Source organism: Microbacterium sp. FG3, from assembly GCF_057809335.1.
In genome coordinates, this window is sequence record NZ_JBMDJT010000005.1 from 1 (window position 1) to 55,323 (window position 55,323).

General features: G+C 70.9%; 56 protein-coding genes and 2 tRNA genes (1 of these 58 only partly in view). 26 read left to right on the top strand and 32 right to left on the bottom strand.

Translation table 11 applies throughout. The features are described from left to right. Window positions 1-156 precede the first annotated feature (156 nt). Complete coding sequence (locus ACODR5_RS02790; protein WP_488982663.1) at window positions 157-930, bottom strand: hypothetical protein; 774 nt, start codon at window positions 928-930, stop codon at window positions 157-159. Next, window positions 927-1,838 carry a hypothetical protein gene (locus tag ACODR5_RS02795; protein WP_488982664.1) on the bottom strand — a complete coding sequence of 304 codons (912 nt, stop codon included), beginning with the start codon at window positions 1,836-1,838 and terminating at the stop codon, window positions 927-929. Before ACODR5_RS02795 ends, ACODR5_RS02790 begins: the two co-directional genes overlap by 4 nt. 352 nt (window positions 1,839-2,190) lie before the next feature. On the opposite strand from ACODR5_RS02795, the gene ACODR5_RS02800 reads away from it, so the two are divergent. The 5 genes from ACODR5_RS02800 to aroQ all read left to right on the top strand — a co-directional run bounded on the left by ACODR5_RS02800 (window position 2,191) and on the right by aroQ (window position 5,487). Next, a tRNA-Ala gene (locus ACODR5_RS02800) sits at window positions 2,191-2,266 on the top strand. Window positions 2,267-2,684: 418 nt separating this feature from the next. After that, a complete protein-coding gene (locus tag ACODR5_RS02805) occupies window positions 2,685-3,461 on the top strand; it encodes a TSUP family transporter (RefSeq protein WP_488982665.1) in 777 nt (258 codons plus the stop codon). 45 nt (window positions 3,462-3,506) lie between these two features. Further along, a complete protein-coding gene (cds1, locus tag ACODR5_RS02810; protein ID WP_488982666.1) occupies window positions 3,507-4,568 on the top strand; it encodes an L-cysteine desulfhydrase Cds1 in 1,062 nt (353 codons plus the stop codon). Between the two features lie 23 nt (window positions 4,569-4,591). Further along, a complete protein-coding gene (locus ACODR5_RS02815) occupies window positions 4,592-5,014 on the top strand; it encodes an NUDIX hydrolase (protein WP_449852974.1) in 423 nt (140 codons plus the stop codon). A 32-nt stretch (window positions 5,015-5,046) separates the two neighbouring features. After that, window positions 5,047-5,487: a type II 3-dehydroquinate dehydratase gene (aroQ, locus tag ACODR5_RS02820; protein WP_460816055.1), complete on the top strand. Its 441-nt coding sequence runs from the start codon at window positions 5,047-5,049 to the stop codon at window positions 5,485-5,487. Between the two features lie 91 nt (window positions 5,488-5,578). Here aroQ and ACODR5_RS02825 read toward each other — a convergent pair whose 3' ends face one another. Together ACODR5_RS02825 and ACODR5_RS02830 are read right to left on the bottom strand one after the other, a co-directional pair. Then, the gene (locus tag ACODR5_RS02825) at window positions 5,579-6,070 is read right to left on the bottom strand and encodes an aminoacyl-tRNA deacylase (protein ID WP_488982667.1); all 492 of its coding nucleotides are present in this window, start codon (window positions 6,068-6,070) and stop codon (window positions 5,579-5,581) included. Next, window positions 6,067-6,582 (bottom strand): DNA helicase, encoded by a 516-nt coding sequence (locus tag ACODR5_RS02830; protein ID WP_460816052.1) that lies wholly within the window; start codon window positions 6,580-6,582, stop codon window positions 6,067-6,069. The genes ACODR5_RS02825 and ACODR5_RS02830 overlap by 4 nt, the downstream gene beginning before the upstream one ends. A 97-nt stretch (window positions 6,583-6,679) precedes the next feature. Between ACODR5_RS02830 and ACODR5_RS02835 the strand changes: the two genes are divergently transcribed. Next, window positions 6,680-7,234, top strand: a complete 555-nt coding sequence (locus ACODR5_RS02835) for a peptidylprolyl isomerase (protein WP_488982668.1) — start codon at window positions 6,680-6,682, stop codon at window positions 7,232-7,234. Window positions 7,235-7,264: 30 nt separating this feature from the next. Continuing rightward, the gene (locus ACODR5_RS02840; RefSeq protein WP_488982669.1) at window positions 7,265-8,161 is read left to right on the top strand and encodes a rhomboid family intramembrane serine protease; all 897 of its coding nucleotides are present in this window, start codon (window positions 7,265-7,267) and stop codon (window positions 8,159-8,161) included. A gap of 269 nt (window positions 8,162-8,430) precedes the next feature. On the opposite strand, the gene ACODR5_RS02845 is transcribed toward ACODR5_RS02840, so the two are convergent. Further along, a complete protein-coding gene (locus ACODR5_RS02845; protein WP_449852980.1) occupies window positions 8,431-8,664 on the bottom strand; it encodes a cell division protein CrgA in 234 nt (77 codons plus the stop codon). Between the two features lie 44 nt (window positions 8,665-8,708). On the opposite strand from ACODR5_RS02845, the gene ACODR5_RS02850 reads away from it, so the two are divergent. Both ACODR5_RS02850 and ACODR5_RS02855 read left to right on the top strand, forming a co-directional pair. After that, window positions 8,709-9,473: a class E sortase gene (locus ACODR5_RS02850; RefSeq protein ID WP_460816045.1), complete on the top strand. Its 765-nt coding sequence runs from the start codon at window positions 8,709-8,711 to the stop codon at window positions 9,471-9,473. Next, a complete protein-coding gene (locus ACODR5_RS02855; RefSeq protein WP_449852982.1) occupies window positions 9,473-9,646 on the top strand; it encodes a hypothetical protein in 174 nt (57 codons plus the stop codon). Before ACODR5_RS02850 ends, ACODR5_RS02855 begins: the two co-directional genes overlap by 1 nt. A 12-nt stretch (window positions 9,647-9,658) precedes the next feature. On the opposite strand, the gene pknB is transcribed toward ACODR5_RS02855, so the two are convergent. The 7 genes from pknB to ACODR5_RS02890 form a co-directional block, all read right to left on the bottom strand. Further along, a complete protein-coding gene (pknB, locus tag ACODR5_RS02860) occupies window positions 9,659-11,353 on the bottom strand; it encodes a Stk1 family PASTA domain-containing Ser/Thr kinase (protein WP_488982670.1) in 1,695 nt (564 codons plus the stop codon). A gap of 88 nt (window positions 11,354-11,441) precedes the next feature. Continuing rightward, a complete protein-coding gene (locus ACODR5_RS02865; protein ID WP_488982671.1) occupies window positions 11,442-13,214 on the bottom strand; it encodes a serine/threonine protein kinase in 1,773 nt (590 codons plus the stop codon). Next, window positions 13,214-14,671, bottom strand: coding sequence for a peptidoglycan D,D-transpeptidase FtsI family protein (locus tag ACODR5_RS02870; RefSeq protein WP_449852985.1), 1,458 nt, complete (start codon window positions 14,669-14,671; stop codon window positions 13,214-13,216). The genes ACODR5_RS02865 and ACODR5_RS02870 overlap by 1 nt, the downstream gene beginning before the upstream one ends. 76 nt (window positions 14,672-14,747) lie before the next feature. Continuing rightward, complete coding sequence (locus ACODR5_RS02875; protein ID WP_449852986.1) at window positions 14,748-16,124, bottom strand: FtsW/RodA/SpoVE family cell cycle protein; 1,377 nt, start codon at window positions 16,122-16,124, stop codon at window positions 14,748-14,750. Beyond that, the gene (locus tag ACODR5_RS02880) at window positions 16,121-17,473 is read right to left on the bottom strand and encodes a PP2C family protein-serine/threonine phosphatase (RefSeq protein ID WP_460816041.1); all 1,353 of its coding nucleotides are present in this window, start codon (window positions 17,471-17,473) and stop codon (window positions 16,121-16,123) included. The genes ACODR5_RS02875 and ACODR5_RS02880 overlap by 4 nt, the downstream gene beginning before the upstream one ends. A gap of 9 nt (window positions 17,474-17,482) precedes the next feature. Continuing rightward, entirely contained in the window at window positions 17,483-18,004 is a 522-nt protein-coding gene (locus ACODR5_RS02885; protein WP_460816039.1) for an FHA domain-containing protein FhaB/FipA, read from the bottom strand. Window positions 18,005-18,008: 4 nt separating this feature from the next. Then, entirely contained in the window at window positions 18,009-18,731 is a 723-nt protein-coding gene (locus ACODR5_RS02890) for an FHA domain-containing protein (protein ID WP_460816038.1), read from the bottom strand. 176 nt (window positions 18,732-18,907) lie between these two features. On the opposite strand from ACODR5_RS02890, the gene ACODR5_RS02895 reads away from it, so the two are divergent. Together ACODR5_RS02895 and ACODR5_RS02900 are read left to right on the top strand one after the other, a co-directional pair. Beyond that, window positions 18,908-18,994, top strand: a tRNA-Leu gene (locus tag ACODR5_RS02895). 395 nt (window positions 18,995-19,389) lie between these two features. Further along, window positions 19,390-19,596: a cold-shock protein gene (locus ACODR5_RS02900; RefSeq protein ID WP_067028170.1), complete on the top strand. Its 207-nt coding sequence runs from the start codon at window positions 19,390-19,392 to the stop codon at window positions 19,594-19,596. Between the two features lie 73 nt (window positions 19,597-19,669). Here ACODR5_RS02900 and ACODR5_RS02905 read toward each other — a convergent pair whose 3' ends face one another. From ACODR5_RS02905 to nucS, 3 genes are all read right to left on the bottom strand, one after another. Further along, complete coding sequence (locus ACODR5_RS02905) at window positions 19,670-20,578, bottom strand: MalY/PatB family protein (protein ID WP_488982672.1); 909 nt, start codon at window positions 20,576-20,578, stop codon at window positions 19,670-19,672. Between the two features lie 259 nt (window positions 20,579-20,837). Beyond that, on the bottom strand, window positions 20,838-21,506 hold the full coding sequence (locus tag ACODR5_RS02910; RefSeq protein ID WP_460816035.1) for an HAD hydrolase-like protein: 669 nt from the start codon (window positions 21,504-21,506) through the stop codon (window positions 20,838-20,840). A 92-nt stretch (window positions 21,507-21,598) separates the two neighbouring features. Beyond that, window positions 21,599-22,294 (bottom strand): endonuclease NucS, encoded by a 696-nt coding sequence (gene nucS, locus ACODR5_RS02915; protein WP_449853001.1) that lies wholly within the window; start codon window positions 22,292-22,294, stop codon window positions 21,599-21,601. 77 nt (window positions 22,295-22,371) lie between these two features. Between nucS and ACODR5_RS02920 the strand changes: the two genes are divergently transcribed. The 7 genes from ACODR5_RS02920 to mnhG all read left to right on the top strand — a co-directional run bounded on the left by ACODR5_RS02920 (window position 22,372) and on the right by mnhG (window position 29,587). Continuing rightward, window positions 22,372-23,136 (top strand): LLM class oxidoreductase, encoded by a 765-nt coding sequence (locus ACODR5_RS02920; RefSeq protein ID WP_488982673.1) that lies wholly within the window; start codon window positions 22,372-22,374, stop codon window positions 23,134-23,136. Window positions 23,137-23,241: 105 nt separating this feature from the next. Continuing rightward, window positions 23,242-26,217, top strand: coding sequence for a Na+/H+ antiporter subunit A (locus ACODR5_RS02925; protein WP_488982674.1), 2,976 nt, complete (start codon window positions 23,242-23,244; stop codon window positions 26,215-26,217). Further along, a complete protein-coding gene (locus ACODR5_RS02930) occupies window positions 26,214-26,828 on the top strand; it encodes a Na(+)/H(+) antiporter subunit C (protein ID WP_460816031.1) in 615 nt (204 codons plus the stop codon). Before ACODR5_RS02925 ends, ACODR5_RS02930 begins: the two co-directional genes overlap by 4 nt. Next, window positions 26,825-28,387, top strand: coding sequence for a Na+/H+ antiporter subunit D (locus ACODR5_RS02935; protein WP_488982675.1), 1,563 nt, complete (start codon window positions 26,825-26,827; stop codon window positions 28,385-28,387). Before ACODR5_RS02930 ends, ACODR5_RS02935 begins: the two co-directional genes overlap by 4 nt. After that, on the top strand, window positions 28,384-28,983 hold the full coding sequence (locus ACODR5_RS02940; RefSeq protein ID WP_488982676.1) for a Na+/H+ antiporter subunit E: 600 nt from the start codon (window positions 28,384-28,386) through the stop codon (window positions 28,981-28,983). Before ACODR5_RS02935 ends, ACODR5_RS02940 begins: the two co-directional genes overlap by 4 nt. Beyond that, window positions 28,980-29,243: an MrpF/PhaF family protein gene (locus tag ACODR5_RS02945; RefSeq protein ID WP_488982677.1), complete on the top strand. Its 264-nt coding sequence runs from the start codon at window positions 28,980-28,982 to the stop codon at window positions 29,241-29,243. The genes ACODR5_RS02940 and ACODR5_RS02945 overlap by 4 nt, the downstream gene beginning before the upstream one ends. Continuing rightward, the gene (mnhG, locus tag ACODR5_RS02950) at window positions 29,240-29,587 is read left to right on the top strand and encodes a monovalent cation/H(+) antiporter subunit G (protein WP_488982678.1); all 348 of its coding nucleotides are present in this window, start codon (window positions 29,240-29,242) and stop codon (window positions 29,585-29,587) included. Before ACODR5_RS02945 ends, mnhG begins: the two co-directional genes overlap by 4 nt. Before the next feature lie 6 nt (window positions 29,588-29,593). Here mnhG and ald read toward each other — a convergent pair whose 3' ends face one another. Continuing rightward, the gene (gene ald / locus ACODR5_RS02955) at window positions 29,594-30,691 is read right to left on the bottom strand and encodes an alanine dehydrogenase (RefSeq protein WP_488982679.1); all 1,098 of its coding nucleotides are present in this window, start codon (window positions 30,689-30,691) and stop codon (window positions 29,594-29,596) included. Window positions 30,692-30,813: 122 nt separating this feature from the next. Here ald and ACODR5_RS02960 point away from each other — a divergent pair, with 122 nt between their 5' ends. After that, window positions 30,814-31,323, top strand: coding sequence for an Lrp/AsnC family transcriptional regulator (locus ACODR5_RS02960; protein WP_488982680.1), 510 nt, complete (start codon window positions 30,814-30,816; stop codon window positions 31,321-31,323). Between the two features lie 19 nt (window positions 31,324-31,342). On the opposite strand, the gene ehuA is transcribed toward ACODR5_RS02960, so the two are convergent. Genes ehuA through ehuB form a run of 4 tightly spaced genes read right to left on the bottom strand, consistent with a single transcriptional unit; the run spans window position 31,343 to window position 34,423 of the window. Next, a complete protein-coding gene (gene ehuA / locus ACODR5_RS02965; RefSeq protein ID WP_449853011.1) occupies window positions 31,343-32,158 on the bottom strand; it encodes an ectoine/hydroxyectoine ABC transporter ATP-binding protein EhuA in 816 nt (271 codons plus the stop codon). Beyond that, the gene (ehuD, locus tag ACODR5_RS02970; RefSeq protein ID WP_449853012.1) at window positions 32,142-32,801 is read right to left on the bottom strand and encodes an ectoine/hydroxyectoine ABC transporter permease subunit EhuD; all 660 of its coding nucleotides are present in this window, start codon (window positions 32,799-32,801) and stop codon (window positions 32,142-32,144) included. Before ehuD ends, ehuA begins: the two co-directional genes overlap by 17 nt. Then, window positions 32,798-33,523, bottom strand: a complete 726-nt coding sequence (ehuC, locus tag ACODR5_RS02975) for an ectoine/hydroxyectoine ABC transporter permease subunit EhuC (RefSeq protein WP_449853013.1) — start codon at window positions 33,521-33,523, stop codon at window positions 32,798-32,800. The genes ehuD and ehuC overlap by 4 nt, the downstream gene beginning before the upstream one ends. 18 nt (window positions 33,524-33,541) lie before the next feature. Further along, entirely contained in the window at window positions 33,542-34,423 is an 882-nt protein-coding gene (gene ehuB / locus ACODR5_RS02980; protein ID WP_449853014.1) for an ectoine/hydroxyectoine ABC transporter substrate-binding protein EhuB, read from the bottom strand. A 209-nt stretch (window positions 34,424-34,632) separates the two neighbouring features. On the opposite strand from ehuB, the gene ACODR5_RS02985 reads away from it, so the two are divergent. After that, window positions 34,633-35,394, top strand: a complete 762-nt coding sequence (locus ACODR5_RS02985) for a GntR family transcriptional regulator (RefSeq protein ID WP_449853015.1) — start codon at window positions 34,633-34,635, stop codon at window positions 35,392-35,394. Between the two features lie 7 nt (window positions 35,395-35,401). Here the strand turns inward: ACODR5_RS02985 and ACODR5_RS02990 are convergent, their stop codons facing one another. The 3 genes from ACODR5_RS02990 to ACODR5_RS03000 form a co-directional block, all read right to left on the bottom strand. Then, window positions 35,402-36,400, bottom strand: coding sequence for a PHP domain-containing protein (locus ACODR5_RS02990; RefSeq protein WP_488982681.1), 999 nt, complete (start codon window positions 36,398-36,400; stop codon window positions 35,402-35,404). A gap of 140 nt (window positions 36,401-36,540) precedes the next feature. After that, window positions 36,541-38,052 (bottom strand): HNH endonuclease signature motif containing protein, encoded by a 1,512-nt coding sequence (locus ACODR5_RS02995; protein ID WP_488982682.1) that lies wholly within the window; start codon window positions 38,050-38,052, stop codon window positions 36,541-36,543. Window positions 38,053-38,295: 243 nt separating this feature from the next. After that, window positions 38,296-38,715, bottom strand: coding sequence for a VOC family protein (locus tag ACODR5_RS03000; protein ID WP_488982683.1), 420 nt, complete (start codon window positions 38,713-38,715; stop codon window positions 38,296-38,298). Window positions 38,716-38,837: 122 nt separating this feature from the next. Between ACODR5_RS03000 and ACODR5_RS03005 the strand changes: the two genes are divergently transcribed. The 5 genes from ACODR5_RS03005 (at window position 38,838) to ACODR5_RS03025 (ending at window position 46,153) form a co-directional block, all read left to right on the top strand. Then, entirely contained in the window at window positions 38,838-39,389 is a 552-nt protein-coding gene (locus tag ACODR5_RS03005) for an LURP-one-related/scramblase family protein (protein ID WP_488982684.1), read from the top strand. Window positions 39,390-39,500: 111 nt separating this feature from the next. Continuing rightward, the gene (locus tag ACODR5_RS03010; RefSeq protein ID WP_488982685.1) at window positions 39,501-40,952 is read left to right on the top strand and encodes a DUF3375 domain-containing protein; all 1,452 of its coding nucleotides are present in this window, start codon (window positions 39,501-39,503) and stop codon (window positions 40,950-40,952) included. Window positions 40,953-40,954: 2 nt separating this feature from the next. Further along, entirely contained in the window at window positions 40,955-41,620 is a 666-nt protein-coding gene (locus ACODR5_RS03015; protein WP_488982718.1) for a DUF4194 domain-containing protein, read from the top strand. Further along, on the top strand, window positions 41,610-44,951 hold the full coding sequence (locus ACODR5_RS03020; RefSeq protein ID WP_488982686.1) for an ATP-binding protein: 3,342 nt from the start codon (window positions 41,610-41,612) through the stop codon (window positions 44,949-44,951). Before ACODR5_RS03015 ends, ACODR5_RS03020 begins: the two co-directional genes overlap by 11 nt. Then, entirely contained in the window at window positions 44,951-46,153 is a 1,203-nt protein-coding gene (locus tag ACODR5_RS03025) for a Wadjet anti-phage system protein JetD domain-containing protein (RefSeq protein ID WP_488982687.1), read from the top strand. The genes ACODR5_RS03020 and ACODR5_RS03025 overlap by 1 nt, the downstream gene beginning before the upstream one ends. A gap of 57 nt (window positions 46,154-46,210) precedes the next feature. Here ACODR5_RS03025 and argG read toward each other — a convergent pair whose 3' ends face one another. The 9 genes from argG to ACODR5_RS03070 form a co-directional block, all read right to left on the bottom strand. Then, window positions 46,211-47,653 carry an argininosuccinate synthase gene (gene argG, locus ACODR5_RS03030; protein ID WP_488982688.1) on the bottom strand — a complete coding sequence of 481 codons (1,443 nt, stop codon included), beginning with the start codon at window positions 47,651-47,653 and terminating at the stop codon, window positions 46,211-46,213. A 95-nt stretch (window positions 47,654-47,748) separates the two neighbouring features. Next, window positions 47,749-48,876: a hypothetical protein gene (locus tag ACODR5_RS03035; protein WP_488982689.1), complete on the bottom strand. Its 1,128-nt coding sequence runs from the start codon at window positions 48,874-48,876 to the stop codon at window positions 47,749-47,751. Further along, window positions 48,870-49,580, bottom strand: coding sequence for a hypothetical protein (locus ACODR5_RS03040; RefSeq protein WP_488982690.1), 711 nt, complete (start codon window positions 49,578-49,580; stop codon window positions 48,870-48,872). Before ACODR5_RS03040 ends, ACODR5_RS03035 begins: the two co-directional genes overlap by 7 nt. Beyond that, a complete protein-coding gene (locus tag ACODR5_RS03045; protein ID WP_488982691.1) occupies window positions 49,577-50,581 on the bottom strand; it encodes a VWA domain-containing protein in 1,005 nt (334 codons plus the stop codon). The genes ACODR5_RS03040 and ACODR5_RS03045 overlap by 4 nt, the downstream gene beginning before the upstream one ends. Further along, a complete protein-coding gene (locus tag ACODR5_RS03050) occupies window positions 50,578-51,561 on the bottom strand; it encodes a VWA domain-containing protein (protein WP_488982692.1) in 984 nt (327 codons plus the stop codon). The genes ACODR5_RS03045 and ACODR5_RS03050 overlap by 4 nt, the downstream gene beginning before the upstream one ends. Continuing rightward, window positions 51,552-52,067 (bottom strand): hypothetical protein, encoded by a 516-nt coding sequence (locus ACODR5_RS03055; protein ID WP_488982693.1) that lies wholly within the window; start codon window positions 52,065-52,067, stop codon window positions 51,552-51,554. Before ACODR5_RS03055 ends, ACODR5_RS03050 begins: the two co-directional genes overlap by 10 nt. Then, complete coding sequence (locus ACODR5_RS03060) at window positions 52,051-52,944, bottom strand: DUF58 domain-containing protein (RefSeq protein WP_488982694.1); 894 nt, start codon at window positions 52,942-52,944, stop codon at window positions 52,051-52,053. Before ACODR5_RS03060 ends, ACODR5_RS03055 begins: the two co-directional genes overlap by 17 nt. 4 nt (window positions 52,945-52,948) lie before the next feature. Beyond that, window positions 52,949-53,950 carry an AAA family ATPase gene (locus ACODR5_RS03065; protein ID WP_460817526.1) on the bottom strand — a complete coding sequence of 334 codons (1,002 nt, stop codon included), beginning with the start codon at window positions 53,948-53,950 and terminating at the stop codon, window positions 52,949-52,951. A gap of 152 nt (window positions 53,951-54,102) precedes the next feature. Next, window positions 54,103-54,816, bottom strand: coding sequence for a Pr6Pr family membrane protein (locus ACODR5_RS03070; protein WP_460817528.1), 714 nt, complete (start codon window positions 54,814-54,816; stop codon window positions 54,103-54,105). A 72-nt stretch (window positions 54,817-54,888) separates the two neighbouring features. On the opposite strand from ACODR5_RS03070, the gene ACODR5_RS03075 reads away from it, so the two are divergent. After that, on the top strand, window positions 54,889-55,323 hold the start of the coding sequence (locus ACODR5_RS03075; protein WP_488982695.1) for a type I restriction-modification system subunit M. The gene runs 1,038 nt beyond the window's last position; the window shows 435 of its 1,473 coding nt (coding positions 1-435); its start codon is at window positions 54,889-54,891; the stop codon falls past the right edge of the window.

Genomic DNA, 55,323 nt, shown 5'->3' on the forward strand with positions numbered 1-55,323 from the left:
GAACTCGTCCGTGTAGTTCTTCCTAGCCATCCCTTGGATTCTCGCTACCCCAGCATCGTGCTGGAATCAGCGTGTCCAAGATCAGGGGTCAAGCGCCGGGCTTCGTCAGCGGGGGAGGAGTTGCCGACGCAACTAGCGCTATTCGGCGACATCTGGTCAGACTTGCAACGGTGAGGATGCGAGGTAGGCAGCCGTGATGCGGCCAGCTACCTCATGCGGAACTTGCTCATCGTCAAGTAGGGATTCGGTCGTCGTGACGATGAGCTGCTGGACGAGCGAATGCGCTTCAAGATTGAGGTCCGTCGGGTCCGGCTCACCAGAACTGAGGTGTGCGTCATCGAACGTCGGCGCATACGCTCCTGCGAGCGTCGCCGAAGGATGGGCGTGCTTGGTCTCCTCACGCCACATCGCGTAGATGGACCATGCCTCCACATCCGTGGACTTCACTGCCGCGTCGAGCTTCCGCGCTTGCTCTTGGATCGCGCCTGTCTCGGCAGGATCGAGGATGAACTCATTCATCTCGGTGGGGTCGAACTCGGCCTGCTGGCCTACCTTCGCAAGATAGGCGAGCGTGCGGTTGGTGTCTTTGCGGTCTTTCGCGAGCATGGTGTCCACTGCCCGGCGTCGATCATCGCATGACAGGTCGCGCAACCAGTGCAGGCGCAATGCCGCCTCCAAGAAGAGGCGACGGTTCGGTGCTGCGGAGGCAGACATGCCGTTTGCGGTTAACACAGCCACGGTCCGGCTTTGAGCGAACGCGGCGCGGCAGAGGCCGACGACAACCTGCGGCACGCGATTTCCTAGCCGGAAGCTACTGAGATCGACTGACAGCACGGCTTCCGCTGTCCGTCGAACCGTCTCCGCGTTCTTCAAATAGGTCGGCCGCGCGCGTTCGGCCGACCGCACCTTCTTCGCACGACGACCGCTCATGAGTCTGCGCCGGGGCGGGGCCCCGTTTCCGAGTTGAGCATGTGGCCGCGCCGGTTGAGAAGCTTGGCGAGCACGCTGAGCGTGTAGCCAGTGAACCGAACCAGCTCGGCGAACGATTCCGAGTCCGCCTCTACGTAGGTCCAACCGCCGTACGGCCCAGTGCCTGAGGTGCGCGCTCCAGCGCGCATCACCGTAAAGAGTTGTGCGTGAGCATGAGCCGAGCACAGTGCCCATAGTCTGTAAAACTTGCTCCCCGCGCCTGGAACGAAGCGGCTTGCCTTGTCCGGGAGGGATGAGGGGTCCACCGCTCTCCTGATTTGCGCAGGGTTGAAGCCCATGCGCTCGCAAACCTCGCCGATGATGCGGTCGAGCCCCGAGTTCACCTGCTCGGCGAAGGGGTCAGGATGGCCGACGCGGTTGATGCGCTGAATGTACCGATTCGCCTGCTCGTGCTCCGTCGCAAGGAGCTTCGTGGCGTTCTTGATGCGTTCACGGCTGTCGTCCGGGCCGAGTATCCAGATGGCAGCAGCGAGGGACTCCAGGATGGGACGAAACAGCGTGTAATCGCTATACAGACTCAGCCAGAGCTGGGGGTCACCGTCGTGACCACCGGTCTTGTCCACCCACGCCTGGAGGTGGTCCACGATAGCCGCCACGAAGCCGTCCACAATGCTGACCGGGACGATGTCACTTCCTGAGCGCTCGGCGTCGCCCGCCGCGTCGGAGCCGGGAGCGACGAACCGGTGTGACGAGTAGACCTGAGCGGCGAACCTGCGCATGCCTTCACGGGCGCTGATGATGAGACGATCAGCCTCTGAGGCTTGCATCGTCACCGGCTCACCGAGAGGTGTTACCGGTTCTGTAACCGTGCCGACGCGTTCGACGATGGCATCTCGCAGTGCGCTCATGGCTTCGTCCTCAGATGACCCGAACCGGCGGACCATCTGAACGTCTCCACCATCGAGTGGACGCACGCGGGCGTAAGCTACGAAGCTGCCTCGCGATGCGAGTGCTTCGCTCGTCGGATTCACTGACAGGCGTCCGTGGGTCCCGGGCTGGAGGGGCGTAGCGTGCTGCACGCTTAGACTCTATGGGGAGTCCCGACGTGCTCGATTGAACGCTCGGCCTAGGGGGTTGGTCAGGTCGGAATGTGTCATGAGTTCCTGCTTGCGCGGCTCGTAGACGTGACTTCGACTTATCCGAGAACGCGTGTTACGCGTATCGTGCGCCCTGGGTGCGCCCTGGTGTTTCAAGATCCGCGGAAGTACTTGGCAAAATGAGCATAATCATCTGCTTTGCAAGCAGGATGTCAGGAGTTCGAATCTCCTAGGCTCCACAACCAGCAGAGCGCCGTCCCGAAGGGGCGGTGCTCTGCTGCATATCGGGCCGGTTCACTTGCCGTTGCGCTCGGCCTCCGCCAGCTCGGGGTCCAGCATGTGAAGCCTTCCCAGCGGCATGGCCTTCCCCTGCTCCGCGAGTTCTGCGCTCATGAACCCCCGGTCCACCAGGATGTCCAGGATGCGAGCGCGGATCGCGAGCAGACGGGCGGACCTTGGCGCCTGCGGACTCGGTCATCGCTCGGCTCCCGCCGACGCAGCGCCGGCATTCGACGGTCTGGCGCCGATGCGGGGAGGGGCGGCGGTGGCGACTCGGGGCATGGACCCAGTATCTCGAACCCGGGTTCACCCGGACGACGATCGCGGGCGGCAGCCGACCCGTGCGGCGGGGGTGCGGCGCGGACGTAGGATCGTCTGGTGCCCGATCTGGATCTGCTGACGCTGATCCTGCTGATCCTCGCCGGGTTCGCCGCCGGCTGGGTGGACGCCGTCGTCGGGGGCGGTGGCCTCATCCAGCTGCCCGCGCTCCTGCTCGTGCCGGGCATCTCGCCGCTGCAGGCGCTGGCGACGAACAAGGTCGCGAGCATCATGGGCACGTCGGTGGCGGCGGTCACGTACGCGCGTCGCCTCAAGCCGGATCCGCGAACGGCCGCGCCGCTCGCGATCACGGCGCTGGCGGGCGCGATCCTCGGCGCGATGCTGGCCACCTTCATCCCGGACGACGCCTTCACGCCGATCATCCTCGTCGTGCTCATCGGCGTGGGCGCGTTCACCGTCCTGAAGCCCAAGATGGGCGTGCACACCGTGCAGCGCTGGCACGGGTGGCGCCACATCGTCGCGGCCATGGCGATCGGCCTCGGGATCGGGCTCTACGACGGCGCCCTCGGGCCGGGCACGGGATCGTTCTTCGTCATTCTGCTCGTGAGCGTGCTCGGCTACGCCTTCATGCCGGCCTCGGCGCTCGGCAAGATCGCCAACTTCTGCACCAACCTGGGCGCGCTCGTGTTCTTCATCCCCGCCGGTCACGTGCTCTGGCCGCTGGGGCTCGCGGTGGGCGCCGCGAACCTCGCGGGCGGCTACCTCGGCGCGCGCATGGCCATGTCGAAGGGGTCGCGCTTCGTGCGTGTGGTCTTCATCGTCGTCGTCGGGGCGCTCATCGTGAAGCTGTCGTGGGACCTGATCTCCGGCGCCTGATCCGGCCGGGACGCCCCGGCACCCAGGGATGAGAGGATCGGACGCATGCGCGACGCATGGGTGGACGAGGCGATCCGGCTGCTCGAGGCCGACGCGAACCGCAGCGCCGACACGCACCTGCACGTGTTCCCGCTGCCGGCCGAGTGGGGCATCGACCTCTACCTGAAGGACGAATCGGTCCACCCCACCGGCTCGCTCAAGCACCGCCTGGCGCGCTCGCTCATCCTGTACGGCCTCGTCAACGGGCGGATCGGCCCGCGCACCACGCTCGTCGAGGCGTCGAGCGGATCGACGGCGGTGTCGGAGGCGTACTTCGCCCGCATGCTCGGTCTGGAGTTCGTCGCCGTGATGCCGCGCACGACGAGCCCCGAGAAGATCGAGCTGATCGAGCACTACGGCGGCCGCTGCCACTTCGTCGACGTGCCGAGCGCGATGTACACCGAGGCCGAGCGCCTCGCGGCCGAGTGCGGCGGGCACTACCTCGACCAGTTCACCTACGCCGAGCGGGCCACCGACTGGCGCGGCAACAACAACATCGCCGAGAGCGTCTTCCAGCAGCTCTCGGCCGAGCGCTACCCGGTGCCGACGTGGATCGTCGTGGGCGCCGGCACGGGCGGGACGAGCGCGACCTTCGGGCGCTACGTGCGCTACCGCCGCCACCCGACGAGGGTCGCCGTCGTCGACCCCGAGAACTCCGCGTTCTACGGCGGATGGCAGACCGGGGCGAGCGACCACGCCACGGGCCTGCCGAGCCGCATCGAGGGGATCGGGCGGCCGCGCGTGGAGCCCTCGTTCGTCCCCAGCGTGATCGACGAGATGATCCGGGTGCCCGACGCGGCCTCGCTCGCCGCGATCCGCCTGCTCCGCGAGCGCACGCGGCGGTGGGCGGGCGGATCGACCGGCACCAACCTGTGGGGCGCGTTCGAGCTCATCGCCCGCATGCGCCGCGCGGGGGAGCGCGGCAGCGTCGTCACGCTCATCTGCGACGCCGGTGACCGCTACGCCCACACGTACTACGACGACGACTGGGTCGCGGCGCAGGGCTTCGACCTCGCCCCGCACCGGGCCCGGATGGACCGCTTCCTCGAGACGGGCGACTGGTCCTGACGCCGGATCGGTAATGTGGGCGGATGGACCTGCGTGTCGCCGCCTACGCCGTCGTCACCGATGACGCCGGCCGCGTGCTGCTCTCCCGATGGATCGACGGATCCAAGCCTGCCTGGACGATGCCGGGCGGCGGCATGGAGCCCGGCGAGCACCCCGAGGAGACCGTGCGACGCGAGGTCCGCGAGGAGACGGGCTACGAGGTCGAGGTCGGCAACCTGCTGGGGGTCGATTCGCACGTGATCCCCGCGCGGCGGCGGATCCACGGCGACGCGCCGCTGCAGGCGCTGCGGATCGTGTACCGCGCCCGCATCGTGGGCGGCCATCTCGCCCACGAGATCGACGGGTCCACCGACATGGCCGAGTGGTTCCCCCTCGACGCGGTGCGCGGGCTGGAGCGGACCTCGCTCGTCGGGTACGGCCTGCGCGTAGCCGGGCTCGGGCACTGAGGGCCCCGCCGGCCAGCCGATACGCTGAAGCGATGAACAGCCGCCTGCTCCTCGTCAACGGCCCCAGCCTCAACCTGCTCGGCACGCGCGAGCCGGAGGTCTACGGCACCGCGACGCTCGACGACGTCGTGGCGCTGACGACGCGCACGGCCGGCGAGCTGGGGTTCGAGGTGCGCGCCGTGCAGAGCAACCACGAGGGCGTGCTGATCGACGCGATCCACGCCGCGCGCGCCGACTGCGACGCGATCGTCATCAACCCCGGGGCCTTCACCCACACGTCCGTCGCGCTGCGCGACGCCCTCACGGGGGTGGCGCTGCCGTTCGCCGAGGTGCACCTGTCGAACGTGCACGCGCGCGAGCCGTTCCGCCACCACTCCTACCTGTCGGACGTGGCCTCGTGCGTGATCGTGGGCGCCGGCATCCAGGGCTACGAGTTCGCGGTGCGCCGCCTGGCCGCGGTCGTCACCGCCTGATCCACGCGCGAGACAGCAACTGTGCGCCGAGACAGTGGCGTCTGCACGCGGTCTCGGCGCGCGGATGCTGTCTCGCTGAGGGACGGCGAGGTCAGGCGCGGAGCTCGTCGATCGGGTCGGTGATGTCGGCGACCGTTGCGCCGTAGGCATCGAGCAGGGCGTCGGCGTCGACGTACATGGTCCAGCCGTGGGCGCCGGCGCCCATCGACACGCGCTTGCCGCGCATCCGCTCGTCGGCGTAGACGGGCCAGGCGGTCGTCGAGCCGAGCGGGACGATCGTGCCGCGCTCGTACCCCGTGGCCCGCAGTGCGAGGTCCGCCTCGGGCAGGCGCAACCGGTTCACCCCGATGAGGGCCCGCAGCTTGGGCCAGGAGATCGCGCGATCGCCGGGCACGAGCGCGAAGTAGTACTCGTCGCCCTTGCCCTTGACGACGAGGGTCTTGACGATGTCGCCGGGGGTGATGCCGCGCAGCGCGGCCGCCTCCTCGAGCGATGCGGCGCGCGGGCTCTCGACCACCTCGATCTCGAGCCCGCGCTCGGCCGCCGCGGCGCGCACGCGCGCCGTCGGATCGTCGTGGGTCACGCGTCGGGCGCGGACAGCGGGTCGTCGGCGACCCAGAGCTCGTCGTCGGCGCGCAGGGTCTGCCAGGCGGCGACGAGGATGCCGATCGCGGCGGCGGCGCCGAGCACGAGCGCGATGACCGGGCCCGCGCTCTTCTTCTTCGGCACGACCACGGGCTTGCCGGTCAGCTTGAGGCGCGTCTCGTTCGCCGCGTCCCAGGCGCCCATCGCCTTGCCCACGACGGAGCCGACGACCGGCACGACCTTCGAGTCCACCACGCGCTTGGTCGTGGTCATGCCCTGCTCGACATACGGGCGGGCCTTCTGGACGTACGGGTCGACGACCTCGTGGTACTTCGCCTGCGCGGCGGGCACGACCTTCTGGCGGCCGAACACGCTGGCCTGGCGCCCCGCTTCGCGCGCGACGTGCGCGGCCCGCTGCGCCAGCACCTGCTGGTCCTCCCACAGCTCCGCTGCCGTCTTCTGGAGCCTGCGAAGCTCCTTCTTCTGCTTCCTGCTGGGGCTGATGCTCACGGTCGCCCTCCATCTGCGTGGCGGTCTGGTTTCCCTCATCTTGCCATGCGGGCGCCGCGTCGGCAGAGGCTTCACGGAACTCTGAGAGAATGGCATCATGCCCCAGCACACCGCCGTCGCGACCATCCACACCAACCACGGCGACATCGTCGTCAACCTCTTCGGCGATCACGCGCCCAAGACGGTCCAGAACTTCATCGGCCTGTCCGACGGATCCGGTGAGTGGACCGATCCGCGCACGGGCGCCAAGGGCGAGGGCCCGCTGTACAAGGACGTCATCTTCCACCGCATCATCCCCGGCTTCATGATCCAGGGCGGCGACCCGCTCGGGCTGGGCTCAGGCGGCCCCGGCTACGCGTTCGACGACGAGATCCACCCGGAGCTGGCCTTCACCGAGCCCTACCTGCTCGCGATGGCGAACGCGGGCAAGCGCCCGAACGCGTTCGGCAAGCTGTCGGGCACGAACGGCTCGCAGTTCTTCATCACGACCGACCCGACGCCGTGGCTGACCGGCAAGCACACGATCTTCGGCGCCGTCGCCGACGAGGACTCCAAGCGGGTCGTCGACGCGATCGCCGCCGTGCCGACCGGCGCGCATGACCGCCCGACCTCGGACGTCGTCATCTCGTCGATCGACATCGCCGCGGTCTGACCGGGCAGCGGCGGGCGTGAGGACCCTCGGATGACGACGCCGGACTTCGCGCGCAACCGCGACAACTTCTGCTACCGGCACCCGGCCAGGCAGAGCTTCGTGCTGTGCCAGCGGTGCGCGCGCACCATCTGCGGTGAGTGCCAGACGCCCGCCGCCGTCGGCGTCATCTGCCCCGTGTGCCTCGCCGAGCAGCGCCGAGCCCACACGCCCGCGCAGAAGCGCGCCCGCCGCCGCTGGGGCCGCGGCGGCTCGGCGGTCGCGGCGTCGACCGGCGGCGACACCCGCGGCATGATGTGGATCTTCATCCTCACCGCCGTCGCGTTCCTCGTCGACTGGGCGGGGCGCACGGTGGGGTTCGCGCTGAGCCAATGGCTCGACTTCGCGGCGCCGTTGGTGTACCCGCAGTCCGGCTACTTCCAGCCGTGGCGCGTCGTGACCGTCGCGCTCACGCACGCGAGCTTCATGCACGTCTTCCTCAACATGCTGTCGCTGTGGATGATCGGGCGGGTGCTCGAGCCGATGCTCGGGACGGCGCGCTTCGTGACGACGTACGTGCTGTGCGCCGCGGGCGGCTCGGCGGCGGTGGCGCTGCTGTCGTTCGACACGCCCGTGGTCGGGGCGTCCGGCGCGGTGTTCGGCCTGTTCGGCGCGCTCATCGTGATCGCCCGCCACATCGGCGCGAACATGACGGGCATGCTCATCGTGCTGGGCATCAACCTCGTGCTCGGCTTCATCCCGGGGGCGGGCATCTCGTGGCAGTCGCACGTGGGCGGCCTGCTCGTCGGCGCGCTCATCGGGCTCGTCTTCACCCGCACGCGGCGGGCCGACCAGCAGGTGCGCCAGCGCGTGCTGCTCGGCGTCATCGCGGCGGGCATCGTCGCGGTCTTCTTCGTGCCCCCGCTGCTCGGATTCCCCGTCCTCACCTGACGCCGCTCGGAGCCGATCGACCCGTTGTCCACCGGCTCCTCCACGGGCTGTCCACGGATCGGCGGAGTTCTCCCCGGAGTTATCCACAGATTCCTCCACACTGGGGAGAACTACACCCGTGTCATTCGTCCTGGCGGGCGGTTGCCGCGGCGCGCGCTCTCCACAGGTCTTCCCACAGCTGTGGGAAGAATCACAACGGTGTGATTCGCCGGTCGTCTGCCGAGGAACGAGAGAACCCCGCCTCGGGGGCGGGGTTCTGTCGGCCGGCGTCAGCGCCAGCGTGTGGTCATGAGGAAGCCGATGAAGGCGATCCCGAAGCCGATGAGCAGGTTCAGGGCGCCGATGTCGGGGATCGGGTAGGCCTGGCTCGAGAGGTAGAACACGAGGATCCACACCAGCCCGAGCAGCATGAACCCGATCATCACCGGCTTGAACCAGACCGGATTCGGGCCGGGCTCGCCGACGGGGCGCTCGGGGGTCTCGTCGTCGCTCTTGCGTGCCATGCGGAAAGTCTACTGGGCCGGGGCGCCATCCCTAGACTGGGCACGTGAGCACCGTGGCAGAGCCACTCCGCGCGCCGCGCCCTCCGCGCCGCGTCTCGGTGACGGGCGTGCTCGGCGAGCTCCTGCTGACGGCCGGCGTCGTGCTGCTGCTGTACGTGGTGTGGCAGCTGTGGATCGGCGATGTCATCTACGGCGCCGAGCGCAACGCGCAGGGCGCCGAGCTCGCGCAGGAATGGGAGGCGGGCGACCCGCCGGCGCCGCCGCCGGTCGTCGCCGATCCCGACACGGGCGCGCCGGTGTTCGCGCCCCCGGCGCTGCCCGAGCCGGCCGATGGCGAGCGGTTCGGAGTGATGCACGTGCCGCGCTGGGGGGACGACTACCTCATGCCGATGGCGGGCGGCGTGACGCGGCCCGTCACGCTCGACCCGATCGGCATCGGGCACTACCCGGGAACGGAGATGCCGGGGCAGATCGGCAACTTCGCGCTGGCGGGCCACCGCACCACGTTCGGCAAGCCCTTCGCCGACATCGCATCGCTGCGTGTGGGCGATGCGATCGTCGTGGAGACGGAGGAGGGGTGGTTCACCTACCGGTTCCGCACGCTCGAGTACGTGCGCCCCGACGAGGTGGACGTGCTGCTGGACGTGCCGCAGGCCCCGGAGGCACCGGCGGACGAGGCGTACATCACGCTGACGGCGTGCTCGCCGCGGTACTCGCTCGCGGAGCGGATCATCGCCTACGGGGTGTTCGAGTCGTTCCAGCCGCGCGCCGAGGGCGAGCCGGCCTCGCTCACCGAGGCGGTCGCCTGATGTACGGCGCACTGTGGCGCGTGCTGCCCGGGCCGTGGTGGGTGCGGGTGCTCATCCTGCTCGTGCTCGCGGCGCTCGCGCTGTACGGGCTGTTCTTCCACATCTTCCCGTGGGTCGCCGCGACGTTCGTGCCGGACGACGGCGTCATCGACGCCCTCTCGTTCGCGACGTGATCCGAGGCCGGCTCACTCGCCCGTGCAGTAGAACAGCTGCACGGCCGAGTGGATGTCGACCTCGCCGGGGGCCGGCTGCTGGCGGCTGACCTGCGGATCGTCCGCCGATCCCGGGCATCCCGGATCCCCCACCGGCTCCGGCGACAGCCCCAGCTGCTCGAGATCGCGGCTGGCCGCATCGAGGGTGAACCCGCTGTAGTCCACGATCGCCACGCGACCGGTCGCCACCACGAGCGAGACGCGCGTGCCGACGGCGAGCTCGTCGCCCTCGTCCGCATCCGCCTCGAGCACGGTGCCGGCGGCGGCCTGCGGGTCGTTGCGCGGCGTGATCGTGCCGACCGACAGTCCGGCCTCCTCCAGCGCGGCGCGCGCCTCCGCTTCGCTCGTGCCGACCAGCGCGGGCACGGCGGCGAGCTCCTGGCCGTCCGACACGACCACGTCGATCCGCTGCCCGGGCGCCACAGACTCGCCCGCTTCGGGATCGGTGCGGATGACCACGCCCTCCGGGACGGTCTCGCTCGGCTCCTCGGTGCGGATGGGCTCGAGATCGAGCGCCTCGAGATCCTCGATCGCCCGATCGGCGGCGAGGCCCGCGACCTCGGGCACGACCCGCGCGCCCGCCGGCACCGCCGGGATGGGCCGGATGGCGAGCACCCAGATGAGCACGGAGATCAGCAGCACGGCCAGGAGCGCGACGCCGGCCCAGATCCACGCCACCGGCGGCCCGGACTGCGTGCGCGTCATCGTGGTGTCGGTGCTGAGCTGGCGCAGCGAGCGGGCCGTCTCCTGCGCCTGGCGGGGGTTGGGGCCGTACAGCGTGTTCGTGAGCGACGTGATGGCGCGCTTGGACGGCTCGCGGCCGCTGGATGCCTCCGCGAGCGCGGCGCGGAAGGAGGCGGCGTCGGGGTAGCGCTGATACGGATCCTTCGCGAGGGCGCGCAGCACGATGGCATCGAGCGCGCGCGGGGCGTCGGGATTGTGCTCCGACGGCTTGACCGGCGTCTCGCTGACGTGCTGATACGCGACGGCGACGGGGGACTCCCCCCGGAACGGCGGCCTCCCGGCGACGAGCTCGTAGAGCACCACGCCGGCGGAGTAGAGGTCGGCGCGCGCGTCGACGGGCTCGCCCTTGGCCTGCTCGGGCGAGAAGTAGGCGGCCGTGCCCAGGATCTGCGTGGTCTCGGCGACCGTCGAGGAGCTGTCGGAGACGGCCCTGGCGATGCCGAAGTCCATCACCTTGACCTGACCGGCCGGCGTCACCATGACGTTCGCGGGCTTGATGTCGCGGTGGATCACGCCGGCCCGATGCGAGTACTCGAGCGCCTCGAGGATGCCGTCGACGTAGCGGGCCGCGTCGGCGGGCGGCACGGGGCCGCGGGCGATGATGTCGCGCAGCAGCGTGCCCTGCACCAGCTCCATGACGATGTACGGCGTGTGGAAGGTGCGCGAGCCCTCGGTCTCGACCTCCTCGCCCGCGTCGAACACGCGCACGATCGAGGGGTGCGCCATGCGCGACGCGGCCTGCGCCTCGAGCCGGAACCGCGTGCGGAAGGTGCTGTCGGAGGCGAGATCCCGCTTCAGGATCTTGATGGCGACCGCCCTGTCGAGCGTCTCGTCGTACCCGCGGTGCACCCGGGCCATCCCGCCCTCGCCGATCAGCTCCTCGACGCGATAGCGCCCGGCGAGGACGCGGGTCTCAGACGGCACAGATGACTCCCGGGGTCGGTGATCAGTTCAGAATATCCGAGGCCCCTCCCGCCGAGCCGAGAGGCCCGTGGGAGAGGCGCGGGGGCGATCAGCCCTGACCCTGCTCGCCTCCCGCCTCGGGGCTCGTGGTCGGGGTCGGCGCGGGCTCGGGCTGCTCGGCGCCGCTGACCACCTGGCTTCCCGACGGCGACGCGGCCGACTCGCGGTCGCCGCAGAGGGCCGTGTAGCTCGCCGAGACCGACGACGCGGCGGGGCCCGTCACGTTGATCTGCGCCTGCGTCACGTCGGCGCCGAACATGCGCGACGTCGACCCGTCGTCGACGAACGTGGCGCCCTGGTGCAGCGTCACGGCGTAGCCCGTGAGCGACCCGGCGCCGCTCGGGCACTGGTAGTAGTCCCAGTACACGGTGCTCTGAGTGCCCGTGGTGACGGTCTCCGGGAAGCGGGGACCGCTGCCCGGCGCCGGGATCGCGACCATGTCGCCGTAGACGGTGAGCGTGATGGTGCTGCCCTCCGGCACGACGCCGCGCGGGTCGACGCTGTAGATGCGGCCGACCTCGTCCTGGGTGGCCGCGGCGTTGCCCGTGGGGCAGTTCACCTGGAAGTCGCCCTCGGCGCCCAGCAGCGAGGTCGCCTCGTCGCACGTGCGGCCGTTCAGCTGCAGCGCGTCGATGTCGACCCCCGTGGGAGTCGGGGTCGAGGTGGTGCGTGTGGGGGTGGGGCGCGGGGCGCTGCTGCTGGGGGTCGACGGATCGGCCGAGGGCTCGTCGTCCTGGTTGGCGAACAGCGCGATGAGCGTTCCGACCACCGCGATCAGCAGCAGCGCGATGAGCGCGACGAGCGGCCACGTCCAGGGGCTGCGCTTCTTCTTCTGCGGCGTCTCCTCGACGACCTCCTCGTCGGTGGCGACGGGCAGCGGCGAGGTCGCGGGGATCAGCTGCGTGGTGCCGTCGCCGGCGGTGCCCAGCAGCTGCGTGAAGCCCTCGTCGGCCAGGGCGCCGGCGGTCGCGATGGCCGGCACGGCGGCCGCGGCGGCCGCCACGTCGCCGCGGCGCAGGGCGGTGCAGGCGCGCGAGACGGCGGCGGCCGAGGCCGGACGGTCCTCCGGCTTCTTCGCGATCATCGTCATCACGAGGTTCTGCACCGGCTGCGGGATGTCGGCGGGCAGCGGCGGCGGCGCGTCGTTGATCTGCGCCATCGCGATGGCCACCTGCGACTCGCCCGTGAAGGGGCGCTTCCCGGCCAGCGACTCGTACGCCACGATGCCGAGCGAGTAGATGTCGGTGGCGGGGCTCGCCTGGTGGCCCGAGGCCTGCTCGGGCGAGAGGTACTGCACGGTGCCCATCACCTGGCCGGTCGCCGTCAGCGGCACCTGGTCGGCGATGCGGGCGATGCCGAAGTCGGTGATCTTCACGCGCCCGTCGGGGGTGATGAGCAGGTTGCCCGGTTTGATGTCGCGGTGCACGAGGCCCGCGGCGTGCGCGGCCTGCAGCGCGGCGGCGGTCTGGCCGACGATGTCGAGCGTGCGCTCGGGCGGCAGCGACGTCTCGCGCTCGAGGATGGTCGAGAGCGCCTCGCCCGGCACGAGCTCCATGACGAGGAACGCCGATCCGGCCTCCTCGCCGTAGTCGAAGACGCTCGCGATGCCCTCGTGGTTCACGAGCGCCGCGTGGCGGGCCTCGGCGCGGAAGCGCTCGAGGAAGCCGGGGTCGCCCATGTACTCGTCCTTGAGGATCTTGATGGCGACGGTCCGTCCGATGACGTGATCCGTGGCCTCCCAGACCTCGCCCATGCCGCCGATCGCGATCCGCGAGCTGAGCTCGTAGCGTCCGCCGAACGTCACTCCCTGCGTTGGCCTCATCAGTCCAGCACCGCCTCCATGACCTTCTTCGCGATGGGTGCCGCGATCGTGTTACCCATGCCCGACTGACCCTGGCCACCGCCGGCCTCCACGACGACGGCGACCGCGACCTGCGGATCGTCCGCCGGCGCGAATCCGGTGAACCAGAGGGAGTAGGGATCGTCCCCGTCGTTCTCGGCCGTGCCCGTCTTCCCGGCCACCTCGACGCCGTCTATTCTTGCATTCGACGCGGCCCCGTCCGAGACATTCCGGACCATCATGTCCACCAGGGCATCCGCGATCTCCGGGTCCATCGCCTCGCCGAACACCGTCGGGTCCCAGCTCTGCTGCACCGACAGGTCGTCGCCGACCACCTGATCGACCATCCAGGGGTTCATCACGACGCCCCCGTTGGCGATGCCCGCCGAGACGAGCGCCATCTGCAGCGGCGTGGCGATGAGCGGACCCTGGCCGAAGCCGGTGAGCCCCGTCTGGTCGTCGCTGAGCGCGCTCGTCGGGTAGACCGACGGCGTCGCCGGCAGCGGCAGCAGGAACTCGTGGTTGAAGCCGAACCGCTCCGCCTGCTGGCGGATCGCCTCGTCGCCGAGCTCGATCGCGAGCTCGGCCATCGGGATGTTGCAGCTGAGCCGCAGCGCGTCGGCGAGCGTGACCGTCTCGCCGGGCCCGCACGCCCCGCCGCCGGCGTTGCGGATGGACGTGGAGGTGCCGGGCAGCGTGAAGGAGGTGGGGTTCGGGAACGTGGAGTCGGCCGTGTACTCGCCCGACTCGAGCGCCGCCGCCGCGACCACGAGCTTGAACGTGGAGCCGGGGGGATTGAGGTTGCCGCCGATGGCGCGGTTCTGGAGCGGGTCGCCCGGGTCGTCGACGAGGGCCTGGAAGGTGGCGTTCACGGCCTGCGAGTCGTGGCCCGCCAGCTGGTTGGCGTCGTAGCTCGGGGTGCTCACCATGGCCAGCACGCGCCCGGTGGCGGGCTCGATCGCGAGGATGCCGCCCTGCAGGTCGCCGAGCGCCTCGTACGCCGCGCGCTGCACGTCGGGGTCGAGGCTCAGCTCCACGGACGAGCCGCGGGGGTCCTGGCCCGACAGGATCTGCTCGAGGCGCGAGAAGAAGGCCGAATCGGCGTTGCCCGCCAGCTCCTGGCTCATCGCCTCCTCGATGCCTCGCGCGGACTGGAGCACCGGGTTGATGTAGCCCGTGACCGGCGCCCACATGGGCGAGTCGACGTACTGGCGCTGCCACGCGTACAGGTCGCCGCTCGGCACCGAGGTGGCGATGCGCTGGCCGCCCGCCACGATCGCCCCGCGCTGCACCTCGTAGCTGTCGTACAGGGTGCGGCGGTTGTTCGGGTGGTCGTTGAGGGCGCCCACGTACACGAACTGCACCGCGCTCGTCGAGGCGAACAGCGCGATGAACATGAGGATCACGATGGTGGTGAGCCTGCGCAGCTCCTTGGTCATCGGATCCTCCGTTCGTCGAGCGGGCGCAGCGAGCCGAGACGGGCCGAGCGAGCGCAGCGAGTCGAGGTCACGATCGTCATCCGATCACCGCCCTCGGCTGCTGGCGCACCGCATCGCTGATGCGCAGCACGAGCGCCACGATGATCCAGTTCGCCACGAGCGACGATCCGCCCGCCGCGAGGAACGGCGTGGTCAGGCCCGTCAGCGGCAGCAGGCGCGTGACGCCGCCGACCATGACGAACACCTGCAGCGCGAGGGTGAACGACAGCGCCGTCGCCAGCAGCTTGCCGAAGTCGTCCTGCCCGGCCACGCCGATCCGCAGGCCGCGCCCGACGAAGACGAGGTAGAGCGAGAGGATCGCGAAGATGCCGACGAGCCCGAGCTCCTCGCCGAGCGAGGGCAGGATGTAGTCGCTCTGCGACACGGGCGTGATGTACGGCCGTCCCTGCCCGAGCCCGGTGCCGAACAGGCCGCCGTGCGCGAGGCCGAAGATGCCCTGCACGAGCTGGAAGCTGCCGCCCGGCCTGTCGTATACCTCCGGGTCGAACGCGTCGAGCCAGTTCGTGAAGCGCCAGCCGACGTACTCCAGGGTGAAGGCCGCGGCGATGGCGCCGCCGAGCGCGAGGAGCACGCCGATGAGCATCCACCCGGTCTTGCCCGTGGCCACGTAGAGCGTCGCGACGAACATGCCGAACACGAGCAGCCCCGTGCCGAGGTCGCGCTGGAACACGATGATGGCGAGCGAGACGAGCCAGATCACGAGGATCGGGCCGAACTCGCGGGCGCGCGGGAACGTGAAGCCCAGGAACTTCCGCCCCGTCGTGGCGAGGCTCTCGCGCGTGCGCACGAGGTAGCCGGCGAAGAAGATCGCGAGGCAGATCTTGGCGATCTCGCCCGGCTGGAAGTTGAAGCCCGCGATCTGGATCCACACCTGCGCGTTGCCGCCGCCGTTGAGGAACGGGATGAACGGCAGCAGCAGCAGGACGATGCCCGCCAGGCCGAAGAGGTACGTGTACCGGAACAGGATGCGGTAGTTCCCGAGCAGCCACACGACCGCGCCGGCCAGCAGGATCGACACCGCCGCGTACGCGATCTGGCTGCTGCCCGCCGTGGGGCTCGTGCCGTCGGCGCCCGAGAGCCCGATCCGATAGATCTCGGCGATGCCGAGCCCCGTCAGCAGGAATGCGATCGGCAGGACGAGCGGGTCGGCGTCGGGTGCGCGCATGCGCAGCACCACGTGCAGGGCCAGCGCGAGGGCGCCCAGCAGCCCCGAGAGCACGAGCTCGGTCGTCGACAGCTCGCCGAGGGCGCCGAACTGCACGAGCACCATGGCGCCCGTGGACAGGACGATGGCGAACAGCAGCAGGAGCAGCTCGCGGTTGCGGCGCGGTGCGGGCGTGCGCACGCGGCGCAGGGCCTTGAGGACCGCGGTGTCGGCGGCGACGTCGGTCATCCCTCACCTCCGTCGGGCGTCTGGGTGGGCTCGTCGGTGGGCACGGGGTTCGGGATGGTGGGCACCGCGGTGCTCGACGAGGGCGACGGCGTGGGGGTGGCCTCCTCGTCCTCGGCGGGGAGGTTGGCCTCGAGGCGGTCGACGATCTCCTCTGCGTGCGCGAGCGAGCGCGCGGTGATCGTGCGCTCCACCGCCGCGCGGTTGGCGTCGGTCAGCTCGTCGAGCGGGATCTCGGTGTCCTCGTACGGCCGGGCGAGGGTGATCGGTCCGAGGTTCGCCTGCACGCCCTGGTAGACGACCACGGTGTCCTCGTCGGCGCCCACGAAGTAGCGGGTCTGCGTCCAGCTGTAGAAGCCGGCGAATCCGGCGGCGAGGATGCCGACCAGCAGCACGATCGCGACGATCGCGCCGATGCGGCGCCGCCGCGCGCGCCGACGGTCCTCGGCGATGAGCTCCTCGAGGTAGTCCGAGTCCGGCTCGAAGTGGCTGGGCTCGTTCGCCGCCTGGCTGCGGGGATGCAGCCAGCCGGTCGGCAGACCGGATCGCGTGGCGGCGGGCAGGCTGACGCCCTGGGGATTGGAGGCCGAGCCCACGACCGACGGCGCGGCGAGGAAGGTGGGGTGCTGGCCGCCCACGTCGACGATGACGATCGTCACGTTGTCGGGCGCGCCGCCGTCGAGCGTCTGGCGCAGCAGCGCGTCGGCCGTGCGCCCCGGCGCCTCGTCGCGCCGCAGCACCTTGGCGATGTGCTGCTCGTCCACCACGCCCGACAGGCCGTCGGAGCACAGCACCCACCGGTCGCCCGGTCGGGTCTGCATGATGAAGGTGTCGATCTCGGGATTCGCGTCCATGTCGCCGAGTACGCGCATCAGCACGGATCGGCGGGGGTGGTACCGCGCCTCCTCCGGCGTGATGCGGCCCGAGTCGACCAGGCGCTGGACGAACGTGTGGTCGTTCGTGATCTGCGTCAGCTCGCCGTCGCGCCACAGGTAGATGCGCGAGTCGCCGATGTGCGCGATGACGGCCCACTCGTCGACCATCGCGATCGCGCTCACCGTGGTGCCGAGGCCGGCCAGCTCGGGCCGGCGGGTGACGAGCTGGATGAGGTCGCCCGCCGTGTCGGCGATCGTGTCGCGCAGCTCGGCCTCGGCCTCCTGCGGGGTCTCGAACGCCCGGTCGAGGGCCTGCAGCCGGTTCACGGCCACGCTCGAGGCGACGTCGCCGCCCGCGTGCCCGCCCATCCCGTCGGCGACGACGAACAGGTTGGACCCGGCGTACCCGGAGTCCTGGTTGTTCGTCCGCACCTTTCCCGTGTGGGAGATGGCGGCGCTCGAGCCCTCGAAGACCATGCGTTCGGGTTACTTCCGCAGCTCGAACGTCGTGGCGCCGACCTTGATGGGGGCGCCGGCCTGCACGGGCACGGGGGACGAGGGCTGCACGCGCTCGCCGTCGTGCAGGGTGCCGTTCGTCGAGTCGAGATCCTGGATCATCCACTGGTCGCCCCACAGCACGAGACGCGCGTGGTGGCTGGAGGTGTAGTCGTCGCGGATGACGAGGCCGGCCTCCGAGGAGCGGCCGATCGTCAGCGGCTCGGTGCCGAGGGGCAGCTCGAGGCCCGCCTTCGGGCCGGACGTGATGACGATCCGGTTCACCGTGGAGGTCGTCGCCGGCCCGCTCGATCCGACCGCCGGGCTGGGCGTCGGGGGAGTGGAGGGCGCCTTCGCGGCGGCCGGCCGCGGCGCGCTCGCCGCGGACTCCGGCAGACGCCGCACGCGGCCGCCGAACAGGTCGGCACGCAGCGCGAACACGACCGACAGCACGAACAGCCACATCAGCAGCAGGAAGCCGCCGCGCAGGATCAGCAGGGTCAGATCGGTCACGTCTTCAGCTCTCCTGGGCGTCGAACAGGCGCGTGGCGCTCGTGCCGGGCGCGCTCCGCGGCGCCGACTGCGGCACGACGCGGAACACGATATCGGTGCGGCCGATGCGCACGACCGATCCGGACGTCAGCGGCGCCTGCTTCGTGGCGCGCCCGTCGACCTTCGAGCCGTTCGTCGATCCGAGATCCCGCATCATCGCGTTCCGCCCGTCCCACAGGATCTCGACGTGCTTGCGGCTCGTGCCCGTGTCGGCGATCGTGATGTCGGCGTCGCTGCCGCGGCCGATCACCGTGCGCGCGCCGCGCAGCGGGTGGCGCCGCCCGCCGATCTCGACCACGGGCTGCCACGAGACGTCGCCCTCCGCCGAGCGGGAGTCGACCGCGATCGTTCCGGTGGAGACCTGCTCGTCGGCGCGGATCGCGATGCGCACGGCGCCGGCGAAGCTGTACCCCTGCGAGGCCGCGTGCTTGCGCACCATCTCGTCGAGCTCGGTGTGCAGCGCCGAGCCGAGGCGCGCCATGCGCTCCTCGTCGGTGGGATTCAGCCGCGCCGTCAGCTCGTTCGGCACGAGGATGCGGTCGCGGCTGACCACGGCGGCCTTCGTGTCGAGCTCGCGGCGCAGCGCGGAGGCGATTTCGACGGGCTGAATGCCGCTGCGGAAGGTCTTCGCGAACGCACCGTTCACGGCGCGTTCGAGACCCTTCTCGAAGCTGTCCAGCAGTCCCATGTGGCTCCTCCGCGGGGCGTATCGGTTGCGGCCATCGTAGCCAGGGCATCTGTATGGACGGTGGCGGGGCCTTTCGCGACACGCGCCGGGGTCCTCGCACGGCACCCCGGCCGGTTCGTGACGGCCCCGTGCGCCGTGATATCCTCGCTTGGTTGAGTGCGGTCGCAGGCCGCCTCGCGCGAGTGGCGGAATAGGTAGACGCGCTGGCTTCAGGTGCCAGTGTCCTTACGGACGTGGGGGTTCAAGTCCCCCCTCGCGCACCACGCAGATGGATGGCCCCTGGTCGCGACGGATGTCGCTTCCCAGGGGCCATCTGCGTTTGTCTGTGCGGGGGGCGACCCCACCGCCCCCGATGCGGCGCTTCGCGACGCCGGGCGGTGGGCGACGGGCGGGGCGACGCCCGGTGCGAGGGATCGGACCCGGGTTCGGGGGAGTGCCCGGGGAGGATGGGCACGTGTCCGCCGTTTGGGGGACACCTGGCGTAACATAATGCCCGACGTCCTCTCTCGGTCGTCCGGCCCTCACTGTTTCCCCCCAACGGTGAGGGCTGTTTCCATTCTTTACGCCGTTCCCCTATCGCTCACAGCCGCGACCGGCTAGCGTGGGCCTTGGTCGTCGACAACACTACGGCGGCCGAATTTCTATAGAACGGCAGTAAATGAGCACGCAGGGCACCGTCAAGTGGTTCAACTCGGAGAAGGGCTTCGGCTTCATCTCTCCTGACGAGGGCGGCTCCGACGTCTTCGCGCACTACACCGCAATCGAGTCGTCGGGCTACCGCTCGCTGGAAGAGAACCAGCGCGTGGAGTTCGAGATCGCCCAGGGCCCCAAGGGTCTTCAGGCGGAGAACATCCGGCCGCTGTAGTCCGGATCACCGACAAGCCCCATCCGCTCAGGCGGGTGGGGCTTTCGTCTTGCCCCCGCGCGGGCGAGGCGGATCAGCGGGCGCGCAGCGCCGCACCCATTGCGGCGATCGCCTGCTCCAGCAGGGGGCGCGGCATGGCGATGTTGAACCGGATGGCCGTCTCCGCCCCGGCGCCGCACATCGCGCCGTCGGTCGTGACGACGCCCGCGTGCTCGCGGAAGAATTCGGCCGGCGATCCCTCGAGGCCGAGGGCGGCGCATTCGAGCCACGCCAGGTACGTTCCCTCCGGCGGCGTGTAGACCACGCCGGGCAGGTGCTCGGCGACGAGGTCGGCCAGCAGTCGGCGGTTGCCGTCGAGGTACGACACCACGCCGTCGAGCCAGGCGCCGCCGGCGGAGTAGGCCGCGGTGTTCGCGATCACGCCGAGATTCGCCGCGCCGTGACCGAACGACTGCCCGTGCTCCTGCCAGTAGGCGCGATCCGCGTCGTTGGAGAGGATGAGCTGCGCGCACTTGAGCCCGGGCAGGTTCCAGGCCTTCGACGCCGACGTCGCCGTGATGGTGTGACCGGCGTTGACCGCGTTGACCGAGGCGTAGGGCACGTGGGGCGCGTCGTAGACGAGCGGCGCGTGGATCTCGTCCGAGAACACGCGACCGCCGTGGCGGGCGACGACCTCGCCGATGGCGGCCATCTCGTCGCGGCGCAGCACGCGCCCGATCGGGTTGTGCGGGTTGCAGAGCACGAGCAGCCCGCCGCCATCCGCGAAGGCGGCGTCGAGGGCGTCGAGGTCGTACTCCCAGCCGTCGGCGGTGCGGATCATCGGCACCTGGATGATCCGCCGGCCGTGGGCGAGCGGCACGGTGAGGAACGGCATGTACGCCGGCGTGGGCAGGACGACCGCGGAGCCCGGGGCGCTGAAGTGCTCGATCGCGAGCTCGAGCGCCGCGATGACGTCGGGCATCGGCTTGACGTCGCCGACCACGTGGCGAACGCCTCGCCGAGCCGCGTCGCGAACGCGGGAGGCAGGTAGCCGAACGCACCGGCGTCGACGGCGGCGTGCAGCGCCTCGGTGACGACCGGCGCGGTGCCGAAGTCCATCTCCGCCACCCAGGCCGCGATCGTGTCGGGGAAGAGGGTCCACTTGATCGACCCCGCGGCGCGGAGCTGCTCGGCGGTGACCGCGTCGAACACCGCGGCCATGTCGGGTGCGGGCTGTGTCATGCGTGCCTCCGTGTGGGCGATCAGTCGGTGAGAAGCAGCTCGCGCAGCTGGCCGGCGTCGTCGACCACCGCGCTCGCGCCCTCCTCCTCGCCCGGGTTGCCGAAGCCCCAGCGGGCGAAGATCACGGGCACGCCGAGGGCGGCGCCGCCGTCCACGTCGTGATGGCGGTCGCCCACGAGCACGGGGCGCGACACATCGACGCCGGCCTCGGTGAGGCGATCCAGCGCGCGGCGCATCACGTCGGTCTTGGTGTCGAGCACGGTCGCCTCGGCGCGGGCGCCGACGATCGTGACGAAGCACGACGTGAGGCCGTAGTGCTCGAGGATCGCCTTCACCTGGTTCTCGGGCTTCGTGCTCGCGGTGGCCTGGGGGACCCCGGCCTCGTGCAGCGCGCGGATCAGGTCGGCGACCCCGTCGTACAGGCGCACGGAGGCGGCGTAGCCGTCGCGCGCCGCGAGCTCGCGGTACCTCCGCACCGCCTCGACGGCCTCGTCGGGCGAGAGCAGGCCGCGCACCTCGAACGACTCGAGCATGGGAGGGCCGATCCAGTGCCGCAGCTCCTCGGGCTCCGGGGGCGTGCGGCCGAGCTGCGTGAGCACCTCGGTGATGCGGGGCAGGATGCCGGCGGAGGCGTCGGCGACCGTGCCGTCGACGTCCCAGAGGACGCAGGACCAGGGGGACGACGACATGCCTCGAGCCTATCGCCCGCGAACCCGCACCCGATCGTCGAGCCCGCGCCCGATCCGGGGCGGGTTCGCGGAACGAGGGCGGGTTCGCGGAATCAGAACAGGCGGGGCACGCCCGACTCGATGCCCTTCATGTCGTCGTAGTCGAGCACGAGGCACGTGATGCCGCGGTCCTCGGCCAGCACGCGCGCCTGCGGCTTGATCTCCTGGGCGGCGAACACGCCCCGGATGCCCGTGAGGATCGGATCCCGCCCCAGCAGCTCGAGGTATCGGGTGAGCTGCTCGACGCCGTCGATGTCGCCGCGGCGCTTCACCTCGACGGCGATCGGCGCCCCCTGGGCGTCGCGCACGAGCAGGTCGACCGGGCCGATCGCGGTGGGGTACTCGCGGCGCACGAGGGTCGCGCCCTCCACGATCCGTTCCACCTGCTCGGCCAGCAGGCGCTGCAGGTCGGACTCGACGCCGTCCTTGATGAGGCCGGGGTCCACGCCGAGGTCGTGCGAGGAGTCGCTGAAGATCTCGTGGATCCGCACCGTCAGCGCGTCGCCGGTCTTCTGGTGCGTGACCTTCCACACCTCGACGACGCCCGCCTCGGCGAGCTCCTCCTCCGGCGCCATCACGTCGACGCGGCACGGCGGGCTCATCCAGTTCAGCGGCTTGTACGAGCCGCCGTCGGAGTGGATGAGCACGCTGCCGTCGCCCTTGTGCATGAGCACGCGCTTGGCGAGCGGCAGGTGCGCGTTGAGCCGGCCGGTGTAGTCCACCGAGCACTGGGCGATGACGAGGCGCACCGGATGAGCCTACCCGCCACCCCTCCCCGCGGTCGCCGCCCCTGCCGCCGGCCGGCGCGCGCGGATAGGTTGAGGTCATGCGCATCGGGTACGGGATCACGGGTGGGCTGGCGGTGGAGACGGTACGGGCGATCGCGCCCGAGCTCGAGAGGGCGCGCGTCGACACCCTCTGGGTGAACCAGCCGGGGCGGCACGGCGACGCGCTGGGCGCCATGGCCGCGGCCGCCGCCGAGACGACGACGCTGCGCGTGGCCGCCGGCGTGATCCCGGTGGACCTGTACCCGGCGGACGAGATCGTCGCGCGGGTGCGCGCGCTGCGGCTGCCGCCGGAGCGCACGGTGATCGGCATCGGGGCGAGCGCAAAGCCGAGCCCGCTCACCACCGCGGGCGAGGCGGCGGCGCGGCTGCGCGCCGATCTCGGCGTGCCGGTCGTCGTGGGCGCGCTGGGCCCGCGGATGCGCCGGCTCGGCGTGACCGAGGCCGACGGCGTGCTCCTGAACTGGCTCACCCCGGAGGCCGCGCGGCAGGCGCGGGCGGATCGCGACGCCGACGACCCCGAGGGCGGCTCGCAGCTCGCCCTCTACGTGCGCACGGCGCTGCCGCCGGCACACGACCGGCTGCGGGAGGAGGCGGAACGGTACGGCGCGATCCCCACCTACGCGGCGAACTTCGCCCGGTACGGGTACGAGCCCGCCGCCTCCGCGATCCTTGCCGACGATCCGGCGGACATCCCGTCGCGACTGCGGGAGTACGAGGGGATCGTCGACGAGGTCGTCGTGCGCGGGATCACGGCCGCCGACGACGCCGCGGAGCACCTCGAACTCATCCGGGCGCTGGCATGACATTCCCGCGGCGGAATGGATCGACCAGCGCCGCCACGGCAGTGCCCGCTAGAATAGACAAAAGCCCACGATGACCCCTGCTCGGCAGAGCGAGAGGAGCCGCCCATGCTCGCTCTGCTGCTGTCGTTCGCGGTGGGCTCCGTCCTCACGGCGCTGCTCGCGCGGCCGCTCGGCCCCCGCGTCTTCCTCGTCGCCGCCGTGTTCCCCCTCGCGGCCTTCGTGCACACGGTGCTGCAGCTGCCGCTCGTGGCCGATGGCGGCGTCGTCGCGGAGTCCTGGGTGTGGATCGAGGCGCTCGACATCCGCCTCTCCATGCAGCTCGACGCGCTCGGGGCGCTGATGGCGCTCATCGTCACGGGCGTGGGCGCGCTCGTGATGATCTACTGCGTCGTCTACTTCCGCGGCACGGCCGACGGGATCGGGCGGTTCGCGGGCGTGCTGCTCGCGTTCGCCGGCGCGATGTACGGGCTCGTGCTCACGGACGACCTCGTGCTGCTCGTGATGTTCTGGGAGGCGACGAGCATCCTGTCGTACCTCCTGATCGGGCACAACCACCTGCGCGCCGCCAGCCGCCGCGCCGCGCTGCAGGCGCTCCTCGTGACGACGCTCGGCGGGCTCGTGATGCTCGTGGGCGTCGTGATGCTCGTCGCCGTCAGCGGCACGACGAGCATCTCGGCCCTGCTCGCCGATCCGCCGGCGGGCGCGATGGTGAACACGGCGCTCGTGCTCGTGCTCGTGGGCGCGCTGAGCAAGTCGGCCATCTTCCCCTTCCACTTCTGGCTGCCCGGCGCGATGGCGGCGCCCACGCCGGTGAGCGCCTATCTGCACGCGGCGGCCATGGTGAAGGCGGGCGTCTACCTGCTCGCCCTGTTCGCGCCCTTCTTCGCCGAGACGGGGCCGTGGCGGCCCATCGTCGTCTCGCTCGGGCTGCTCACGATGCTGCTCGGCGGCGTCCAGGCCCTGCGCGAGAACGACCTGAAGCGCATCCTCGCGTTCGGCACCGTGAGCCAGCTCGGGTTCATCGCGGTCGTCGTGGGCTTCGGCACGCGCGACGCGGCGCTCGCGGGCGGCGCGCTTGTGCTCGCGCACGCCCTGTTCAAGTCGACGCTCTTCCTCGTCGTCGGCGTCATCGACCGGCAGCTGTCCACGCGCGACGTGGACGAGCTCAGCGGGCTCGCGCGGCAGGCGCCCACGATGGCGATCGTCTCGCTCGTGGCCGTGGCGTCGATGGCCGGAGTCGCACCCACGCTCGGCTTCGTCGCCAAGGAGGCCGCGCTCACGGCGCTCGTCGACGACGCGCTCGCCGGGGGCGCATGGGGCTGGGCCGCGCTCATCGGGGTGTCGCTCGGGTCGGTGCTCACGGTGGCCTACGGCATCCGCTTCCTGTGGGGCGCCTTCTGGGTCAAGCGCGACGGGGCCGGGCACCCCCGGCCCACGACCGAGTGGCCCGATCCGCCGCTCGGCTTCCTCGCCGCCCCCATCACCCTGGCCGTCCTGGCGCTGGCCGGGGGGCTCGCCGGACCGTGGATCGAGCGGCTCCTCGTGCCGTACGCCGATACGGCACCGGGCGAGGCGCACGGGCACCTCGTGCTGTGGCACGGCCTGCAGCCCGCGCTGTTCATCTCGCTCGGCACGCTCGCCCTCGGCGCGGTCGTGTTCTGGGCCGCCCGCGCGAGCCGCTGGGACGCCTCGGGCCGGGTGCTGCCGTTCACGGCGTCGGACGTGTACTTCCTGGCCGTGCGCGCCGTCGATCGCCTGTCGGTGATCGTCACGCGCTTCACGCAGCGCGGATCGCTCCCCATCTACGTCGGCACGGTGTTCCTCGTCTTCATCGCGGCCGAGGGCACGGTGCTGCTCGCGGGCCGCGAGTGGCGCGTCGAGCTCGACTCCTGGCAGCACCCCCTCCAGCTCGCCGCCGCGCCGATCATGATCCTCGCGGGGATCATCGCCGTGATGGCCCGCAAGCGCTACACGGGCGTCGTGCTCGTCTCGGTCACGGGCCTCGGCATGGTCGCCCTGTTCGCGAGCATGGGCGCGCCCGATCTCGCCCTCACGCAGGTGCTCGTCGAGGCGGTCACCCTCGTGGCGTTCGCGCTCGTGCTGCGCCGGCTGCCGTCGCGGCTGGGCGCCCACAGCGGCAGCTCGGTGCCGCTGCTGCGCGCCGTGATCGGCGTCGCCGTCGGCGTGACCATGGCGTTCCTCGTCGTCATCGCCACGGGCGCGCGCGTGCACGAACCGGTGTCGGCGTCGTGGACCGAGCTCGCGTACGAGATCGGGCACGGCAAGAACGTCGTCAACGTCGCGCTCGTCGACCTGCGCGGCTGGGACACCATGGGCGAGCTGTCGGTGCTCGTGCTCGCCGCGACGGGCGTCGCCTCGCTCGTGTTCGTGACGCACCGCACCGACGACACCCTCACCCGCCTGAGCCGCCGCCTGCCGCTGCGCAGCCGGATCGCCGCGAACAAGGCCTCGCGCCGGCCGCTCGTCGAGACCACCGACGGCCTGCGCCCGCAGACGGCCGACAACCGCGACAGCCCGCGCGCCTGGCTCGTGGGCGGTCAGAAGCTGCGCGCCGAATCGCGCTCGATCATCCTCGAGGTGGTCGTGCGAGTCCTGTTCCACACGATCATCGTCGTGTCGATCTACCTGCTCTTCGCCGGCCACAACCTGCCGGGCGGCGGCTTCGCCGGCGGCCTCGTCGCGGGCATGGCCCTCGTCATGCGCTACGTGGCCGGCGGGCGCTGGGAGCTGGGCGCGGCCGCCCCGGGCGACGCCGGTCAGCTGCTGGGCGTGGGCATGATCCTGGCCGTCGGCACGGCGCTCGCCCCCATGCTCTTCGGCCTCGACCCGCTCACCCGCGCGGTGTGGCAGGCCGACCTGCCGGTGGTCGGCCACATCGAGTTCGTCAGCTCGACGATCTTCGACATGGGCGTCTACCTGGTCGTCATCGGGCTCGTGCTCGACGTGCTGCGCAGCCTCGGGGCCGAGGTCGACAGGCAGCTGAAGGAGTCCTCGGACGAGACGTTCCACAGCTCGCCGTCGCCCGATGCCCACACCGGCGGCGTGGAGGTGACGCGATGAGCGTCTCGCTCACCCTCGTCATCGTCATGGCCGCGCTGTACGCCGGCGGCGTCTACGCCATGCTCGAGCGCAGCCTGACGCGCGTTCTCATCGGCTTCCTGCTGCTGGGCAACGCGACGAACCTGCTGCTTCTCATCGTCATGGGCTTCCCGGGGACCGCGCCCTTCTATGGTGCCGACGAACCGCAGAGCGATCCGCTGCCGCAGGCGCTCATGCTCACCGCCATCGTCATCACGTTCGCCGTGAGCGCGTTCCTGCTGGCCCTCATCTACCGCTCGTGGCAGCTGGGCCAGGCCGACACCGTCATGGACGACGCCGAGGACCTGGCGCTGCGCGAGACCGCGGCGGGCACCGAGGACGCCATGGAGGACGAGGCGGAGGACGCCGCCACCGAGGACGAGGCGACGACGGAGTTCGTCGACGGCGCGCCCATCCCGCTGCGCGTGCTCGGATCGGCCGACATGTCGGCGATCGCGGAGGACGCGCCCGTGGATATGCCGACGGGCGCATACGGCGTCGACGGGTCGGACGACGGGCCGAACGACGGGGACGGATCGGCGGCCGGCGGATCGGATGCCGGCGGATCCGGCGAGGGGGAGGGGAAGCGATGAGCTGGAGCCTCCTCGTGCCGATGCTCGTGGTGCTGCCCCTGCTGGGAGCGGCCGTCACGCTCGTCCTCGGCCATCACCGACGCTGGCAGGTGAGCGTGTCGATCGCCACGCTCACGCTGACCTTCGTCATCGCCGTCGTGCTGCTGCTCGTCGTCGACGCCGGCAACCCGCTCGCCGTGAGCGTGGCGGGCTGGGATCTGCCCTTCGGCATCGTGCTCTACGTCGACCGGCTCTCGGCCCTGCTCGTGGCCGTCTCGAGCGTCGTGCTGCTGGCCGTCCTGCTGTTCTCGGTCGGCCAGGGCGCCGCGGACGGCGACGACGAGACGCCCGTGTCGATCTTCCACCCGTCGTACCTCATCCTCGCGGCGGGCATCTTCGACGCGTTCATCGCCGGCGACCTGTTCAACCTCTACGTGGGCTTCGAGATCCTGCTCGTGGCCTCGTACGTGCTCATCACGCTCGGCAGCACGGAGTCGCGCATCCGCACCGGCACCGTGTACATCGTCGTCTCGCTCGTGTCGAGCATCCTGTTCCTCTCGGCGATCGCGATGATCTACGGCGCGCTCGGCACGGTGAACATGGCGCACATCGCCGAGCGCATGGTCGAGCTGCCCGACGACGTGCAGCTGCTGCTGCACCTGCTGCTCGTGCTGGCCTTCGCCATCAAGGCGGCGGTGTTCCCGCTGTCGTTCTGGCTGCCCGACTCGTATCCGACGGCGCCCGCGCCGGTGACGGCGGTGTTCGCGGGCCTGCTGACGAAGGTGGGCGTGTACGCGCTCATCCGCACGGAGACGCAGCTGTTCCAGGACAGCGACATCAATCCGCTGCTGCTGATCGTGGCGCTCGCGACGATGATCGTCGGCATCCTCGGCGCCGTGGCGCAGGCCGAGCTGAAGCGGATCCTGTCGTTCACGCTCGTGAGCCACGTCGGCTACATGGTGTTCGGGCTCGCGATCAGCACCGAGGCCGCCGTCGGCGCGACGATCTACTACATGGTCCACCACATCGTCGTGCAGACGACGCTGTTCCTCGCGGTCGGGCTCATCGAGCGGCGCGCGGGATCGACGTCGATCCTGAAGGTCAAGGGGCTCATGGCGGCCGCTCCGCTCATCGCCGTGCTCTACTTCATCCCCGCCCTGAACCTCGGCGGGCTGCCGCCCTTCTCGGGCTTCCTGGGCAAGTACGCGCTGTTCGACGCGGCCGCCGAGCAGGGCGATCCGCTGATGTACGTGCTCATCGTGGGCGGGATCGTCACGTCCCTTCTCACGCTGTACGCGCTGATGCGGGCGTGGAACCTATCGTTCTGGCGCGAGCAGGAGGACTCGAGCGAGACGGAGGCGCGCATCGCCTACCTCGGCGGATCGCCCGAGGCGCAGCAGCAGAGCGAGCGCCGGGTGATCCCGCGCATCATGACGGCCGCGACGGCCGGCATGGTCGTGCTCTCGGTGGGGCTGACGGTGTTCGCCGGGCCGCTGTACGCCATCTGCGACCGGATCGGCCAATCGCTGCTCCAGCCCATCTCGCTCGTCGAGCTCGATGATGCGGAGGCGCAGCCGTGATCGATCTCCGTGCCCGTCTGAAGCTGTTCTGGCGTCAGCTGCCGTTCTTCGTCTGGCTGGTCGTGCTCTGGATGCTGCTGTGGGGGCAGCTCACCATGCTGGCGCTCATCACGGGCGTGCTCGTCGCGATCTTCGTGAGCACGTGGTTCCGGCTTCCCGCCGCCCAGATGTCGGGGCGCGTCAACCTCTGGTACGGCGTGGTGTTCGGGGTGACGTTCCTCGTCGAGCTCGTCCAGGGTGCGCTGAGCGTGACGTGGGAGGTGCTGCGCCCCGGCCCGACGCGCGCCGCCATCATCCGGGTGCCGCTGCGCGTGGACGACGACCTGATCATGACGCACGTCGCCGTCGTCTCCTCCCTGATCCCCGGATCCACCGTGATCGAGGCCGACCGCGAGCGGCGGGTGCTCTACCTGCACGCCATCGGCATGAGGGACGAGGCGGCGGTCGAGGCGCAGCGCCGCCGCGTGCAGCACTGGGAGGAGCGCGCCGTCGCGGCCGTGGGCACGAGGGCGCAGCTCAAGGCCCTGCGCGAGGGCGCCGAGCCCATTGCGGATCGCGCGGATGCGGATCGCACGGACGCGGGAGGTGCGGAATGACGGGCGTGCTCGTGACGATCATCGCCGTGGTGTTCGCCGCGGCGGCCGCGATCGCGCTCGTGCGCCTCGTGCGCGGGCCGTCGATCCTCGATCGCGCCGTGGCGAGCGACGTGCTGCTCACCGAGGTGATGTGCCTGATCGGGGCCGAGATGGTGATCAACCGTCACACCGACACGCTGCCCATCATGCTGATCATCGCGGCGATCGGGGTCTTCGGGACCGTGGCGGTGGCCCGCTTCGTGGCGAGGAGGGACCAGTGACCCTCGAATCCGTGCTCGACGCCGTCGCGCTGGTGCTCGTGCTGGCGGGCGCGCTGCTGTGCCTCATCGCATCGATCGGTCTGCTGGGCCTGGGCGACGTGCTCTCGCGCCTGCACGCCGCGACGAAGCCGCAGGTGCTCGGGCTGCTGCTGATCGCCACGGCGATCGCGCTCACGATGCGGTCGTGGCCCGTGCTGGCGATGCTCGTGCCGGTCGTACTCATCCAGCTGGCGACGGCCCCGCTGTCGGCGCACATGGTGGGTCGGCAGGCGTACCGCAACGGCACCTACAACCCGGACAGCCTCATCGTGGACGAGCTGGCGCAGGAGCGCGACGAGAGCTGAGGCGGATCAGCTGGCCAGGGCGTAGCCGAAGGCGCTCGCGACGCCGGCGTTCGTGACCTTCCCGCCCCGCACGTTGAGGCCCTGGGCGAGCGCCGAGTCGGCCGCCGCCGCCGCATCCCACCCGCGGTCCGCGATCGCGGTGAGGTACGGCAGCGTCGCGTTCGTGAGCGCCCGCGTCGACGTCTCGGGCACGGCGCCCGGCATGTTGGCGACGCAGTAGTAGAGGGTGTCGTGCACCGCGAAGGTGGGATCGTCGTGCGTCGTCGGGTGCGAGCCCTCGAAGCAGCCGCCCTGGTCGATCGCGATGTCGACGAGCACGGCGCCGGGCTTCATGCCCGCGACCATGTCGTCCGTGACGAGCTTCGGGGCGGCCGCGCCGGGGATGAGCACCGACCCGATCACGAGATCCGCATCCGCGAGCGCCTCGGCGATGGCGTAGCGCGTGGAGTGCGCGGTCTGCAGGCCGTTGCCGTAGCGGTGCTCCAGCTCGCGCAGCCGGGGCAGGTTCACGTCGAGGACGGTCACCTGCGCGCCGAGGCCGAGCGCGTTCGCGGCGGCGTGCTCGCCGGCAACCCCGCCGCCGATGACGACGACCTTGCCGCGGCGCGTGCCGGCCACGCCGCCCAGCAGGGCGCCGCGCCCGCCCTGCGCGCGCATCAGGTGGTACGAGCCGACGGCGATCGACAGGCGTCCCGCCACCTCGCTCATCGGGGTGAGCAGCGGCAGGGAGCGATCGGGCAGCTGCACCGTCTCGTAGGCGACGGCCGTGGTGCCGGCGGCGACGAGCGCGTCGGTGAGCGGACGGTCGGCCGCGAGGTGCAGGTAGGCGAAGAGCGTGAGGTCGTCGCGCAGGTGCGGGTACTCCTCGGCGATCGGCTCCTTCACCTTCACGAGCAGCTCGGCGTCGCCCCACACGTCGGCGGCGCTCGGCACGATCCGGGCGCCCGCGGCGGCGAAGTCGGCGTCCGCGATGCGCGAGCCCGCGCCGGCGCCGGCCTGCACGAGCACCTCGTGTCCTCGTCGCGCGAGGGCGTCGACCCCCGCGGGCGTGATGGCCACGCGGTTCTCGTTGTTCTTGATCTCGGTGGGAATGCCGACGCGCATCGGGGCTCCTCGTTCAGCGACACGGGTGTGCGGTTGCGTCGAGGATCGCAGGAGATTCGTTTCCGTCGCGTAACGCGCGAAGATCCTTCGACATCCTGGGCTGACCGCGTACGCTCGCCTGCATGACCGATGCGCTGGGGCCATCCGATCCGAGGAAGCTTCGGCCCATCGAGCTCGACGAGACCGACCAGCGGATCGTCGCGATCCTGGAGCGCGACGGCCGCATCACGAACGCCGACCTCGCCGCCGCCCTCGACATCGCGCCGTCCACCGCGCACGCCCGCACGCGATCGCTCGCGGAGCGCGGCGTCATCACGGGCTTCCACGCGAGCGTGGACCACCGCCGGCTCGGGCGGGGCCTGCAGGCGATCATCGGCGTGACGCTGCGCGGCGGCACACGGCACGACAGCATCGTGAGCTTCGCGGACGAGGTGCGCGCGCTGCCGCAGGTCGTGCAGCTGTTCTTCCTGGGCGGCACCGACGACTTCATGGTGCACATCGCCGTGGGCGACTCGAGCGAGGTGCGGCAGTTCGTCGTCGACAATCTGTCGACCCAGGCGTTCGTCGCCGCGACCCGGACGAGCCTCATCTTCGAGTACCACCGCAACGGCGTCGCGGCGAGCTTCAGCTGACCCGTTCAGGGCCCGGCGCTCAGAGCACGGCGGAGAGGAAATCCTTCGTGCGCTGCTCGTCGGGGGAGCCGAAGATCTTCTCCGGGGAGCCCTCCTCCACGATCCGGCCGCCGTCGAACATCAGCACCCGGTTGGACACGTCGCGCGCGAACTGCATCTCGTGCGTGACGATGAGCATCGTCACGTCGGTGGTGGCGGCGACGTCGCGGAGGATGTTCAGGACCTCGCCGACGACCTCGGGGTCCAGCGCGCTCGTGACCTCGTCGAGCAGCAGGATCTCTGGCTCCATGGCGAGGGCGCGGGCGATCGCCACGCGCTGCTGCTGCCCGCCCGACAGCGAGGTGGGGTGCGCGTCCTCCTTGTCGGGCAGGCCGACCTTCTCCAGCAGCTGCCGGCCGCGGGCGATCGCCTCGTCCTTCGACAGCCCGAGCACGTGCACGGGCGCCTCGATGATGTTCTGCATCACCGTCATGTTCGGGAAGAGGTTGAACTGCTGGAACACCATGCCGATGCGCTTGCGCATCTCGTTGCGGTGCTTCTCCTTGAGCGCCACGCGCCGGTCGCCGCGGCGGGCGTGCGTCAGCGGCTGCCCGTCGATGAGGATGTACCCCGCGTCGGCCTCCTCGAGCGTCATGAGGAGGCGCAGGATCGTCGTCTTGCCCGATCCGCTCGGGCCGATGAGCGTGACGCGGTCGCCCCGGCGCACAGTGAAGTCGAGGTCGTGCAGCACGACGTGGTCGCCGAACCGCTTCTCGACCTTGTCGAATCGGATGGCCGGCACCTCGCCGTCGCTCAGCGCGATGGCTCCGGTGTGGGTCTCAGGAACGGTAGGCAAGTCGCTTCTCCAATCGCCCGATGAGGACGGATGTCGGGTAGCTCGCGGCCAGGAAGATGAGGCCCGCGAGGGTGATCGCCTCGATGTAGCGGAAGTGCTGGCCGCCGTACAGCTGCGCGGCGCGCACGAGCTCGGTCACGGTGATGACCGCGAGGAACGGCGTGTCCTTGAACATCGAGATGACGTAGTTGCCGAGCGCCGGCAGCGTGGATCGCACCGCCTGCGGGATGACCACGGCGGTCCAGGTGCGCCGCGGCGACATCGACAGCGCCGTGGCGGCCTCCCACTGGCCGCGCGGCACGGCGTCGATCCCGGCCCGGTACACCTCGGCCATGTAGCTGGCGTAGTGGATGCCGAAGATGACGATCCCCAGCACGATCGGCGGCACGCTCGTGAAGGCGTAGTAGGCGAACAGCAGCTGGACGACGATGGGTGTCATCCGCACGAAGTTCATGACGAACGCCACGACGCCCGCGACGGGGCGCGGCGCCGTGCGGCGCACGAGCGCCACGACGAGGCCGAGCAGCGCGGCGATGGCGCTGCCGACCACCGTCACGAGCAGCGTGACGGTGAAGAAGCCCTGCAGCAGCTGCGGCAGCGCCGCGAGCGCGTGGTCCCAGTTCCAGGGGCTCTCATCGATCATGCGGCGGTCCCCTTCGTGTCGGCCTTCGCGAAGCGCAGCGCCTCACGCAGCGACTCGCCCTGCCCGAGGCGGTGCTTGGCGCGCACCTCGAGCGCGTTCATGACGAGGCTCAGCAGGTAGGCCAGGGCGAAGTACAGGATGAGGCCGATGCTGTACGCGAAGAACACGTCGGTGTCGACGCGCAGCCGGTTCAGCTCGGCCGTCAGGTCGACGATCGTGATGAGGTACACGGCCGCGGTGCCCTTGAGCAGCTGGATCAGCAGGTTGTTCAGCGACGGGATCATGAGCGCCCACGCCTGGGGGAAGATCACCCGGCGCATGCGCTGGAAGCGCGACAGGCTCAGGGCCGTCGTCGCCTCCCACTGCCCTGCGGGGACCGCGTTGATCGATCCGCGGACCACCTCGGCGCCGTACGCGCCGTAGTTCAGCCCCAGCGCGACGATGCCCACGAGCACGGGCTCCATCTCGAGGTTGATGGGCGGCAGCGGCAGCACGAAGAACAGGAAGAACAGCTGCACGAGCAGCGACGTGCCCCGGAAGAACTCGATGAAGACGCGGGCGATGCCGCGGATCAGGATGTTCTGGAAGCGGGCGAGCAGCCCGAAGACGACGGCGACGACGAACGCCAGGAGAGCGCCGCCCACGGTGAGCTCGAGGGTGATCAGCAACCCGTCGAGGATCCGCGGCAGCGCCCTTCCGAGCGCCTCGAGATTATCGGTCACGAGTGGTCCGCGCCCCGCTCACTCGACCTCGCCGGCGCAGAGCTGCTCGGCGGTCAGGTCGGCCGGCGGCAGGTTCTCGGCCGTGAAGCCGAACGGCTCCACCAGGTCGAGGTACGTCTGCTCGTCACCCTTGATCTTCTCGAGCTCGGCGTTGTAGGCCTCGAGCAGCGCGGTGTCCTGCTTGCGGAACACGGTCGATCCCGCGCCGATCTGCTCCACGCCGTCGATCTCCTGCACGAACGGCTCGGTGGTCTCGAGGTCGTCCATGTCCTCGGTCATCCAGTTGAGCGACACGGCGGTGAGCGCGAAGGCGTCGGCGCGCCCGGTCTGCACGGCCTCGAGGCCGGAGCTGGCGGTGTCGACCTCGATCTTGTCGGTGATGCCGAGCTCGTCGGCGTAGCCGTCCTCGATCGCACCCGACTGCACCGCGAGCGTGACGCCGTCGGCCGCGGCGACCGAGTCGAGGTCGGTGAGCCCCTCGGGGTTGCCCGCGGGCACGGCCAGCGCGGTGGTGTACATGATCTCGGGCTCGCTGAACGCCGCCTCGGCGCAGCGGTCGGGAAGGATCGACATCCCCGCGCTGATGACGTCCCAGCGACCGGCGTTGAGGCCCGGGATGAGGTTGTCCCACGCGACCTCCTCGACCTCGATGTCGTCGATGCCGAGGTTGCCGAAGATCTCCTTGTGCATCGCGATGGTGGCGCCGGTGGGCTCGCCGCTCTCGTCCACCCACGAGTAGGGGCGCTCGGACGCGACCGCGAGGGTGATGGTGCCCTCCTCCTGCGCGCGCTCGAGCGTGCTGGCATCGGGGTCCGTCGCGGTCGAGGAGCAGCCGGCGAGTGCCAGGGCCGCCACCGCCGCGGTCGACATTCCGATCGTGGTCAGGGTCCGCTTCGTCATCGATGCTCCTCTTCTGTCTGCTGCGGCGCGTCGCACCGGCGACCCTCGGGTGGGCCGTCGATCACCTTACGGAGTTTGCGTACACATGTACATTCGACGGCGCTGATTGTTGACAGATATACCGTATCGTTACCATGGGACGGCATGGTCCGGAGGGAGCCGAAGGGGGCGATTAGGATCGGCGCAGGCAGCGGAACGGAAGGACGGGGATGACCGGCAGGGCGCGAGGGGGCCAGAGCTCCGTCTTCCGCGTGGCGCGCACCTCGACGGCGCATCTCATCGCGGTGGAGCTGCGCAAGGCCATCCGCTCGGGTGCGCTGCCCGTCGGCGCGCAGATCGGCGAGGTGGAGATCGCCGAGCAGCTCGGCGTGAGCAGGGGACCGCTGCGCGAGGCGGCGCAGCGGCTCGTCGAGGAGGGCGTGCTCACCTCGGTGCCCGGACGCGGCCTGCGGGTGACGACGATCGGTCCCGAGGAGGTGGCCGATGTCTACGAGGCGCGGCTGGCGGTGGAGGGGCAGGCCATCCGGAGGATCGTGCGCGACGAGCGGATGTCGTCCGTCGATGCGATCGAGCGCGCGTACGAGGATCTCGTGCGACGCAGCGCCGGCGACGACGCGATCGACGCCGGCAACGCGGATCTCGAGTTCCACCAGACGCTGGTCGACGCGTCGGGCAGTCCGCGCCTGAGCCGCGCGATGTCGACGCTGGCGCTCGAGACGCGCATCGCCGCGTTCAGCGCGCCCGACGGGTACTCGGTGCGCCGGGAGGTGTCCGAGACGTATCGCTCGCTGATCGGCGCCCTCCGCGACGGCGATGCCGAGCGCGCCGTCGCGGCGCTGGACGAGCAGTTCCGCGAGGCCGTGGCTCGGCTGCGGGGAGAGGTCGAGGTGGAGACCTTCGAGCCCGCCGACGGCGACCTGCCCGACGCGCTCACGCCCATCGGCTCGGAGGAGCTCGGCACGGGGGAGTAGCGGTGGCTCACCCGCGGTCGCGGTCGAGCCAGGTGCGCAGCCGCTCGAGCGGCCACGTCGTGATGATGCGGTCGGCCGGCACACCCGCGCGCTCGGCCCGCTCGGCCCCGTAGTCCAGCAGCGACAGCTGCCCGGGGGCGTGGGCGTCGCTGTCGATCGAGAGGAGGCAGCCGAGCTCGTGGGCGAGCGCGAGGAGCTCGTCGGGCGGATCCTGCCGCTCGGGCCGCGAGTTGATCTCCACGGCCACGCCGTGCTCCGCGCAGGCCTCGAACACCGCTCGCGCATCGAACTCCGAGGGCGGGCGTGTGCCCCGCGACCCCTCGACGAGCCGCCCCGTGCAGTGGCCCAGGACGTCGGTGCGCGGGTTCCGGACGGCGGCGAGCATGCGCCTCGTCATGCTCGCCGCATCCATCCGCAGCTCGGAGTGGACGCTGGCGACCACGACATCGAGCCTGTCCAGCAGCGCGTCGTCCTGGTCCAGCCCGCCGTCGGCGAGGATGTCGACCTCGATCCCGCTGAGCAGGGTGAAGCCGTCGCCCGACTGCGTGGCCACGACCTCGAGCTGCCGCTCCAGGCGCTCGGCCGAGAGGCCGTTGGCGACGCGCAGGCGCGGGGAGTGATCGGTGAGCGCCAGGTACTCGTGGCCGAGGCGGCGTCCGGCGGCGACCATCGCGTCGATCGGTGTGAGGCCGTCTGACCAGTCGGAGTGGCAGTGCAGGTCGCCCCGCAGGGCCTCCCGCAGCGCGCTGCGCCCGGCCACGCCCGTGCGGGTGCGCAGCTCCGCGAGGTAGGACGGCACCTCGCCCGCGAGCGCCTCCTGGATCACGCGGAACGTCGTCTCCCCGATGCCGGGCCGCCGGCGCAGGGCCGCGGCATCGTTCAGCTCCTCGGCGGTGAGCCCCGCGATGACGTCGGCCGCGGTGCGGAAGGCCTTCGACTTGTAGCGCGACGACCGCTCGCGCTCCAACAGGAAGGCGATCTCGGTGAGCGCGTCGAGAGGATCCATGCGTGCCAGTCTGCCGGTGGGGCTGTGCGTGGGTGAAGCGGTTGTGTTGCTGTGGTCGCTCCATCTCCGCGGCCTCCGGCCGCTCCGTTCAGCAACCGATGGAGTGCACCCTTGGGCTGCCGAACGAAGTGAGCGGCAGGTCAGGCGGGGTCGGGTTTGCGTGTGGGCCCGCGCTGTCTCCGTGCACGGGCCGGCGTCCGGGCGGTCCGGTGTCGTGGGCGTGTGGGCCGGTAGGTGCGGTGGCGGTCGATCCAGGCGGGGGCGCTGACTTCGGGGACGCCGTTGCGCATGCGGATGCGCCAGCCGGACCGGTCGAGGTTGTGATGATGCCACCAGCAGAGCAGGACGCCGTTGTCGGTGTGGGTGGCGCCGCCGTGGGAGTGCTCGGTGACGTGGTGGATCTCGCACCACGCCGCCGGGATAGTGCAGCCGGGGATGACGCAGCCGCCGTCGCGGGCGGTGATCGCCCGGCGTTGGTGGGCGTTGAACACCCGTTCCGGGGTGCCGAGGCGGATGATTCGCCCGTCGGGGTTGAGGAACACCTTCTGCACCGCCCCCGTGCACGCAATCCGGTGCGCGACCGACGCCGGGACCGGGGTGTCTGTGCCTTCGAGGTGGGCGGTGCCGCCCTGGACGAGCGCGTCAGCGGTGATCGTGACCAGCAGCGTGGGGGCTGCGCCTCCGAGCTTCGGCGCGTCGGGGTCTTTCGCCGCGGTGTGGATGACGGCGGTGAGCACGTCGTGACGCTTCTGTGTGGCCGTGCGCGGGTCGTGGACGATCTCGTCCCCAGCCCAGGGGTCGTCGGGGCCGCGGGTTTCCGGATCGGCACCCAAGCCGTCTCCGAGCGACCCGGTGGGGGTGAAGCGGACGGCGGGGTTGAGGTGCGCGTCGAACATCCGCTGCAGCCCGGCGGCGGTCTCGGGCATCAGCTCACCCCGGATCGGGACGAGCCCGTTCCTGGGGGTGCCGAGGGTGAGGGACCTGTTCCGGCAGGCGCGTTCCGCGTCGGGTTCGACACCGTCCGGGTCCAACCATGCCGCCCAGGTGTCGGCCTGGATGCGCAACTGTGCGAACGTCACGGGCACCGGGGTCTCACCCTCCGGGAGATCCTCGGTGGGGCGGCCGGTGGCGTTGGCGACCAGCTGCTGCTCCGCCACCGCCACATGCTCGGCGCTGGCGGTGCCGTGCCGCTGCACCCGGTGGAGGTTGTCCGTGATCACCCGGGCCGCCTCCACCCCCAGCACCCCGTCGCGGAGGGCATCCGCCACCACGGGGAACGCCGCCGGCAGCGTCTCACCGAGCAGTGACAGGCGTGGGCGGGTGTGGGAGTCCAGCCGGATCCGGTGGTTCACCGTCAGCGGCGACGCACCCGTGGCCCGCTCCAGCAGCTCGACCGCGGAACGGCATCCGAACTTGGCGGAGAGACGGTCGTCGCCGGACCGGTCCGAGCGGGCATCGACCTCACCGGCCACCCGTACCCGGAGCGCATCCACCACACGACCCAGATCCTCCACCTCCCCGGCCAGGGCCACCAGATCCGCGTCGGAGGCGTGCTCCACACGGTCCCGCAGGCCCGCCAGCAGCGCCCGCGCGTCCGTCACCAGGGAGCGCGTGTCGCGGTCCCGGGACTCGAGCGGCGGAGTGGCTTCCATGACTCGAGACTAGAACAAACCTACGACACTCGCAGAAGTTATCCACAGGGGAAGAGGAGGGATTCAGCCGGGTGGGCGAGGGTTGCTGTGGTCGCTTCATCTCCGCGCCTGCGGCGCTCCGTTCAGCAACCGATGGGGCGGGAGCGACTGGACCGCCCGGGTTGCTGTGGTCGCTTCATCTCCGGCCGCTCCGCGGCGCTCCATTCAGCAACCGATCGGTTCCGCAACCGAAGCGGGCGCGTGTCACTGCGCGGGCTGGTCGCCCGTGCTGCCGCCCTCGAGCATCCAGACGATGCCGAACTGGTCCTTCACCTGGCCGAAGTAGCTGCCCCACGGCGCCGGCTCGAAGGGGAGCTCGACCGTGCCGCCGTCGCTCAGCGCCTCGAAGCAGCGCTCGAGCTCGGCCTCGTCGTCGCCGTAGAGGCAGACCTCGACGTTGCCGCTCGTGCGGGCCTCCGGGCCGTCGGCCGCCATGAGCGTGATGCCGTTCTCCAGCTCGAGCTGGCCGTGCATCACCCAGTCCGGGTCGCCCGGCATGTCCTCCATCGGCATGTCGCGGTAGCGGGTGATGTCGAGCGAGCCGCCGAACACCGCCTGGTAGAACGCGAGCGCGTCGGCCGCCCGCCCGTTGAAGCCCATGTACGGCGAAACCTTGAACGCCATGATCCGATCCCCTCGTCGCTGAGCGCCGGGCCGGAATGCCCGGTCACGTCTGGATCATGGCATCCGCCGCCGACATCCGATAGACCGTGCGGTGAACGCGCGGGGGTGGAAGGATCGGTCGCATGTCGCTCCTGCGCAACAACGTGCTCGTCTTCCAGCAGACGAGGAACTTCTCGAAGAACGACTTCGCGATCCTGGACGGTCAGGGACAGCAGGTCGCCCACGTCGAGACCGGCGGCAGCGCGATGGGCCGGATGCTCGTGGGCGCCCGCGAGCTCACCGTGTTCGACGGCCCCGGCACCCCGATCATCCAGGTGAAGGACACCATGACGCTCGGGCGCGACCGCATGGAGATCCTCGACGGTCAGGGGAATCCGCTCGCGAGCCTCGTCAAGCGGATCACGTTCTTCAAGACGCGCGTCTCGGTCGACCTGATGGGCGAGCCGATCGAGCTCGAGGGCAACCTGTGGGGCTTCGAGTTCCGGGTGGTGGGCGCGCACGGCGTCATGGCGACCGTGTCGCGGCAGTGGTCGGGCATGAGCAACGCCCTGCTCGGCAAGTCGACCTACGTGGTGCAGCTGGCCGACGGCCTGAGCGACGCGCAGCGCGCCGCCGTCATCGGATCGGTGATCGCGCTCGACCTCATCCGCGAGAAGCAGAGCCGCAACAGCTAGCTCAGTGGGTGCCGGCGGCTTCGAGCTCGGTACGCGCATGCCCGGACTGAAGAATGTCCGCGCCATGCCCCAAGATTGACCCGGGAGCAGGCCGGAACGGAGGGTGAGGCGATGGGAGCTCTGGCGCAGGCTCATGCGCTCACCAGACTCCTCGACGAGAACGAGGCGTGGCGTCTGCTGCGCGCCGACAACGCGCCGGTGATCGCGGCGATCCTGGACGCGCATCTGGGCGGAGAGGAGCGCCGCATCGAGAGCGAGGAGCTGTATGAGCGAATCGATGTCGACCTCGACGACCTGCGTGCGCACGGCTTCGACCTTCCTCTCACTGCGCGCGCATACTGCACCGATTGGCGGCAGGCCGGATACCTCGTGCGTCGCCCGGCCGAGTCGAGTCGCGGCGAGACGTTCGAGTTGTCTCCCGCGGCCCTCGCCGCGATCCGCCTTCTGAACCAGCTGGCACAACCGCGGCAGACGGCGACGGAATCCCGTCTGACAAGCATCGCCGACCAGCTGCACCGGCTCGCCGTCGACTCCGACCCGGATGCACGCACCCGGATCGCCCGGCTCGAGGAGCAGAGAGAGCGGATCGATGCCGAGATCGAGGCGATCAATCGGGGTGAGGCGCCGACGCTCGATCCGGAGCGAGCCATGGAGCGGGTGCGCGAGGTTCTGACGCTTGCGGAGGACATCCCGAGTGATTTCGCGCGTGTGCGGGCCGAGTTCGAGAGCCTCAATCGCGACCTGCGTACGCGTGTGCTCGAGTCGGATGAGGCACAGAAGGCGGTGCTGGACGAGATCTTCCGCGGTGTCGACCTGATCGACCAGTCGGACGCCGGGCGAAGCTTCTCGGGCTTCTCCGCGCTCGTCCTCGACCCCGAACGAGGGCAGGCATTGGAGGACGACATCCGGAGCGTTCTGGAGCGCGAGTTCGCGGGCGCCCTGACGCTCGCCGAGCGGCGATTCCTGCGCAGACTGCTCCGCACGCTCAAGGAGCGCAGCGCGGAGATTCACGACGTCGTGACCTCCTTCGCGCGGGGCCTGCGTCGGTACGTGCAATCCCACGAGTATCAGCGTGACCGTGTGCTCCGGCGCGAGCTGCGTGACGCTCTGGCCGCCGCCCAGCGGGCGAGTGCGCGCACCAAGCCCTACGCTGCGACCTCGCGGCGCCTCGAGCTGTCGGCGGTACCGGTGCGTAGCGCCGGAGCGCTCCGTCTTCTCGATCCGGCCGCGTACGACGCACCGGAGGATGTCGTTCTGCATGCGACGGACCCTGTGAGCATCGAGGACCTGCGGGCCCTCGCGCGCGAGACCGAGATCGATTTCGAGGAGCTGACACGCAACGTCAATGCGCTGCTCGACGAGCGTGGCGACGCGTCGATCGGTGAGGTGCTGGAGAGCTTTCCGGCGACCCAGGGCGTCGCGAGCGTCGTCGGCCTTCTCTCGCTCGCAGCTGCGCAGGGCGCATCGACGGGCGACACGGAGCACGTGCAGTGGGAGGGAGCCGACGGCGTGCCCCGGGCTGCGCGGATTCCTCGTTACCGTTTCACCGGGAGGGTGCTGTGAGCATGCAGACGACCGAGGAGATCGAGACCGCGGCCGACGAAGGGCGCTGGCCGGGGGACACCGGCACGCTCGCGCTCGATGCGCGGCGGGCGTTCCTCAGGCTGGTGAAGGGTCCGTACCTTTCGGCCGCGCGCGAGCCCGGTCCATGGGCGGCGCTACTCGCAGACGAGAGGACCGTCCGCTCGCGGCTGCACGATCTCTTCCTCGATCTCGTGATCGACCGCGATGCCGGCTTCGCCTTCGTCCGCAACGCGCAGACCGGCGAGGTCGAGGCACCCGTCGCCGTGCGCAGTGAGCAGCTGACATTCCTCGACACGGCGATGCTGCTCGTCCTCCGGCAGATGCTGCTCTCGGGTGAGGGAGAATCCCGCGTGATCGTCGGGCGGGAGGAGGTCTTCGAGCAGCTTGGGCCTCTGCGCACGGTCGATCGCGACGAGACCGACTTCGGCAAGAGGCTGAACTCCTCATGGGGAAAGATGAAGAACCGGTTGCGCGTCGTGCACACGGTCTCGGAGGACCGCGTGGAGATCTCGCCAGTGCTGCGCATGCTCGTCGATGCCGAGCAGGTTGCGGCGATCCGCGCCGAGTACGAGCGGGTCGCGCGAGGGGGGTCCGCCCCGGTGACGTCGGGGATCGACACCGGGGCGGAGGATGACGATGCTGCTTGATTTTCCCGCCGCCCAGGCGTCGGACGAGCTTCGGATCGGGCAGTGGCGACTCGCCCGCATCGAGGTCGTGAACTGGGGCACGTTCGACGGTGCGCACCGGATCGAGGTCTCCCGAAAGGGCCACCTGATCACGGGAGCCTCCGGATCCGGCAAGTCGTCGCTTCTCGATGCGATCGCCGCGGTGCTCACGCCCGAGAAATGGCTCCGATTCAACGCCGCCGCGCAGGACGCCTCCTCTCGGGGCAACGATCGTGGGCTCGTCAGCTACGTGCGCGGTGCGTGGAGCAAAGAGGCGGACGAGCATGAGGATCGCGCGGTCGCCAGCTACCTCCGCTCGCGGGCCACGTGGAGCGGCGTGCTTCTGCACTACGAGAACCTGCGTGACGCGCCGGTGACGCTGGTGCGGCTGTTCCACCTGCCCGGCACGAGCACGAGCCGCGCCGATCTCAAGGACGCGCTCGTGATGCTGCGCACGGATATCTCGCTCACGGACCTCGCGGGGTTCGTGGCGAAGGGCATCGAGGCGAGGCGGCTCAAGGCAGCATTCCCGGAGGGCCTCGTCTCGACGAGCAGCCACGGAGGCTTCTACGCGCGCGTGCGACGCGTTTTCGGGATCGGCGGGGACAACGCCCTGCACCTGCTGCACAAGACGCAGTCCGCGAAGAACCTGGGCGATCTCGACCACCTGTTCCGCACATTCATGCTCGATCGCCCTGAGACGTTCGACCAGGCGCGCAACGCGACCGAGCAGTTCCGGGAGCTGAACACCGCGCACGAGCACGTCGTTGAGCTGCGCCGGCAGGTCGAGCATCTCGATCACCTCGCCGAGGTCGTCGCGGACTATGACCGCGCGGCACGCGAGGTCGGCGAGGCCCAGCGACTGCTCGCCGCGCAGGAGGTTTTCCAGGATCGGTTCCACCTGCAGATTTCCGAGGGGGATCGGGCCGATCAGATCGTGACGCTCGCCCGCGAAACCGAGGCGAGGGACCGAGCGCGTGCCGCCCAGCGGGAGGCGGAGGACGCGCTGCAGGCCGCACGCTTGCGCGAGGCGAACCTGGGCGGGGCGGACGCCGCGTTGCTGCGGAGCCGGATCGAGGACGCCCGGCGCTGGGCGGACCGCATCCGGAAGAACGTCGAGAACTTCGCCGCCGAGCTGTCGGGCGCCGGGATCGAGAGCGTTCCCGGCAGCGCCGCCGATTTCGCCGAGCTGCAGGAGTCGGCGCGTGAGGCGCTCGGCCAGAGGCGAGAGGGCGGCGACGACCACGCAGCGTACGCACGTCACGCCGCGGCCAAGCGCGAGATGACGCGAATCGACGAGGAGCTGACGGCGCTGAAGAACCGCCGAAGCAACATCGAACCGCGCCTGCTCGGCGTACGGGAGCGGCTGTGCGCCGAACTGGGCGTGAGCGAGAAGGCGCTGCCGTTCGGCGGGGAGCTCATCGACGTCCTGCCCGAGTATGCGGAGTGGACGGGTGCTCTCGAGCGCGTGCTGCGTCCGATCGCATCCGCGCTTCTCGTGCGCGACGTCGATCTGCCGCGCGTGCGCCGGTACATCGACGGTTGGCACCTCGGCACGCGGCTCGTCATCGAAGCCGTCCCGGCCGAGGCGGAGGCGCCCCGCCCGGCGGCCGCGCCGCAATCGCTGCTGTACCGCATCCGCGTCACCGACGGCCCCTTCGCGTCCTGGCTGCAGCGCCGACTCTCGGATGCCTACGACATCTCGTGCGTCGACAGTCCCGACGACCTCGATGCAGTCGAGCGCGGCGTCACGATCGCCGGGCAGGTCAAGCTCGCTGCCCGGCGCTACGAGAAGAACGACCGGCATGAAATCGGGGATCGTCGGCACTGGATCCTCGGATCCGACAACCAGGCGAAGATCGACCATCTCTTGGAGCGCCGCCGCGAGATGGAGCGTGAGGAGGGCCTCGCGCTCGCTGTGCTTGAGGAGAGACGCGCGGCCGCCGAGGCCGATGCCGCTCGGCGCGGGGTGCTGCGTCGCCTCCTGACCCAGGACTGGTCCGAGTTCGACGTCGCCGCGGCCCACGCGGCGCTCGAGGCCCGCGAAGGCGAGCTCACCCTTCTGACGGAGCGCAGCAGAGAACTGGAGGAGGCCTCGCGGGAGGTCGCGTCCGCCGAGGCTCTCAAGAAGGAGCGCGACGACGAGGCGGAGACCGCGAGCAGAGCGGCGGCGATCGCCGAGAATGCGCTGCAGCAGACAGACGAGCTCATCGAGCGCCTGACCGATCGGCTCGCCGGGCGCACCCTCGACGACACGGACGCGACCGACCTCGAGGCGCGCTATCGCGCCGTCCAGCGCCGCATCGACGGCACGAACATCGCGCAGGTCGGGGCGGCGGTTGTCAAGCACCTCCACGCGGTCGTTGACGAAAGCGCGAGGAGCCGGTCCCGCGCGGAGGCGGAGTTCGTCCGCCTCGCCGCGGAGTTCCGCACGAGGTGGGAGGCTGCCGCGGCCGACCTCGCGCCCCATATCGACGACCGCGGGGGCTTCCTGGCGTTGCGGGAGGCGATCCGCTCTCGCGGCCTGCCCGATCACGAAGAGAACTTCCGGCGGCTGCTCCGCGAGAAGTCACGCGACCTCATCGGTCATCTGCTCAAGGAGATCCGCGATGCGCCGAAGGAGATCGAGGAGCGGATCGATCCGGTCAACGCCTCGCTCGGCCGCTCCTTGTTCGATGTCGACCGTTTCTTGAGGATCCGGGTGAAGGTGAAGAGGCCCCCGGAGGCGATCGAGTTCATCGGGCAGCTCAAGAGCATCGTCGACGGCTCCTTCGACCAGGACGACGCCAGGGCAGAGGAGCGGTTCACCGTGCTGAAGAGCGTGATGGACCGACTCGAATCAGCCGACAACGGTGACCGTATCGATGCCCTGTGGCGGCAGCGCTGCCTCGACACCCGCGAGCACGTGACCTTTCAGGCTCAGGAGGTCGACCGGGCGGGGCGTGTGCTGAACGTCCACGACTCGAGTGCCGGGCTGTCCGGCGGGCAGAGGCAAAAGCTCGTGATCTTCTGCCTCGCGGCCGCCTTGCGGTACCAGCTCACGGACGACGACCAGGACGTGCCCACCTACGGCACGATCGTGCTCGATGAGGCGTTCGACAAGGCGGACAGCCAGTACACGCGCATGGCTATGGATGTCTTCCGCGAGTTCGGGTTCCACATGATCCTCGCCACGCCGCAGAAGCTGCTGCAGACGATCGAGCGGTACATCGGCGCCGTCACCAGCGTCTCGAATCCCACGCGCCGGCAGTCGCTTCTGGCGAACGTCCCCTTCGAGGAGGCGGCCACCGGCGTGATCGGAGGAGCGGACTGATGCCGGCGCCCGTCACCGTCGACGAGGCGCGCGCCCGGGCGGCCAAGCTCGTCGAACGGGATCGGCGGGGCTGGGCGGCCGCAGGCGATGGCGCCGGCGCTGCCTGCGAGATCCCGCTGCGTCCGCCGAATGAGCGGGCCGCGTTGGCCGACCCCCGTGCCGCGGCAGAGTGGGCGGCAGCCTGGCGTGCCGTCGGCGGCGACGGGGTCGTCGTGCGATGGAGCTCGCGGAGCTGGCCGAGCATGGGGCGGCAGGAGATCCCGGAGAGGGTGATCCTGACCGGGGCTGACGCGATCGCGCGCTTCGCCGGCCGCGATGTGGCAGGCGACTGGGCGCGGCTGCGGGACCGCGCGCAGGCGCTTCGGGAGCGTCTCGGAACCCCTGGCGGGCGCGGCGGCGAGCTCGGCCGCGCGCGGGACGGCGCGGAACCCGAGTCCGCGTTGGTCGATGCGATCCGACGCCACGGCACCGCCATCGATCGCCTCGATGATCCCGACTTCGCCCTCCTGCTGCACGTGCTCTGCTGGTTGCGTGAGAACCCGTCCTCGGGATACCGGCTGCGACAGGTGCCGATCCCGGGTATGCACACCAAGTGGCTCGGGGCCCGGCGGGCTCTCGTCGAGGGGCTTCATGCGGCGGTCACGGGCAGCGTTTCCCTTGGGCTCGTGGGCGCCCCCGAGACGGTTCGTGTGCGCTTCCTCGACCCGTCATCGCGCCCGGGCGGGCTGACGGATGTGACCGCGCCGATCCAGGAACTCGCGAACATGACGATCGCGCCGGACACGGTGCTCGTCTTCGAGAACCTCGAGTCGGTGCTCGCCCTGCCGGACTGGCCCGGAGCGGTCGCGATCCATGGGGCAGGCTACGCCGTCCCGGTCCATGCGATCCCGTGGGCGCGGCGCGGGCGAGTCGTGTACTGGGGAGACCTCGATGCCGACGGCTTCGCGATCCTGCACCGCCTGCGCGCCCACGGAGTCGAGGCCCGCAGCGTCCTGATGGATGAGGAGACTCTGCTCGCCTACCGGGACCTGTGGGTGCCGGACCCCGGGGGTGTCGCCCGTCGTGCGCTGCCGACCCTGACCCCGGCAGAGCAGCGAACCCTCGATCGGATCGCGGACGAAGGCGGTGTGCGCCTGGAACAGGAGCGCATTCCATGGCCGGCCGCGCTCGACGCGCTCCGCGCGGCGGCCATTCGTTCCTGACCGCCCCCGCGCCCGTGCCACCCTCGACGTCGCCACGGGCTGAGTTTGTTCGCGAGCTCAGTCGGTGCCGGAGTCGAAGGCCGCGGCCTCACCGACCTCGTCCATCGCGGAGGCGGCCTGCTCGCCCGCCGGGCTGAGAGGCACGGCCGACTCCACGATCGCGCCGGCCTCGCCGCGCTCGAGCGCGCCGATCAGCTCGCCCGTGGCGCCGCCGATGATGCCGCGGGCCACGTAGCCCTCCAGCCGCGCGCGCGAGTCGGCGATGTCGAGGTTGCGCATGGTGAGCTGGCCGATGCGGTCGGTCGGCCCGAAGGCGGCGTCGCCCACGCGCTCCATCGACAGCTTCTCGCCCGCGTACGACAGGGCCGGGCCGCTCGTGTCGAGGATCGTGTAGTCCTCGCCGCGGCGCAGGCGGATCGTCACGGTGCCCGAGATGGTGGATCCGACCCACTTCTGGATCGACTCGCGCAGCATGAGCGACTGCGGCTCGAGCCAGCGGCCCTCGTACATGAGGCGGCCGAGGCGGCGGCCCTGCTCGTGGTACGTGGCGAGGGTGTCCTCGTTCACGATCGCGTTCACGAGGCGCTCGTAGGCGATGAACAGCAGCGCCATGCCGGGCGCCTCGTAGATGCCGCGCGACTTGGCCTCGATGATCCGGTTCTCGATCTGGTCGCTCATGCCCAGGCCGTGGCGGCCGCCGATCGCGTTGGCCTCCTGCACGAGCGCGACGGCGTCGGGGAACTCGCGGCCGTTGATGGCGACGGGGCGGCCGGCCTCGAAGGTCACGGTGACGTCCTCGGTCGCGATCTCGACCGAGGGGTCCCAGAACCGCACGCCCATGATGGGCTCGACGGTCTCGAGCGAGACGTCGAGGTCCTCGAGGGTCTTGGCCTCGTGCGTGGCGCCCCAGATGTTCGCGTCGGTCGAGTACGCCTTCTCCGCCGAGTCGCGGTACGGGTAGCCGTGCGCGACGAGCCACTCGCTCATCTCGGTGCGGCCGCCCAGCTGCGTCACGAAGTCGGCGTCGAGCCACGGCTTGTAGATGCGCAGGCGGGGGTTGGCCAGCAGCCCGTAGCGGTAGAACCGCTCGATGTCGTTGCCCTTGTAGGTGGAGCCGTCGCCCCAGATGTCGACGCCGTCCTCCTTCATGGCGCGCACGAGGAGCGTGCCGGTCACGGCCCGGCCGATCGGGGTGGTGTTGAAGTACGTGCGCCCGGCGGAGCGGATGTGGAACGCGCCGCACGCGAGCGCCGACAGGCCTTCCTCGACGAGCAGCGGCTTGCAGTCGATGAGCCGCGACTTCTCCGCGCCGTACTGCAGCGCGCGCTCCGGGATCGACGCGATGTCGTCCTCGTCGTACTGGCCGAGGTCGCCCGTGTACGTGTAGGGGACCGCGCCGGCGTCCTTCATCCAGGCGACGGCGCAGGAGGTGTCGAGACCTCCCGAGAAGGCGATGCCGACGCGCTCGCCGACGGGCAGGGACTGAAGGACGTTCGACATGGCCTCAATCCTAGGCGGCGCGCGACGGTGCGCCCCGTCTCGGGAGGCGCCGCCGCAGGCCGGCCCCGCCGCGGGGCGGTCGCGGCCGACCGCGGTCACGGCACGGGGCTCTCCTCGAGGCGCTGCTCGAACTCCTCCACGTCGCCCTCGCTGAGCAGCTGGCGGCCGAGGAAGTACAGCTGCAGCCCCTCCAGCGGCGCGCCGCTGCGGGCCTGGTCGGCCTCGGCGCGCTGGCGGAACACGCCGGTGTCATCGTGCGTGAGGTCGGTGAGTGTGGCGTACATGAGGTTCGGATCGGGGGCGCCGCCCGATCCGTACGGATCGTCGTCCGAGATCTCCGTGTAGTACTCCCACACGGTCTGCGTCTCCGGATCGGCGGATCCGTACAGCTTCTCGAGGGTCTCCTCGCTGATCCCCTGCGACTCGTTCAGCGGATACAGCGTCCAGTAGTTGCCCGCGTCGAGCAGCACCTCGTCGATGGCGGCCATGACGGCGCGCTTCTGCGACAGCGAGCGGATCGGCTGCTCGGTGGCCCAGACGGGTGCGCTGTACTCCACGAGCATCGACTCGCCGCCGTAGCCGTTGCGCTCGGGGCGGGTGCTCTCGTCCGAGATGCGCACCCAGGTGAACCCGAACTGCGCCGACAGCTCCTCGCGCACGAGCCGCGACAGCTCCGCGAAGCGCGCGCTCACCTGCTCGAGCGAGTCGGCCTCCCGCACGAGATCCGGATCGACGTCCCGGATGCCGGGGTACGCGCGCTCGCCCTGCTCCTCGACCGTGGTGCCGTCGTAGGCGCCGGCCGCCGACGAGCGCAGCGCGCTGGCCGCGCCGATCGTGCCGACGTTGAGGATGACGGTCGTCGCGAGGGCGATCGCGGCGATCGTGCGGGCGCTCGGAACGAAGAGCGCCGCCACCACCACGGCGACGACGACCAGCTGGAGGGCGAGCATGGTCGTGCCGTAGATCGCGTCGGTCGCGCCTTGCGCGAGCATCACGAGCAGCGCGAGCGCGAAGAGCGCGGCCGCCCCGAGCGCCGCCCAGCCCATCCAGTGCCGACGCACGCGCTCGCGCGGCGTCGCCTGCGGCGGCAGCGGCGCGCCGAGCGGCGCCAGCTCGGGAGCGAACGGCGAGGAGGGGAACCGGCGCGGGCGCTCGTAGCCGCCCGGCGGCGGCGTGGGCGGGGCGCCGTCGTGGTTCGAGACGAAGCGCGCGCGGTTCACCATGGCTTGTCCGTTCCGCCGCCCGACCCCTCGCCGCCGTCGCCGCCCTGCTCGCGCTCCTCGGCGCCGTCCTCGAGCTTCTGCTCGATCTCGTCGAGCTTGTCCTGCTGCTCCTGCTGCTCCTGCTCGCCCGGCTGATCCTGCTCGTCGCCCTCGGATCCGTCGTCCGGCTCCTGCTGCTCCTGCTGCTTCCGCTGCAGACGATCCTGCTGGTCGTCCTGCGTCTGGGAGTTGTCGCGCTCCGGATCGGGCGACTGCTCGTTCGCCTCGGGGGTGCGGCACTCCTCGGGCAGCGATGCATTGAGCGCGAGTGCCTCGGCGTAGAACTCCTGGGCCTCGGCCGGGTCGTCGGCCGCGTCGCCCTGGCGCTCGATCACGAGCGCCAGGTTGAGCTGCACCGCGCACACCTCCAGGCCGTGCGCGAGCGGCAGCGCCCGCTCGAACTGCGCCCGTGCCTCGGGCAGCCGCTCCATGCCGGCGAGCCCGACGCCCTGGTTGTACGGCGCTTTGTACGGCTCGAACCAGTTGAGCGGCTCCTGGCCCTGGGCGGCCGCGACGGTGCGTGCCGGGTCGCCCTGCACGTGGGCGGTGACGGACTGGTGCGCGAAGGCGTACATGCTGAGGATCTTCACCACCACGACGAGGCCGACGAGGGCGAACGGCGCGACGCCGAGGAGCAGCCAGAGGCGCAGGCGCGAGCGCGTCATCGGGTTCCTCCCTTCGCGGGGGCGGCCAGCCGCAGCGTGCGGCCGACCCGGGCGGACGCGATGAGCACCTCGGTGAGGAGGAGCCCCGCGACCACGAGACCCAGGATCCACGACAGCTCGGTGCGCGCGCCGGGGGTCTCCTGATCCGCCACCGTCGTCGTCTCGGCGGGCGCCTCGGGCAGCTGCGGCTCCTCACCCGGCAGCCGGTGCTGATACGGCACGCCCAGCTGCTCGGCGATCGTGCCGAGCGCGGCCTCGTCGATGCGCGAGAGCGCCGGCTCGCCGGTGGCGGGGTCCTCGAGGTACTCGCCCGTCGGCCCCTCGACGCCCGGCTCGACGCGCGGGATCCGCCCGCCCTCCTCGGTGCCGTAGCCGAGCACGGCCCCGCCGTCGACGAGCTCGGCGCTCGCCGCGAACGACTCCGGTTCGCCGGTCGCCGTCTGCTCCCCGTCGCCCAGGTAGAACACCATGCGGGCGCGCTCGGCCTGCGACTCCTGCGCGTTGCGCAGGGTCTGCTCGAGCACGTCGGCGGCGATGCCGATCGAGCTGCCGGAGGCCCGGTCGACCGGCGGCGGCGCCATCACCTCGAGGGAGGCCATGAGCGCGCTCGTGTCGGTCGTGAGCGGCAGCCGCAGCTGCGCGCTGTCGTCGAAGGCGATCAGGGCGAACCGCGCGCCCGGGTACTCCTCGACGATGGCGCGCACGTCCTCGGTGACGCCGTCCATCCGCCGCTCGCCGCTCCAGTCCTCCGCGAGCATGCTCGCGGTGTTGTCGAGCGCGATGACGATGTCGACGTCGGTGGCGACCGAGCGCGCCGCGCCGTCCGGGATGCCGGGGCGGAACGCGAGCGCCGTGCACGCGAGCACGAGCGCGACGCGCAGGATCCACGTCGCACGGTCGGCGCCGGTGCGCGCGCTCGCGAGCGCCCACACGGCCGCCGCGAGCACGGGAAGGCACAGCGCCAGCAGCAGCAGGGGATGCAGGACGGGCAGGAAGGTCACAGCTTCACCCTCCACGCGACGAGGATCAGCACGAGGACGAGCATGAGCGTCACGACGATCCAGAGCGTGGGCTCATCGGTCCACACCACCTCGATCTCGCCCCGCAGCGCCGTGGCCTCCTCCTGCTGCACCTGGTCGACGATCTCGGCGACGGTCGTGGTGCCGCGCAGGCCGTACGCCTCGCCGCCCGTCGACCGCGCCGCCGAGATGAGCTGCTGCGAGACCTCGTCCTCGTCCTGGATGGGGTTGAGCGAGAACACCCGCACGCCCACCGAGGCGGAGTAGGCCGCCGCCTCCTCGAGGGTCAGCACGCTCGCGCCGGCGACCTCGTTGTCGGTGGCGAGGATGATGGAGCGCGAGCGGTCCTCGTCGGAGTGGTCGAACCGCATCGCGCACGCGGCCAGGCCGTCGCCGATGAGCGAGGCGCCCGGGCCGTCGAGCGTGCCCAGCCAGTGCTCGGGCGTGACGTCGCCGTACTCGAAGCTCTCGCGCATCGACTCGAGGTGCTCGCGCACGAACGCGTAGTCGTCGGTGAGCGGGAAGACCTGCACGGGCGAGGCGTTGAAGATCGTCAGGCCGATGCGCTCGCCCTCGAAGCCGTCGACGAGCTCGAGGAAGACGTCGAGCACCTCCTTGTCGACCTCCGTCATCGATCCGGAGACGTCGAGGCACAGCATGATGTCGCGGCTCGTGTTCTCGGGCACGATCGTCTGCGCCGCCATGGGACGCGCCACGACCACGCCGCCGGCGACCGCCGCCGTGCCCGCGAGTAGCGCGATGGCGGCCAGGCCCAGGGCGCGGCGCCGCGTGGCCCGCCGCACGGCGGGAAGCTCGCGCAGCCGCTCGGCGCGCGCCACGAGCCGGCCGTCGCCGCCCCGCGCGGTCCGCCCACGCCGCAGTCCCCACGCCAGGCCCGCGCCGATGGCCACCACGGCCGCCACGGCGATGGCGATGAGGGGCCAGATGCTCGTCAGTGCCATGCGTTCACCACCTCGCGGGCCGCCGAGGCGCCGGCATGCGGATCGATGACGGGACCGCGGGCGAACAGGCTCGGGTAGTAGTGGCGCTTGACCGCGTCGACGAGCGCGGGGTGCACGCCGTGCGCCTCGAGCTCGTCGAGCGACATGACCGGCGCGGCGATGCCGGTGTACTCGTTCACGAACGCGCGGGTCAGACCGCTCAGCTCGTGGTTGGCCCGGCGGGGGGTGAGCGCGCCGTCGGCGTATGCGCGCTCGACCTCGTCGATCCGGCGCAGGTAGTCGCCGCGCAGGGCGTCGAGTGCCTGCGCGGTGGGGCGGCCGTCGTCGGCCGGCGGCGCCTTCACGGGCCGGTCGCGCGTGAGGAACAGGATGAGCCACACGGTCAGCACGATGACGACGAGGATCGCGGCGGCCAGCAGCAGCCAGCCGCCGCCGTACTGCGCGGGCGGGTAGAGCTCGTCGGCGGGCGCGGCCAGCCGCGCCGCCGCCTCAGCGCGCGCCGACATGGGCGGCCCTCCTGTGCAGCAGCGCGATGAGCCGCGGCACGACGTCGTCGTGCGTCGACACATCGGCGTGGCTGATCTCGAGCGCGTTCAGCGTCTCGGCGCGGCGGGCGTCCTCGGCCTCGCGCTCGGCCGCGAGCTCGCGCCGCACCTCCTCGTCGCCGTGCAGGAACTCCGGCACCCGCCAGCCGCTGTCGACGTCGCGCCGGGTGTCGCGCGAGGCCCGCTCGAGCACCGGATCGGCGTCGCGCACCGTGATCCACAGCACGTCGTGCTGCACGCGCAGGCGCCGCAGCGCCGCCTCGTGGTCGTCGGTGAGCGGCGCCTCGTCCGTGACCACGACGACGATCATGCGGCGCTGCACGGTGCGGGCGATCGTGCGCAGCAGCGCCGCGCGGTCGCTCGGGGCCGAGGCCGGGGTGCACGCCGCGTCGATCGTGCGCAGCGCGTGCTCGAGCGCGCCCTCGGAGCGGCGCGGCGGCGTGCGGCGCACGTCGGCGGCGTCGCCGTAGAGCACGCTGACGTCGTCGCCGTGGCGCACGCTCAGCAGCCCCAGCGCGCCGACGGTCATGATCGCCAGCTCCTTCTTCGAGGTCTCGTCCGGCGCCACCGCCGCCATCCGCCGTCCCGTGTCGACGGCGAACAGGATCGTGTGCATGCGCGTGGCGCGCGAGCGCTTCACGAGCAGCGTCGACAGCCGCGCCGTGGCACGCCAGTCGATGTCGCGGATGTCGTCGCCGTGCTCGTAGCGACGCAGGTCCTCGAAGTCCAGACTGCGCCCGTGCAGCAGCGAGGCGTACGCGCCGTCGAGCGCGTGCACCGACTTGCGCCGCGAGTGGATGAAGAGCCGGCCCTTCACCCGGGTGAGCAGGGTGGCCATGGGCTTACGGGGTCGGCACCGACTGGAAGATCGCGTCGATGAGGTCCTCGCTGCGGATGCCGTCGGCCTCGCCCTCGAAGGTGAGCAGCACGCGGTGGCGCAGCACGAGGTGGCGCAGCGCGCGCACGTCCTCCGGCAGCACGTGCGTGCGGCCGTTGATGAGCGCGAGCGCGCGCGAGCACTGCAGGAAGGCGATGCTCGCGCGCGGGCTCGCGCCGTACTTGATGTAGCGCGCCCGCTCCTCGCCGATGTACGGGGCGGGGTTCCGCGTGACGTAGCCGAGGCCCACGATGTAGTTGCGGATCGCGTCGGAGACGTGGATGCGGCGCGCGACATCCTGCATGAGCAGCACGTCCTCGAGCGTGGCGGTGCTGTCGAGGTGACGATCCGGATCGAGCACACCCGTGTCGATGCGGCGCAGCACCTCGAACTCCTCGGCGGGGCTCGGGTAGTCGACGATCTCCTTCATGAGGAAGCGGTCCAGCTGCGCCTCGGGCAGCTCGTAGGTGCCCTCCTGCTCGATGGGGTTCTGCGTCGCGATGACGAGGAACGGCTTGGGCAGGTGGTGCACCTCGCCGCCGATCGTCGTCTGGCGCTCCTGCATCGCCTCGAGCATGGCGCTCTGGGTCTTGGCGCTCGAGCGGTTGATCTCGTCCAGCAGCACGAAGTTGGCGTGCACCGGGCCCAGCACCGTGCGGAACGTGCCGGTCGACGCGTCGTACACCTGGTTGCCGGTGATGTCGCTCGGCAGCAGGTCGGGCGTGCACTGGATGCGCTTGAACTCCGCGGCGACGGTGTCGGCGAGCGTGCTGGCCGCCGTCGTCTTGGCCAGGCCCGGCACCGACTCGAGCAGGATGTGGCCGTTGGCGATGAGCGCGACGAGCAGGCTCGTGCGCAGCCGCTCCTGACCGACCATGCGCAGCGAGTACGACGCGGCGATGTGGTCGAGGACCTCGCGGGCGCGGGCCAGTTCCTGCTCGGTCGGTGCGGCGCTCGTCGCGGGCATCGGCTCCCCTTACCTGTGTGCGGGACGCAAGTCGCGTGGTGCCGCGTCGAGGCGGCCCTCGGTCAGCCTACGTGCGCCGCGGCGACCCGGGCGTGGGGGAGTTCTGCCCGGTCAGCCGTCGACGGCCGCGCGGTCCGGGTCGCGCCGGCGCCTCAGCGCTCGAGCAGCGGGTCGCGCCGGCGCCCGAGCGCGACGACCGCCCACGCCACGAGGGCGAACGCCGCCGCGATCCCGACGATGTACAGCGCGACCCCGCCGTACCCGCCCTGCACGTGCGGGTTGAGGAACGGGTACGGGTACCACCACGGCTCGCCCGTGCCCGGGTTGGTGATGAGGCCCGCGCGGACGAGGGTGTAGACGGCCCACGCGATCGGGTACATCACGATGATCCCGACCGTGCCCCACGGCAGGCCGCGCCGGCGCGGGGCGAACAGCGCGTCGAGCAGCAGGAGCAGCGGCCCCACCACGTGAAGCACCTCGTTCGACCACGGCACGGTCTGGCCCTGGGGCAACTCGATGCCGCGCAGCAGGAGGTTGTAGACGAGGCCGGTGATGATCATGAACGTCGTGACGGCGGCCAGCGCGACCGCCAGCCAGGCCGGATCGCGCTCCTCGCGCGACGTCCAGCCGCGCACGGCGGCGACGACGAGCACGACGGCCGCGAGCACGTTCGATTCGATCGTGAAGAAGCTGAGGAAGTTCGCCGTCACCGTGGGCAGGTGGAAGTCGTTCGCCACGGCGTTCTGCAGCGTGCGGTCGAGCTGGGCGATCACCGCCGCCGCGATGAGGGCCGCGGCGGCGAGCCGCAGGATGCCCCACACGGCGGTCCGGACCCGGGTGCGCGCCGCCGGCGCGTGCGTCGTCATGCGAGTCACAGTAGCGGTGTGCGGGGCGAAGCCGGACCCGGGGGTGTCGGCGGCCGCACGTAAGCTCGATCCGTGATCACGGGTGAACTCAAGAGCAGGATCGATCGGGTCTGGGACGCGTTCTGGTCGGGCGGCATCTCGAACCCGCTTGAGGTGATCGAGCAGATCACGTATCTGCTGTTTCTCCGCCGCCTCGATGACCAGCAGACCGATGCCGAGCGCGAGCTGCGCCTGACCGGCTCGACGTCGCGCCCGATGCCGTTCGGTGAGGGACAGGACCACCTGCGCTGGTCCCGACTGCGTGCCAACGGCGACAGCGCAGCGGTGTACGAAGTCATGTCGGAGGAGGTGTTTCCGTTCCTGCGCGGTCTCGGATCGGAGATCGCGGGGGTGGAGACCACCTACGGCGCTCACATGCGCGACGCGCGCTTCACGATCCCGAGCGCGGCGTTGCTCGGCAAGGTCATGGACCAGCTCGACGAGATCCCGATGAAGGATCGCGACACG

Bases quoted from the DNA above. Each gene is read 5' to 3' on its own strand.
- ACODR5_RS02790 (WP_488982663.1), bottom strand. From the start codon at position 930: ATGAGCGGTCGTCGTGCGAAGAAGGTGCGGTCGGCCGAACGCGCGCGG.
- ACODR5_RS02795 (WP_488982664.1), bottom strand. From the start codon at position 1,838: ATGAGCGCACTGCGAGATGCCATCGTCGAACGCGTCGGCACGGTTACA.
- cds1 (WP_488982666.1), top strand. From the start codon at position 3,507: ATGCGCGACGCATGGGTGGACGAGGCGATCCGGCTGCTCGAGGCCGAC.
- ACODR5_RS02815 (WP_449852974.1), top strand. From the start codon at position 4,592: ATGGACCTGCGTGTCGCCGCCTACGCCGTCGTCACCGATGACGCCGGC.
- aroQ (WP_460816055.1), top strand. From the start codon at position 5,047: ATGAACAGCCGCCTGCTCCTCGTCAACGGCCCCAGCCTCAACCTGCTC.
- ACODR5_RS02835 (WP_488982668.1), top strand. From the start codon at position 6,680: ATGCCCCAGCACACCGCCGTCGCGACCATCCACACCAACCACGGCGAC.
- ACODR5_RS02840 (WP_488982669.1), top strand. From the start codon at position 7,265: ATGACGACGCCGGACTTCGCGCGCAACCGCGACAACTTCTGCTACCGG.
- ACODR5_RS02845 (WP_449852980.1), bottom strand. From the start codon at position 8,664: ATGGCACGCAAGAGCGACGACGAGACCCCCGAGCGCCCCGTCGGCGAG.
- ACODR5_RS02855 (WP_449852982.1), top strand. From the start codon at position 9,473: ATGTACGGCGCACTGTGGCGCGTGCTGCCCGGGCCGTGGTGGGTGCGG.
- ACODR5_RS02865 (WP_488982671.1), bottom strand. From the start codon at position 13,214: ATGAGGCCAACGCAGGGAGTGACGTTCGGCGGACGCTACGAGCTCAGC.
- ACODR5_RS02870 (WP_449852985.1), bottom strand. From the start codon at position 14,671: ATGACCAAGGAGCTGCGCAGGCTCACCACCATCGTGATCCTCATGTTC.
- ACODR5_RS02875 (WP_449852986.1), bottom strand. From the start codon at position 16,124: ATGACCGACGTCGCCGCCGACACCGCGGTCCTCAAGGCCCTGCGCCGC.
- ACODR5_RS02880 (WP_460816041.1), bottom strand. From the start codon at position 17,473: ATGGTCTTCGAGGGCTCGAGCGCCGCCATCTCCCACACGGGAAAGGTG.
- ACODR5_RS02890 (WP_460816038.1), bottom strand. From the start codon at position 18,731: ATGGGACTGCTGGACAGCTTCGAGAAGGGTCTCGAACGCGCCGTGAAC.
- ACODR5_RS02900 (WP_067028170.1), top strand. From the start codon at position 19,390: ATGAGCACGCAGGGCACCGTCAAGTGGTTCAACTCGGAGAAGGGCTTC.
- ACODR5_RS02910 (WP_460816035.1), bottom strand. From the start codon at position 21,506: ATGTCGTCGTCCCCCTGGTCCTGCGTCCTCTGGGACGTCGACGGCACG.
- ACODR5_RS02920 (WP_488982673.1), top strand. From the start codon at position 22,372: ATGCGCATCGGGTACGGGATCACGGGTGGGCTGGCGGTGGAGACGGTA.
- ACODR5_RS02925 (WP_488982674.1), top strand. From the start codon at position 23,242: ATGCTCGCTCTGCTGCTGTCGTTCGCGGTGGGCTCCGTCCTCACGGCG.
- ACODR5_RS02930 (WP_460816031.1), top strand. From the start codon at position 26,214: ATGAGCGTCTCGCTCACCCTCGTCATCGTCATGGCCGCGCTGTACGCC.
- ACODR5_RS02935 (WP_488982675.1), top strand. From the start codon at position 26,825: ATGAGCTGGAGCCTCCTCGTGCCGATGCTCGTGGTGCTGCCCCTGCTG.
- ACODR5_RS02945 (WP_488982677.1), top strand. From the start codon at position 28,980: ATGACGGGCGTGCTCGTGACGATCATCGCCGTGGTGTTCGCCGCGGCG.
- ald (WP_488982679.1), bottom strand. From the start codon at position 30,691: ATGCGCGTCGGCATTCCCACCGAGATCAAGAACAACGAGAACCGCGTG.
- ACODR5_RS02960 (WP_488982680.1), top strand. From the start codon at position 30,814: ATGACCGATGCGCTGGGGCCATCCGATCCGAGGAAGCTTCGGCCCATC.
- ehuD (WP_449853012.1), bottom strand. From the start codon at position 32,801: ATGATCGATGAGAGCCCCTGGAACTGGGACCACGCGCTCGCGGCGCTG.
- ehuB (WP_449853014.1), bottom strand. From the start codon at position 34,423: ATGACGAAGCGGACCCTGACCACGATCGGAATGTCGACCGCGGCGGTG.
- ACODR5_RS02985 (WP_449853015.1), top strand. From the start codon at position 34,633: ATGACCGGCAGGGCGCGAGGGGGCCAGAGCTCCGTCTTCCGCGTGGCG.
- ACODR5_RS02990 (WP_488982681.1), bottom strand. From the start codon at position 36,400: ATGGATCCTCTCGACGCGCTCACCGAGATCGCCTTCCTGTTGGAGCGC.
- ACODR5_RS02995 (WP_488982682.1), bottom strand. From the start codon at position 38,052: ATGGAAGCCACTCCGCCGCTCGAGTCCCGGGACCGCGACACGCGCTCC.
- ACODR5_RS03000 (WP_488982683.1), bottom strand. From the start codon at position 38,715: ATGGCGTTCAAGGTTTCGCCGTACATGGGCTTCAACGGGCGGGCGGCC.
- ACODR5_RS03005 (WP_488982684.1), top strand. From the start codon at position 38,838: ATGTCGCTCCTGCGCAACAACGTGCTCGTCTTCCAGCAGACGAGGAAC.
- ACODR5_RS03010 (WP_488982685.1), top strand. From the start codon at position 39,501: ATGGGAGCTCTGGCGCAGGCTCATGCGCTCACCAGACTCCTCGACGAG.
- ACODR5_RS03015 (WP_488982718.1), top strand. From the start codon at position 40,955: ATGCAGACGACCGAGGAGATCGAGACCGCGGCCGACGAAGGGCGCTGG.
- ACODR5_RS03020 (WP_488982686.1), top strand. From the start codon at position 41,610: ATGCTGCTTGATTTTCCCGCCGCCCAGGCGTCGGACGAGCTTCGGATC.
- ACODR5_RS03025 (WP_488982687.1), top strand. From the start codon at position 44,951: ATGCCGGCGCCCGTCACCGTCGACGAGGCGCGCGCCCGGGCGGCCAAG.
- argG (WP_488982688.1), bottom strand. From the start codon at position 47,653: ATGTCGAACGTCCTTCAGTCCCTGCCCGTCGGCGAGCGCGTCGGCATC.
- ACODR5_RS03035 (WP_488982689.1), bottom strand. From the start codon at position 48,876: ATGGTGAACCGCGCGCGCTTCGTCTCGAACCACGACGGCGCCCCGCCC.
- ACODR5_RS03040 (WP_488982690.1), bottom strand. From the start codon at position 49,580: ATGACGCGCTCGCGCCTGCGCCTCTGGCTGCTCCTCGGCGTCGCGCCG.
- ACODR5_RS03050 (WP_488982692.1), bottom strand. From the start codon at position 51,561: ATGGCACTGACGAGCATCTGGCCCCTCATCGCCATCGCCGTGGCGGCC.
- ACODR5_RS03055 (WP_488982693.1), bottom strand. From the start codon at position 52,067: ATGTCGGCGCGCGCTGAGGCGGCGGCGCGGCTGGCCGCGCCCGCCGAC.
- ACODR5_RS03060 (WP_488982694.1), bottom strand. From the start codon at position 52,944: ATGGCCACCCTGCTCACCCGGGTGAAGGGCCGGCTCTTCATCCACTCG.
- ACODR5_RS03065 (WP_460817526.1), bottom strand. From the start codon at position 53,950: ATGCCCGCGACGAGCGCCGCACCGACCGAGCAGGAACTGGCCCGCGCC.
- ACODR5_RS03070 (WP_460817528.1), bottom strand. From the start codon at position 54,816: ATGACGACGCACGCGCCGGCGGCGCGCACCCGGGTCCGGACCGCCGTG.